The sequence below is a fragment of the Pirellulaceae bacterium genome (assembly GCA_019636385.1).
Taxonomy (GTDB): domain Bacteria; phylum Planctomycetota; class Planctomycetia; order Pirellulales; family Pirellulaceae; genus Aureliella.
The window spans coordinates 1,211,100-1,268,770 of record JAHBXT010000001.1; the positions used below are offsets into that span (position 1 = coordinate 1,211,100).

Annotated in this window: 36 protein-coding genes (2 of these 36 cut by a window edge); 15 read left to right on the forward strand and 21 right to left on the reverse strand. The window is 55.5% G+C overall.

All coding sequences use genetic code 11. The features are described from left to right. Positions 1-418: the start of a redoxin domain-containing protein gene (locus KF752_04660; GenBank protein ID MBX3420830.1), read on the reverse strand. The gene continues 713 nt to the left of window position 1, outside the view; 418 of the gene's 1,131 nt are visible here — the first part of the coding sequence; its start codon is at positions 416-418; the stop codon falls past the left edge of the window. A gap of 378 nt (positions 419-796) precedes the next feature. Here KF752_04660 and KF752_04665 point away from each other — a divergent pair, with 378 nt between their 5' ends. Next, the gene (locus KF752_04665) at positions 797-1,075 is read left to right on the forward strand and encodes a carbon storage regulator (protein ID MBX3420831.1); all 279 of its coding nucleotides are present in this window, start codon (positions 797-799) and stop codon (positions 1,073-1,075) included. A gap of 44 nt (positions 1,076-1,119) precedes the next feature. Here KF752_04665 and KF752_04670 read toward each other — a convergent pair whose 3' ends face one another. Further along, a complete protein-coding gene (locus KF752_04670; GenBank protein ID MBX3420832.1) occupies positions 1,120-2,247 on the reverse strand; it encodes a helix-turn-helix transcriptional regulator in 1,128 nt (375 codons plus the stop codon). Between the two features lie 256 nt (positions 2,248-2,503). Continuing rightward, the gene (locus KF752_04675) at positions 2,504-3,589 is read right to left on the reverse strand and encodes a ThiF family adenylyltransferase (protein ID MBX3420833.1); all 1,086 of its coding nucleotides are present in this window, start codon (positions 3,587-3,589) and stop codon (positions 2,504-2,506) included. Positions 3,590-3,851: 262 nt separating this feature from the next. Here KF752_04675 and KF752_04680 point away from each other — a divergent pair, with 262 nt between their 5' ends. Next, positions 3,852-4,634: an MBL fold metallo-hydrolase gene (locus tag KF752_04680; protein MBX3420834.1), complete on the forward strand. Its 783-nt coding sequence runs from the start codon at positions 3,852-3,854 to the stop codon at positions 4,632-4,634. A gap of 26 nt (positions 4,635-4,660) precedes the next feature. Here KF752_04680 and KF752_04685 read toward each other — a convergent pair whose 3' ends face one another. From KF752_04685 to KF752_04695, 3 genes are all read right to left on the reverse strand, one after another. Beyond that, positions 4,661-6,103, reverse strand: a complete 1,443-nt coding sequence (locus tag KF752_04685; GenBank protein ID MBX3420835.1) for a leucyl aminopeptidase — start codon at positions 6,101-6,103, stop codon at positions 4,661-4,663. Positions 6,104-6,164: 61 nt separating this feature from the next. Continuing rightward, positions 6,165-6,554 (reverse strand): hypothetical protein, encoded by a 390-nt coding sequence (locus tag KF752_04690; GenBank protein MBX3420836.1) that lies wholly within the window; start codon positions 6,552-6,554, stop codon positions 6,165-6,167. A 4-nt stretch (positions 6,555-6,558) separates the two neighbouring features. Next, a complete protein-coding gene (locus KF752_04695) occupies positions 6,559-7,584 on the reverse strand; it encodes an NADPH:quinone reductase (protein ID MBX3420837.1) in 1,026 nt (341 codons plus the stop codon). A gap of 719 nt (positions 7,585-8,303) precedes the next feature. Between KF752_04695 and rplS the strand changes: the two genes are divergently transcribed. Together rplS and KF752_04705 are read left to right on the forward strand one after the other, a co-directional pair. Next, a complete protein-coding gene (gene rplS / locus KF752_04700; protein ID MBX3420838.1) occupies positions 8,304-8,654 on the forward strand; it encodes a 50S ribosomal protein L19 in 351 nt (116 codons plus the stop codon). A 27-nt stretch (positions 8,655-8,681) separates the two neighbouring features. Beyond that, positions 8,682-9,161 (forward strand): YraN family protein, encoded by a 480-nt coding sequence (locus KF752_04705; protein ID MBX3420839.1) that lies wholly within the window; start codon positions 8,682-8,684, stop codon positions 9,159-9,161. Positions 9,162-9,185: 24 nt separating this feature from the next. Here the strand turns inward: KF752_04705 and KF752_04710 are convergent, their stop codons facing one another. The 4 genes from KF752_04710 to KF752_04725 form a co-directional block, all read right to left on the reverse strand. After that, positions 9,186-11,981 (reverse strand): hypothetical protein, encoded by a 2,796-nt coding sequence (locus tag KF752_04710; GenBank protein MBX3420840.1) that lies wholly within the window; start codon positions 11,979-11,981, stop codon positions 9,186-9,188. A 464-nt stretch (positions 11,982-12,445) separates the two neighbouring features. Beyond that, positions 12,446-14,659: a hypothetical protein gene (locus tag KF752_04715; protein MBX3420841.1), complete on the reverse strand. Its 2,214-nt coding sequence runs from the start codon at positions 14,657-14,659 to the stop codon at positions 12,446-12,448. A gap of 121 nt (positions 14,660-14,780) precedes the next feature. Beyond that, positions 14,781-17,207 carry a DUF1549 domain-containing protein gene (locus KF752_04720; protein MBX3420842.1) on the reverse strand — a complete coding sequence of 809 codons (2,427 nt, stop codon included), beginning with the start codon at positions 17,205-17,207 and terminating at the stop codon, positions 14,781-14,783. Beyond that, positions 17,207-18,565, reverse strand: a complete 1,359-nt coding sequence (locus KF752_04725) for a DUF1501 domain-containing protein (GenBank protein MBX3420843.1) — start codon at positions 18,563-18,565, stop codon at positions 17,207-17,209. Before KF752_04725 ends, KF752_04720 begins: the two co-directional genes overlap by 1 nt. A 536-nt stretch (positions 18,566-19,101) precedes the next feature. Here KF752_04725 and KF752_04730 point away from each other — a divergent pair. Together KF752_04730 and KF752_04735 are read left to right on the forward strand one after the other, a co-directional pair. Continuing rightward, positions 19,102-19,737 carry an outer membrane beta-barrel protein gene (locus KF752_04730; GenBank protein MBX3420844.1) on the forward strand — a complete coding sequence of 212 codons (636 nt, stop codon included), beginning with the start codon at positions 19,102-19,104 and terminating at the stop codon, positions 19,735-19,737. Between the two features lie 401 nt (positions 19,738-20,138). Next, entirely contained in the window at positions 20,139-21,569 is a 1,431-nt protein-coding gene (locus KF752_04735; protein ID MBX3420845.1) for a DUF1501 domain-containing protein, read from the forward strand. A gap of 132 nt (positions 21,570-21,701) precedes the next feature. Here the strand turns inward: KF752_04735 and KF752_04740 are convergent, their stop codons facing one another. Further along, on the reverse strand, positions 21,702-22,544 hold the full coding sequence (locus KF752_04740; GenBank protein ID MBX3420846.1) for a heme-dependent peroxidase: 843 nt from the start codon (positions 22,542-22,544) through the stop codon (positions 21,702-21,704). A gap of 132 nt (positions 22,545-22,676) precedes the next feature. Between KF752_04740 and KF752_04745 the strand changes: the two genes are divergently transcribed. Further along, positions 22,677-23,561 (forward strand): lipase, encoded by an 885-nt coding sequence (locus tag KF752_04745; GenBank protein ID MBX3420847.1) that lies wholly within the window; start codon positions 22,677-22,679, stop codon positions 23,559-23,561. A 252-nt stretch (positions 23,562-23,813) separates the two neighbouring features. Here KF752_04745 and KF752_04750 read toward each other — a convergent pair whose 3' ends face one another. Continuing rightward, positions 23,814-25,202, reverse strand: a complete 1,389-nt coding sequence (locus KF752_04750; protein ID MBX3420848.1) for a trypsin-like peptidase domain-containing protein — start codon at positions 25,200-25,202, stop codon at positions 23,814-23,816. 392 nt (positions 25,203-25,594) lie between these two features. On the opposite strand from KF752_04750, the gene amrS reads away from it, so the two are divergent. The 5 genes from amrS (at position 25,595) to KF752_04775 (ending at position 34,247) form a co-directional block, all read left to right on the forward strand. Continuing rightward, positions 25,595-28,930, forward strand: coding sequence for an AmmeMemoRadiSam system radical SAM enzyme (gene amrS / locus KF752_04755; GenBank protein MBX3420849.1), 3,336 nt, complete (start codon positions 25,595-25,597; stop codon positions 28,928-28,930). A gap of 332 nt (positions 28,931-29,262) precedes the next feature. Further along, positions 29,263-30,258 (forward strand): J domain-containing protein, encoded by a 996-nt coding sequence (locus KF752_04760; protein MBX3420850.1) that lies wholly within the window; start codon positions 29,263-29,265, stop codon positions 30,256-30,258. Positions 30,259-30,372: 114 nt separating this feature from the next. Further along, a complete protein-coding gene (gene rnpA, locus KF752_04765; protein ID MBX3420851.1) occupies positions 30,373-30,738 on the forward strand; it encodes a ribonuclease P protein component in 366 nt (121 codons plus the stop codon). Between the two features lie 73 nt (positions 30,739-30,811). Continuing rightward, positions 30,812-32,509, forward strand: coding sequence for a hypothetical protein (locus KF752_04770; protein ID MBX3420852.1), 1,698 nt, complete (start codon positions 30,812-30,814; stop codon positions 32,507-32,509). 349 nt (positions 32,510-32,858) lie between these two features. After that, on the forward strand, positions 32,859-34,247 hold the full coding sequence (locus KF752_04775) for a DUF1080 domain-containing protein (protein ID MBX3420853.1): 1,389 nt from the start codon (positions 32,859-32,861) through the stop codon (positions 34,245-34,247). Between the two features lie 102 nt (positions 34,248-34,349). Here the strand turns inward: KF752_04775 and KF752_04780 are convergent, their stop codons facing one another. Further along, positions 34,350-35,537 (reverse strand): cysteine desulfurase, encoded by a 1,188-nt coding sequence (locus KF752_04780; GenBank protein ID MBX3420854.1) that lies wholly within the window; start codon positions 35,535-35,537, stop codon positions 34,350-34,352. A gap of 185 nt (positions 35,538-35,722) precedes the next feature. Between KF752_04780 and KF752_04785 the strand changes: the two genes are divergently transcribed. Continuing rightward, positions 35,723-36,862, forward strand: a complete 1,140-nt coding sequence (locus tag KF752_04785; protein MBX3420855.1) for a hypothetical protein — start codon at positions 35,723-35,725, stop codon at positions 36,860-36,862. 20 nt (positions 36,863-36,882) lie between these two features. Further along, positions 36,883-38,274 (forward strand): MFS transporter, encoded by a 1,392-nt coding sequence (locus KF752_04790; GenBank protein MBX3420856.1) that lies wholly within the window; start codon positions 36,883-36,885, stop codon positions 38,272-38,274. Between the two features lie 3 nt (positions 38,275-38,277). Here the strand turns inward: KF752_04790 and KF752_04795 are convergent, their stop codons facing one another. The 7 genes from KF752_04795 to KF752_04825 all read right to left on the reverse strand — a co-directional run bounded on the left by KF752_04795 (position 38,278) and on the right by KF752_04825 (position 54,158). Beyond that, complete coding sequence (locus tag KF752_04795; protein ID MBX3420857.1) at positions 38,278-41,871, reverse strand: hypothetical protein; 3,594 nt, start codon at positions 41,869-41,871, stop codon at positions 38,278-38,280. Between the two features lie 161 nt (positions 41,872-42,032). Further along, a complete protein-coding gene (locus KF752_04800) occupies positions 42,033-45,479 on the reverse strand; it encodes a hypothetical protein (protein ID MBX3420858.1) in 3,447 nt (1,148 codons plus the stop codon). A 345-nt stretch (positions 45,480-45,824) separates the two neighbouring features. Next, positions 45,825-46,049 carry a hypothetical protein gene (locus tag KF752_04805; protein MBX3420859.1) on the reverse strand — a complete coding sequence of 75 codons (225 nt, stop codon included), beginning with the start codon at positions 46,047-46,049 and terminating at the stop codon, positions 45,825-45,827. Continuing rightward, the gene (locus KF752_04810; protein MBX3420860.1) at positions 46,013-49,321 is read right to left on the reverse strand and encodes a hypothetical protein; all 3,309 of its coding nucleotides are present in this window, start codon (positions 49,319-49,321) and stop codon (positions 46,013-46,015) included. Before KF752_04810 ends, KF752_04805 begins: the two co-directional genes overlap by 37 nt. A gap of 445 nt (positions 49,322-49,766) precedes the next feature. Continuing rightward, complete coding sequence (locus KF752_04815) at positions 49,767-51,167, reverse strand: UDPGP type 1 family protein (GenBank protein MBX3420861.1); 1,401 nt, start codon at positions 51,165-51,167, stop codon at positions 49,767-49,769. Positions 51,168-51,291: 124 nt separating this feature from the next. Next, positions 51,292-52,548: a 50S ribosome-binding GTPase gene (locus KF752_04820; protein ID MBX3420862.1), complete on the reverse strand. Its 1,257-nt coding sequence runs from the start codon at positions 52,546-52,548 to the stop codon at positions 51,292-51,294. 8 nt (positions 52,549-52,556) lie between these two features. Then, positions 52,557-54,158: a serine/threonine protein kinase gene (locus tag KF752_04825; GenBank protein ID MBX3420863.1), complete on the reverse strand. Its 1,602-nt coding sequence runs from the start codon at positions 54,156-54,158 to the stop codon at positions 52,557-52,559. A gap of 505 nt (positions 54,159-54,663) precedes the next feature. Here KF752_04825 and KF752_04830 point away from each other — a divergent pair. Beyond that, complete coding sequence (locus KF752_04830; protein MBX3420864.1) at positions 54,664-55,827, forward strand: hypothetical protein; 1,164 nt, start codon at positions 54,664-54,666, stop codon at positions 55,825-55,827. Between the two features lie 292 nt (positions 55,828-56,119). Here the strand turns inward: KF752_04830 and KF752_04835 are convergent, their stop codons facing one another. Beyond that, positions 56,120-57,671: the 3' portion of an alpha/beta fold hydrolase gene (locus KF752_04835; GenBank protein ID MBX3420865.1), read on the reverse strand. 569 nt of this gene lie beyond the right edge of the window; the window shows 1,552 of its 2,121 coding nt (coding positions 570-2,121); its start codon lies off the right edge, out of view; the stop codon is at positions 56,120-56,122.

The following is a 57,671-nucleotide window of genomic DNA, read 5'->3' on the forward strand; positions in this document are numbered from 1 at the left end:
TCACGTCACTCACCAACAGCATCCGCACGCCATAGGAACGATACAGCAGCTCGCGCAAACGCCTGACTTGGCGCGCGTCAGTCGATTTGCGTGCCCAGTCCCAGACTTGTTTTTCTAATCCCTCGACCACTTCAAATTGCTTTTCCTGCGGCAGATTGCGCGCGCGGAACCAAGCGCCATCAATCTTGGCGAACAAGGTTTCCAGTGATTTCACTTGCTGTGGCTTAAGTTGCAATTCGCTGTGCACTTCGGAGGCGTGCATCAGTTTCAACAGATTCTGCGGAACCAGTCTGCTATTGTCCTCTACCGTTTCGCTGGTCTGCGTCCAAGCACTACCGGCCATCCCACCGATTACAACTCCGGCCAGAGCAAGTTGCTGAATAAAACGCGGCCCACGAGGCAACAGACTTGGAGACATAGCAAGCCAACTCATCGAATTGAAAGTCACGAAGCTCGATTGTAAAAATTTCCCAACTCATCCTACTCGATCTCAAGTTTTGCAGCGCCTGTAGACTGAATATTTTGGAGGTCGTCGATGGCCGTGCTGAACCGCTGATATCCCCTGTTACCTGGTGAGTTTCGATTCTGTGAAACGTTTCACTGTCCACTCATTAGTGTCTTCGCAGAATGTTGCGCTAGATTTGGCACACCATTCGCAGTCGTGTTGTGGCGTTCGCCGGTTGCGTCGACCGAAAGTCAGAGTCGCTTGGGTCGTCAGGCCAAGACTAGTCGATTGGGAGCGAATACTGGCTTACCCACATGTCCCACCAAGGTAATGACTGCAAGGAAGATTAAAATGCTAGTGCTCAGCCGAAAGTTAGAGGAGTCGATTGTGATTGGTGACGAAATCGTGGTGAAAGTAGTCAAAATTCGTGGCAACGTTGTAGGACTGGGGATCGAGGCGCCAAACAGCGTCAAGATTCGTAGGTCGGAGTTGATCGACCGCGACGCCGCCAAAGCCGCCCAATCACTGCCTGAAAGTCCAGCCAGCCTGCCGATCGACTCGGCCGCTTCACCCGCCCGGAACGTGGAATCGACACTCAGCACAAAGGCCATTTTGACAATTGCTAGCTAGCGTCTGCATGTTGTTTTGACGCTGTTATCCGCTATCAACGGCGACTACTTATGCAGTCGTCGCCGTATGGCTTCAACCGACAGCGGGATGATGGTGGGGATGCCTACCAGATCAGTCCGCAGCAAGTCATTGGGCCGGTTCGCTTCATCAGACGCCGAGTACTGGACGATGTAGGCACCAATCTGTAGATAGTCTTCTTGATAGACCGGAGGCCAAAAATCTTCGCCGCGACTGGCCAGCGTGCGAGCCAACAAGCGCGTCGATCGCCCACTAAAACCACTCAGCACCATTTCCAAGCGCCCTAACGACTCGCGATAAACGTAAAACACCAGGGCAGTGTCTTGTCCGCCAGCAAATTTCCATGTGCCATCGGCCTGCTCGTAGTAAATACCTGGTTCTTTGGCCTCTTCACTCTTACTCAATCGCGTGCCCGCCGACACACAGGCCGGACGCGGATCGGTATCACGATAGCGCAAGAAAAATGGTACGGAGCGTTGGGAGGCGCGAGCGACGTGGTCTTCCGATTTGAAGGGTTCGGTTTGAAACGCATCAGCCACCACCATTTCCACAACCGGATTGCTCTTGACGCTACCCAAACAGACCAGAGCTTGGTCTCCCTGGCTTGCGCTAAACGTTTCGTAAATCTCGCGCGAGTACTGACAGGCTTCCTCTGTTTCTGAATGGCTAGGACTCCAGACCAAGGTCTGCCTGAGCGACTCTGGGTGGCTCACGATGGTGGATGTGGTTCCCTGCGATCGAATCAATTTGTCGGTGCCTCCCAAGGTGCTGACACCGTTCAGCACAGCCCCCATCAACACCGCATCGGAAGCAACCACCCACGCAGAATCGGCTGACTCGGCATCCGGGCGTCGAACGCCAACGCAGATCTCTAACTTTCGACGCCGCGCAAGCAGCTCCCAAAAATGTTCTGGCTTGACGGCAAACAAAGCACCCGGCAACTCATCGGCCGATGCATAACCATGTTCCACTAGATAGTCGCACAAGCGGCTGAGAGCATCCAACGGAATGTATTTGGCCTCATTCTTGAGCAGCGAAGCCACCTGATGTCGATCCAGCCCCGTATAATCCACGATAGCTTTGATCGTCCCAGGTCGCTTTCGCCGATCAGGCGTATGCCCCAACAGTTCGGCCAATCTAAACTCGTAACGCATCGAACACCTTTGATTGAGAAGGGTTTGGGGGTTAACTTCAGCTGTAGCCCTCCACGCTCGGGCGAGCGTAGCTACAGACTCCGGCGAACTCAGCCACAAAAACTCAATTCGGTATGGAAATTGATTTCACTGTGACCGTGGAATTAACCCACTTAAAGCAAGAATACTCACCCTTGACCAGCGTGACTAGCGACCGTCACGGTTTTTGCTTAACAAATCAAAGAATTCTTTATGTGGATGACCGAATCCGAATTAGTTAGCTGCCCAGTGTTCTGGCGAGCACTGTCTTGGCTTCAGCCGGCGATGTCGTGCCTTCGACAATAGTGCGTCCACCCCGAAAAATTGTAATTTGAAACTCGGCGAGTTGCAGCCGAACGAAAAACGCATTGGATTGCACTGGACCCAGCGGGCTTAGCCGTTGCGCTAGACCCGCTAAGTCCTGCATGGAGTTGGACGCATCGGGGCGTTGCAGTTGCACAGCGTTCTTTCCGCATAACACCGCAGCGTCTGTACGCAATTGGCCATCTAAGAATGGGAAGTAGCGTTGTTGGCAAGTGGCACAGTCCGGCGCGCGACTCAAATGGACGCAGCGGCAGTCCGTATCCCAACTATCCAGCACGATCAGTTGCTTGCAAACCGCAGCCAGGTTGCCGCTGAGCACTTTGAGCGCCTCAGCCGCCTGCCAACAGGCGATCAATCCGACGGCCGGTCCCAGCACACCAGCAGAATCGCATGTTTGCAGCGTGTCGGCCGGAGGTAATTCAGGAACCAGACATCGGAAGCAGGCGGTTTGACCTGGAATGATCGACATGACTTGCCCGCTGGCTCCTAAACAACCACCGTGAATCCACGGCACGCCAAATCGAACACAGTAGTCATTGATCAAAAAGCGAGTCTCAAAATTGTCCGTTCCGTCCAGAATCAATTCGCAATGCTTGGCCAGGCGCGGTATGTTGTCGCAGGTCAAATCATCGACAATCGGCTCGACGCGCACGCTGCTGTTGATTCTAGCTAACATCTCTGCGGCCGCTACAGCCTTGGGCGTTGCGGTGCGAGCGTGCTCTTCCGTAAACAACGTTTGACGTTGTAAATTGGTTAACTCAACCCAATCGCGATCAACTAGTCGAATTGCACCGACACCCGAGCGTGTCAGTCGTTCGGCAATCATTGATCCGAGCGCCCCACAGCCCACCACCAGCACTTGTGAGTCCCGCAGTCGCTGTTGACCTTCCTGTCCAATTTGACTGAAGCGTTCTTGACGCACATAGCGGTTGGTCGATCCTACGGCAGGCGCAACGCCGTCCGCTGCCTTAGCACGTGAATCAGATGGATCGAAGGTCATCGGTAGCTCGTACGGGAGAATATCCATTCGAAGTGGGAACTTGTCCTTGACTGACTATGGTAATCGCGACAGACACTAACAGGCAACCGGCGCTCAGTTCTTCCACCGTCCGGCAACGGTAGTAAGCGGAGGTGCCAATGGCTTCTGATGTTCACCGGCAATTGGTCAAGTGAAGGCAGCGTTGTCCCTGACGGTCGTTGCTGTAGAATACGGCTCATCTTCGTAGTCAACGGTTCCGCCATTACCGGACACACCCACCGCAATGTTAGATCGAAAGCTGATTTTTCCGAACGTTATCGAACTGAATTTTCAGGCCGGTCACGTCATCGGATGTAACGTCTATCTAGTCTTCGATGGCGACGAATGGTTGTTGATCGACATCGGCTACGAGGACTCGGTCGACGAAATTGTCGAGCTGATTCGGCAGTTGGATTTTCCACTAAGCCGCTGCAAAATGCTGGTGGCCACGCACGCGGATGTCGACCATGGACAGGGATTCTCCTTGGCCAAGCAGACTCTCAAGACACCATTGGCGGCGCATCCCAAAGCGGCAGAACTGCTGCGAACGGGCGACAAACTGCAAACGTTCGCCGAGATCGAGGCTCAAAATATTCACCTGGAAATGCCCAGTGTCACCACCGACCTGATGATCGACGAAGGCTCCGTTATCCAGTTGGGCAGCCTGAGTCTAGAGGTCTGGTCCACTCCGGGACACGCCGATAGTCAATTGGCATTTCGCATGGGCGACCTGCTGTTCAGTGGCGACAACATCTATCGAGACGGTTGTGTAGGGGCCATCGATGCGCATCATGGCAGTGATATTCCAGCGTTTGTCCGTTCGTTGGAGCGCATTCGCAATAGCGACGTTCAGTGGCTGCTTCCCAGCCACGGCCCCATCTTCCGCAAGGACAATGCCTTGTTGGACCGAACGATCCAACGTTTGCGTGGCTACCTGCACATGGCCGACTTTGGAACCTGCGCAGTGGACTGGCCACTGATGGACCAGTGGGAAGAAGAGATCGCGGCCGGCAAATTGCCTTCGTAATCTGACTCTCAGCGACATCGCTTAGGCTAAAGTCGCTCGGCCAAGCTGACTAATGACCGTACAAGTACGCCTGTTCCACCCGCATCTTGATAGGCTTTGGGGGTGTCAAAAAAGGCTGGTCCAGCGATGTCCGCATGAATCCACGGCACGTCGCCGACAAATTCCTGCAGGAACTTGGCGGCGGTTATTGCACCGCCCCATCGTCCATCTCCCACATTCTTGAGGTCGGCAACTGCCCCACGTACCTGTTCCGCAAAATGTTCGCTCATCGGCAGTGGCCAAACCAGCTCTCCGGCCCGCTGGGCGGCTGTCAAGAATTGGGCTTGCCACTCAGAATCATTGGTCATCAGACCGGTGACATCCGTTCCCAGAGCCACTACGCAGGCACCGGTCAAAGTCGCGACGTCGATAATCCCGCACGGTTCTTGTGCGACCGCAACATCCAACACATCAGCCAACACCAAGCGCCCTTCGGCATCGGTGTTATGCACTTCAATGGTCTTGCCATTGCGCGACGTCAATACATCGCCCAGTCGGTAACTGGCCCCACTAATCATGTTCTCCACCAGCCCCATCATACCGACCACAGGCGTGTCTAACTTCAATCGCGAGATGGCTTGCATGGCTGCCAACACCGTGGCTGCACCGGCCATATCGCATTTCATCGTCAACATGTTTTCGGAATGCTTGAGCGATAACCCTCCACTGTCAAAGGTGACACCCTTGCCGACCAAGACTAATGGTGGTGCGGATTTGCGGCCGGGGTAGCGTAAGGTCAACAATCGTGGCGGTCGTAACGAGCCGCGAGCCACCGCCAATAAGGCTCCACAGTTTTCACGGCGCAGCCTGAGTTCATCCCAGACGTCACATTCGAGTCCTTCGGCGACCGCGACTTCGGCGGCTCGCTGAACAAACGATTCGGGATACAGTAGGTTAGGCGGCAAATTTACCAAGTGCCGAGCTAACAGCATTGACTCTCCGACCTCGGCTCCCCAATGTGCATCGGCTTGCTGGACGCGCATCCACAGAATCTGCTGTATGGGTTGCAACACCGCTTGGGATCGCAGAATATCCTGCCCCTGACATCCATTGATCGCCCCGCAGACGGCGGCCCGCGCCACATCCGACGACAACACTCCGAAGTCAAAGGCGACACTGCATCGGGCGCGTTTGGCCAGCGCCTTGGCTGCCGCAGCTGCACAGCGGTAGGCATCTCCGGCGGCCAGTTGAGTAGACGAACCGCCACCGACCACGACTATCAGCGATGGACGAACGCCAGCCGGACTGTGCAGCACCGTTACTTTACATTTCTTGCAGTCCAGCTCGCCGCTGCTATGCACATGCCGCAGATAGTTTGTGATTGACGGGTCTTGCTCGACCGCCGACCCCACAAGCTCAGGGGCTTCAAAGGCCATCAGCACAAGCGCTTCCAAATTGTCCGGAAGCTGTTGAGTCACTTCAATTCGCATCTACAGTTCACTTGCTGGGTGTTCTTATGCAGGGTTGGCTGAGTCGCTTGCTCACACCCATTCAGCGCAAGCCCACTTTTTCTGGTGGATGCCCCAAGCCAAACCAGAATGAAAAGAATACCCCCACCAATCCCATGATCCAAGTACCACCCTTGAGTTGCGCCAGGTTGCTGACGAAGTAGCCCAAGCTGCCGTCTTGGGTAAATGGAAATTGCGTCCATTCACAGTAAATACTGACCGGAACTGCGGCTAGAGCAGCGATGAACCCTAACTTCGGACTATAGCATTTGGAAAGAAAGCCACACGCCAGTCCCATCAGCGCACCGGGTACCGCCAGCGCGTACAAGCCATATTGAAGCAGCCAAACGTAGGCAAAATATCCACCAACGGCTCCGACCGCGATGCCTATCAGTCCTCGAACAAAAGCTGCCCCAGTGATGTTGTTTTTCATGATGCTAGGCGACTACTGAGTGCGTTCCCAAAACGGCATCAGGTTGTAAGACCAACTTTCCTGTCAAAGAACTACACTGGTCCACAGTATGCGCTTGCTGTAGTCGATGCGCCTCGGCAGTTTGACTCAACGGCATAACGCGATCCACCAGTGGTGTGAGGTTTTGATTAGTCAGCCAATGATTGATATCTTGGGCACAAAGCCGCTGTTGGTGGTGTGTCGCGTTGAACATCGCGAATCCAACCAACGTGCAGCCTTTGACATAGAACGGTCCAACAGGAAACGCTGGTCTGGCTGTACGACCAGCCATCAAGACCATGCGCGCCTCTTGGGCCATACACTGAACGGCCAAGTCAAAATCAGGATCGCGGAGCGTCTCCCAGAAAACATTGACACCCTGTGGAGCCAGTTCCATGAGCGTTTTAGCGATATCTTGCGAGCGATAGTCGATCACATGATCTGCTCCCAACCGTCGGCAGAGCTCTGCCTTATGTGGCCCGCCAGCCGTCGCAATCACACGGGCCCCCATGGCCTTGGCCATCTGCACGACCATCGAACCAACGCCACCGGCCCCGCCACGAATAAACAGCGTCTCGCCAACCTTTAGCTGCGCTCGTTGCACCAAGCCGAGGTGCGCCGTAATGCCTACTAAAGCACAGGCCGCTGCAGTAGTGTCGCTGATGCCGTTGGGAGTGGGGTACAGCCAGTGCGCGTCGATGGCCGCCAATTCGCTAAAACAGCCCTGACGCCCCAGCAGTCCTTGATTGCTACCCCAGACTCGATCACCGGGCTGAAATCCCTTCACATCGGGACTGACCTGCACAACCGTACCTGCTAAATCGCAGCCGACAATGTACGGTCGAGGCAGCTCCCAATAATTGGCACCGCCACGAATGTAGGTATCAATGGGGTTGACCGACATCGCCCCAACACGGACCAAAACCTGTCCGTCACCTATCTCCGGTTCAGGCAAATCAGCGTACTGAATCTTGTCGGGAGAACCCGTCTCTAGAATAAAGGCGGCCTTCACTGAACTTTCTTTCAGGCAATGTCACATCGCTAGGAGCAATCAGGTTGCACCAGCCACGCAGCTCGACAACCCAAGTTGACAGGGCTCAATTCAGCGTGAGCATTCTAACACTGATCGCGACCGTCACAACTCAGCCAGATTCGCCGAAGAATCCAGTCTTGGTTTTCCGAAATCTCACGGCCAACGACCGACACCCAGGTAACCCTACCGGATGGAACCGTGCCGGCCAGCTTTGAAAGCAGCACACTGTTAGCCGCAGCAACAACCAGACTAAGAATCGGGGTGAGCCGCCGGGCGAGCGGCTCCGATCGCGGTGAAATAAATCGAAGTAGTACCCCAATCCTTAGTCTGGGTGCTGGTGCAGCAAGCTTCATTACCTGCCTGCAAAGCTCACCGGTTAATAGCGTCGATTCGACGCGCGATCCGCATCGATTTTTAAGAACATACCCCAAAACACCGCACCACCCACAAGAGTGGCTTGGTGCGCGAATGGTATGGCTGACCGCTAAGAGTCCAGCTTGTTCGCTAGCGGATTCGATTTGACCTAGCCAAAAGCCCGAATTTTCGCCACCATGGTGAGTCCCGGCCGGGAAGAAGAACGTAATTTTGCCGGCCAGTGCTCATGGGGCAAACTGCAGCTACGCTCGCTAGAGTGTGACTCCGGGGTTAAAAGAGCATGTGTGATTGATAATCAGTTTTAGGTTGAGAGCGAGTTTGCGATGAGTCAGAAGGTAATGGAACTGGTTGAAAAGGCCTCGATGAAGGCCGAAGTGGCAGAATTTGATATTGGTGATACCGTGGATGTACACACCAAAATTCTGGAAGGCAACAAAGAGCGGATTCAGATATTTAGTGGGCTCGTCATTGCTCGCAGTGGTAGCGGAACACGGGAAATGTTTGTCGTTCGCCGAATAGTGGCCGGTGAAGGGGTCGAACGCAAGTTCCCGCTGCATTCGCCCAAGATCGACAAGATTGAAGTCAAGCGCAAGAGCGTCGTACGCCGCGCCAAGCTGTATTACATGCGCGATCGCAGCGGCAAAGCGACTCGATTGGAAGAGCGCCGCAGCTGATCGCCTGGCATTGAACGGCACTTCACGATGTTCGTCGGCATTCAACGACTGGGCCGCTGGATTCGATCCAGCGGCTTACTTTTTTGGTGCTCTCCCAACTCTGATCCCAATGTTCTTGCTGGACAAAAGGATCTGGGTACCGCCGGCGAACAAGTGGCCGCTGATTATCTCAAAGGCATAGGCTACCGCATTGTAGCTCGTGGGCATCGACAGAAGCTGGGCGAAATCGACATCATTGCTGTCGACGGTCAGTACATAGTATTTGTCGAAGTCAAAACCTGGAGGAGCGACCGTGACGGCGATCCGTCACAGGCTGTCACCCAGAGCAAGCAGGACAAAATTACTCGGACCGCGTTAACCTATTTGAAACGACACAAGCTACTGAATCAACCTGCACGATTCGATGTGATCTCCATCGTGTGGCAGGGCGGTTCAGCGGGACAGCCCAAACTTAAGCACTACAAACACGCTTTCCAAGCCAGCGGGCGAGGGCCGCTTTGGACCTAGCAACTGGTTCAAGCTACACGAACTTCAGTTTAGTCGTTTGGCATCTTCAATCTGCCAAATCCAATAATTGCCTGACCAACCACCCGCATACAGTACTTTGCCATCGGCTCCAACGCCCAGCGCCAAGACGGGGCCATCCGCACCAGGGAAGGCGCGAATTTGTTTACCTGAATTGGCATCTAACAATTGCACCACACCACTTGCATCTACCGCGGCCAACTGATGTGTTTGACCGACGAACACGACAGCGGTAACTTCCTTCTTGAATCCGCCAATTGTGCGGATCTGCGTACCTGTTTCAATATTCCACAGCTTCACCGACTGATCGGCGCTGCCGGTGGCCAGAGTGACGCCATCATCTTTCCATGCCAGCGTCAACACATGGTGCGTATGTCCTTCTAGAGTGCGCACCACTTGACCAGTCTCCAGATCGACGACACGACATATCTTGTCGGCACCTCCGCTGGCCAACTGTCGGCCGTTTGGCGAATATCGCAATGCCAAGACGGAATCACTATGTATTTGACCTAAATCGCGACTCACCTCGCCCGTCTGACAATCGACAATTTTGACTTCTCCAAATCGGCTCGCCGGGCCACTGCCGATGGCCAACGATCCGCCGTCTGGGCTGAAGTCCAGTGCGCTGATGCGATCGCTCAACAAGTCGCTGGTCGAATCGCCGATGGTTCGTTCGAGTTGCCAGGGCAGATCAAGCTGCCATTGCTGGACGACACCCCCCCCCGTCAAACTGACCAAATTTCCGGCAGTGGTGGTTGCCATGTGCACCACGGCAGCAGGCACTTTCAATTTAGCTTCGGTGTTGCCGTCGACCGTTGAGTAAAAATGTAAGAAGCCCTTTTCGTCGGCAACGACCACCCTTGATCCGTCGGTGTCAAAGGCGAGTCGAACAGCTTGATGTTTGGCGGCCGGATCTGCAGCAAGTGACTGCGACGCTTGTTGTAGACCTTCCAATCGCTGTTGTTCAGCATGAATGATGCCTTCGATTTCCGGCACTCGTGCGGCGGCGCGAGACGCTGCGTCTTGGGCCGTCGCTAACGCTTGGTCACGACTGGCTAGAGCTGATAACGCCGCTTGCCGTTTCGCATTTGCCTCAGCCACCGCCTTGTGTTTAGTTTCCAATTCTGTTTTGCGAGTCTCCAGCAATTTCATAGCCTCAGCCAAAGCTTGCTCGGCTTCGGTCACCGCCTGCATGCCAGCTTGAACCGCTTGATCGGCAGCTTGCTGTTCGGCTTCTTTAGCGGCCAGCTCCTGAGCTGCCTGTTCGCGAACCTCCTGTACCTTGGCCAACGAGGCCTGCTCAGCCTCGGTTGCCTTTTTCAATTCACCCAATTGATTGTTCAGTCGTTCGAGCAATCCTTGCTGCCGAGTTTGATTACGCTGGGCAACCGCAACAAGTTGGCTGAATTGGTAGTCGCGATCCAAAGTTGCCACAGGAGTACCGTCTTGTACACGCCAAAGCTGAGCTGGAGCCTGCCCCGTTGAGCTGGCGACGGTTGCACCATCCGGGCCCATCGCCAACCGCTGCACAGGACCAGCCGTGGTGATTTCTCGCAAGACCGCATAGTCGCTGGTTTGAACGATGCGGACGATGCCGCTGGCCAAGCCAACTGCCATTGGCAATTCATAATTTGCAGAGGCTGCCAACGACTGCACCTGATCGAACCCATCTACGTATTGGCCAGCGACTGTCAGCGCTGCGCTGTCAATGGACAACTGCAACAAGCGACCTTCGCTGGCGATGCCCAGCAGCTTTTCATTTCCGAGTCGTGTCAACTCTGTGGCCGCCGGAGAGGTCTGACTGGTCAAGACTTGCCACTTGGTCCAACCGGTTTGAAACAGAGCGTAGGTGCCAGCGGTATCACAGGCCACCAACCGTTCGTCATCCAACCACACCAGAGCTGAAACCGATTCCGGCAACGCGCGCAAGAAACGCTGCGATTGGGCTGCCTGCAAATCGACGACCTCCAGCGGATTCTCGGGAGTCGCCAACGCCAGCCAGCGCCCCGAAGGTGATATGGCGGTAACCGATTTTTCTAATGTCAGGTTAACACCCGTTGGCAGCTGACCGATGGGCTGCAAATTGCGACGCCAGATCTTGACCGAACGGTATCCGCCTGTCGCAATGCGCTCGCTGTCGGGACTGAATGCAACCGACTGTACTAAGTCCAAATGCGCTGCCGGGGAAATCTGGCTGGCGATGGTTGCGGCCTTGGCACTGGATGAGTTCGAGTAGTTTGCATGGAGCGTTCCGGCAACGGCAGGGTCGACTAGTGCGAAAGCATGCTCCAGACTTGAGGCCGCAACCTGTCGCAACACAAAAGCCTGGTTGCCTCGTCCCAGGGCAACGTAGTTGCCATCTGTCGACGCTGCCAGCGCGTTTACTGGATGCACCGTTGCCGGAATGGGCTGCCACTTCAAATCAGCAGTTTGCATTTGTTGCGGCGGCGCTGCCCCCGACTCAATCCACGATCGAACCAGCGTGACTTCCGCTTCAGTAAACCTCTGGGCACCTACCGAATTATCGTCCGGCGGCATCGGACTGTCGGGATCCACTAGGCGGCTGACCAATTGACTATTGGATAGATCACCTGCCGTGACGGCCGCTCCGCTATCACCACCCTTCATCAACGTGTCATGCGACTGTAAGTTCAATCCACCTTCGGCCTTCTTTTCGTTGTGACAGGCAACGCAATTCTTTACCAACAGCGGTGCGATATCTTTTCCAAAATCAACGATCGGCGAGGAAACTGTGGGAGGCTGAACGGGGTCTTGCGTTGACTCTACAGAGTCTTGACTCATGCACAATTCGACCTGCGCTAGCCAACACATGCATACAGCCACCAGACAATTTCGACAACTCTTAACGCTTTGCAGAAAGACGTACATCAGATGAACTCGACGAAAGGAGGGACTGAACTGGACAAGTCTTCATTTTAATTCAAACGACCGACAAAGTGCGGCCATGCGGGACCATGAGTGGCTGTATCCGGCTGCGAGAATCATCAAAAACACCTTAAAAACCGAGGCTTCCCGCTGAACGCAGTTGACTCCAGGAAGGGCAACCGCCGACCTGCCGGGTAGCCCCGCAGATGATGCGACCGCCCGCTCATGCAGATTGGGCTCTAGCGAACCTTGATCGGACTTTAGAAACTCGGATAGCGACCCGAAGTCCAGGTGAATAAAGTCAGCATGTTGATGGTGGAGCCAAGAGCCGATAACCCTCGGGACAAGTCTGCGAAACTTGAAGCAAACGCACCGAACTCTTATGGATTAGTAGTAGCTACGACGCGAATTCGCACAGCATTGGATGGTGGCCAATACGTATATTCCTGCTCGGCTGCCTGCTTCTTTAACTCTTCGATTTTTGCAGTTAACGTGCTGACCGCCGATTCAAGTTGCTGGCGCACTTCAGCAGTACTGGTATCGCTCTGCAGGGCTTGCTGTAGTCGCGCAAGATGCGATTCTTTGCGAGCAACTGCTTGTGGGTTGGCACTCCACTTGACTTTCGTTTCAGCTTGCAACCACAGCGTATATTGCCCGACTGCCGCGTTGCCAGCTACGGTCAATTCTGGGCTAGCCTCGGATTGGTCGGCGGCGATTTTGAATTCACCCAGGGTGATGTTTGGCGGCATTGATTGAGGGCGCAGAGTACACTCCGCAGCCGCTCCCGTCTGACGAATTAACTTAACCGGCAGCGCTACCTTTCCACCTACCGGTACCTCTAGCACGCTGCCATCGCCGGCCTGAATCGACAGCGGAGCTTGATCGACCTGGTTGGCTACTAGGCGTAGAGCATCGGTGCGGCGCGATATCACTGCATTGAATATCGGCGACGCAGCTGTCATTACCGTACTCGCCACGGCGCGACGAATCAGCGTTTCTTCTCCCTGCTGCGCGTGACCAACAATCGAAATCACCCACATTCCCGAAGGCAGTTCCTGAGCACCGCGAACAGACAAATCAGCTTCGCTGGCTCCGCTGGGAACGATCACCGGATCGCATTGACAGTGGTTGGGTAAACCCTCGGCCTGCAATTCAATCGGTCCATCCCATCCATCGCGTCGCAAGATGGTGACGTGGATTTGCACGGCTCCGTCGCGCTGCAGTGCACTGCCAGCGGGCCGAGCTCCAGCGGGGTTGTTCGTAGGAAATACCGGATAGGCCATCAATTCAAAGCTTGGTTGGGGCGGCCGAATTTCCATCAAAAAGCCCAACGCGTCGTGGGGCCTGTGGCCACTCTGTCGATCGACGATACGCACGCGATACGTTGCTGACTCGGGCGCAGTCCACACCAAGTGCGGGTCTGTCTGACGAATCCGCAACTCCGGCGTTCCCACATAGCCAGCGTCGTCCTGCTCGACCAACGGCGGCGCAGTTTGCCCCTCGTCGCCATCGGACTTCTTGAAAATCATCAGCGCAGGATCGGTCAATTGATCCAGCTTGCTAGAAGCTATATCAAAGGCCAGTTGCTGCCCCTGTGTAGCGACCAATTGAACTTCTCGTGGCTGACTTAGGTCTCCTCGTACGCGAATTGGGAACTGCTCAACAACATGCGATGGTAACTGATCCCAGTCAATTCCTGATGAATGTAGGAAAGCGATGCCGGACGCTTGCCAGAATCTTTCAGCCTTCAACGGAGCTTCAAGACTTGGACGCAGCAACGTATCCAAGTACAAGGGCGGTGAGGCTTCGCCATCTGCCTGACCGTCGGTCTGTGCTTCCAACAAGTACCCAAAACCAGCTCCCCCACGATACAACTCATCGCGAACTTCAACTACTACATCTATCGCTTCTGCTCCTGCATTGTGCCATTCCAGCTCAGCAGGCCACCACTGAATGGCCCGTGAGCTTGCCAAGGTGCGCCCACCATTATCCAGCAACCTCATATTGAGAAGTGCCTGCGAGTCGACTTGTCCACTGTAGGCCACACAGCGCAATCTGTGCCCGGGCGGCAGCTGGCAACGATAATAATTAGCCGCGCGTGGGAAGGTATGATGATTGATTAAGGTCGCAACCGGCAGTGAAACAGCGGTGGCGGGCGAATCATGCCCAGCTGCCAACAATTGTACAGGTCGCTGACTAAGCAGTATGGAGCGCGGATTGCTGATGCCAAATCTGCCGAGCGATCGAACTTCCACTAGCCCCGCCGCAGCCGACTGGTCGATGGTGACATCAAAACTGCCCGTGGTTTCCTCATCTTCTTGCAAGGGCAGGGGAGGCATGCGTCTAGGTGCGATCGTGGCCGGCACCGGCTGGCCGCTAAAATCAGTTATGATCAGTTGCACCGCTTCATCCAAACGAATGCCAGTCGGTGCTAGCTCGACGGACGCTCCAACCTGCACGGCCTGCCTGGATAACACATGGAGTTCGGGAAGTGGCAGTTGCCCCACAGCGAACTCTCGACTGGCAAGCCCCCAAACGCAGGCCAACGCCGCAAGTCGCACAGAATACTGAATGCTGAGGCGCGGATTCATCATGCTGAAATACTAACTCGAACTAGAATTCGGAGGGCTTGTCGGGTAGCAGCTCTCGCTAGAGAGCGTGCAAATAGCCCATTCACGGTCAGGCGACTACTGTAAACTAGGATCCGCCGACGGCTTAGTGATTAAACAAAAACTCTTTACTGTTGATGACCGCCCACACCAAGTCCTCAAAGGCTTGACGCCTGGATTCAGCACGCCGATTCACATACTCGGCTGCTGTTTGCAACTCGGCTTCGTTGGCCGGACGGCTGAAAGCTGCCATGTAAAGTTGATGGATCAATTCGTCTAACGGCTGAGAACTAGCGCTGATCGCTGCGGCTCGACCCGCATCATTGGTCAATTTAGCCTGGACCTCTTTGGAGTTCAGTAGGTGCAGACTCTGCGCCAAACTGGCTTCGTTCATGCGTTCGCATTCGCAGGCTGTGGAACCCGCGGGGCGGCCAAAGACATCCAAGAAATAGGATGCAAATCCAGTATCGGGCAGCTCAACAGCTCGAGAACCATTAGGCATACCATCGAAGGCGGTGACTGTCATGACTGTCTGGTCTATGGCGTCCAACATGACCTCGGCCGATAGTCGCTTGGGGTAGTAACGCGAGTAACTACCCGAATCACGCAAATTGTGGTCGTTGGCCTCGGAACTGAGTCGATAAACGCTGGAAGTACAAATTGTGCGTATCAAATTCTTCAGATCAAATCCGCTGGCGACAAACTGCTGCGACAAGGCTTCCAACAGTTCTGAGTTACTGGGTGGATTGGTGACGCGCATATCATCTTCAGGCTCGACCAAGCCGCTGCCCAAGAAATGCTTCCAGTAGCGATTGACTAGCGAGCGCGCGAAGAATGGATTTGATGGGTCTACCATCCAGTCAACCAACTGCTGGCGTGGGTCTTGACTGGGGGGAATGGATATTGTCGGAGCGTCCAAGCCGCGTGGGGACAGCTCTTGTCCCGTCTTGGGATGTTTGGCTATCGCAGAGGCGACTCTCGATACAAACACCGGATTGTCCGGCGAAGCACCTTCCTTTTTGGCGACGGTCGAGAAGAAGGCCGACATCTGATAGTAGTCTGACTGGCTCCACTTCTCGAAGGGATGATGGTGACAGCGCGCACATTGCAAGCGCTGGCCGAGAAACAGTTGTGCCACATCTTCAACGCGCGATTCGGTATCGGACACCTCACGCCACCAAACCAAGGGCGGATGCGTTTGCACCGACCCAGAAGCGGTTAGCAATTCGCGCACCAAATGATCGTAAGGCTTGTTATTCAGAAAACTGTCGCGCAGCCAGCCATGGAATGCGAACGATCCGAGCTGATGGCCTGGAGAATCGCGGCGATTGCGCAGGATCAGAATCCACTTGCGAGCAAAGTAATTCGCGTAATCCTGGCTGTCCAACAGTCGATCAACTAAGCGCTCTGCTTTGTCGGCATCGCTCGACGCAAGGTACTGCTGCGACTCTTCAGGCGTCGGCAAACGACCAGCGATATCCAGAGTCGCTCGGCGAACAAAGGTCGAATCATCGCAGAGCGGACTGGGGGGAATTCCCAACGTCTGCAGCTTGGCAAACACCGCTTGATCGACCAAGTTGCGAGTTGGGGGAAATTCTTCAGTCGGGACACCCAGAGGTACACTGGCTCGAAACACGGCGACTTGACCCTGATAACGAGCCATGATGGCGACATCGCCGGCTTGATCACCCAACTGAACCCAACCTCGCTCGTCGACGTTGGCCAGGTCGGTGTTGTTGGAATCAAATTGTGCTGTTCGCGTAATATCTTCGTGGCTGTCATCTGAATAGGTTGCAATTACCGCCAGTTGCTGGCTTAGGCGTCGAGACAATTGTCGTGACGCCGGCAGTACCTCAATCCGCGTCACCATGCGCTGCTGGCCATCACCCAACGGCATACCGCTGGCGATCCACCGCCGCAGCACTCGGTACTCGTGCGAATCGACCTCCATACGCTGACCACCACCATGTGGGGCGGCCCCCGTCGCCTTCAGCAATAATAAACTTTGATCGGGCATCGCCGGGAAGACTCGTCTTCCACGAGATTCTAACACCAACCGGTCGTAGTCGTCTTGGGCTTCAAATCCCAGTAGCGAGAGCTTGAAACCAGCCTGACCAGCGGCTTTGCCATGACAACCTCCGCCGTTGCATCCCAGTTTGGTAAATATCGGCACGACCTGATGGTGAAAATCTACCGGCTGGAGCGACTCCATTCCGCTGACGCTCAAGGATACCTCACAGCGCTGTCCGGACAGCTCGGCAACAATTTGAGCTTGGCCATTTTCCAGCGGTCTCAAGTAGCCATAGGCGTCCACCTCCGCGATGGGCGGCTGAATGCTGTACTTTGCATGGTGTGTAACATCCGTCCATTGCCCCTGCTGGTCGCAACTGGAAACTAGCAATTGCCAACGAGCATCCTGACCCTTGAGCTGTACTGAGGTCGCGTGCTCGGGCAACGTAAAACTCAATTCGCCTGCAGCCAACGAGGCCGCCAAACCCAGAACAGTCAATAGTGCAATATACAGACGCATCATCAGATTAATTCCGCTACCGGATTGGCTTCTACCAAGTACTGCGGTCGTCCGGTGGGATCGGTCAGCGTGGTGGTAGCGGTATCGATACCTAGATTGTGGTATAGAGTAGCCAGTATCTCCTGTACATCCACTGGTCGCTCTTCTGCGTATTCACCCAGCCGATTGGTGGCCCCAATCGCTTGTCCGCTGCGCACGCCACCGCCTGCAATCCAAGCACAACTTACCGGTGCCCAGTGATCGCGGCCCGCCGAAGCGTTGATCTTGGGAGTCCGGCCAAATTCACCCCAAACGATCACGGTTACGTCGTTGAGCAAACCCCGGCTGTCTAAGTCTTCGACCAGTGCACTCAAGCATTGATCTAACTTGGGTCCGTGATCGCGAACCAAATCAAAATTCTGACCGTGGCTATCCCAGCGACCATAGCTCAAGCTAACGCAGCGCGCGCCAGCTTCGACTAAGCGTCGAGCAATCAATAGATGATCGTTGCAGGTTGGCGCTCCATCGTATTGATATTTGTAAGGCTTGCCATCGCCGTATCGCTCGACGATCCGTGGATCCTCCTTGGACAGGTCCAGCGCATCGAGCAGTTTACTACTGGTAAGAACGTCCAACGCTCGTTGGCCAAAAACGTCCATACCTTCGATTGTCCCGCTGCCATCAATATCACGGCGCAGGCGATCTAAACTGGTCAGCAGTTGCCGACGATCCTGCAATCGCTCCAGGGTGATATCGTTCAGCCGCATGTTGTCCATGCCAGGGCCGTCCGGGCGAAACGCCGAATAACTTGGTCCCAGAAAACCAGCCACGCCCGGATCGCTCCAGGGTCCATGCTGCGTCTTGCCAGCCAAGCCTACAAACGTAGGCACGGCGGGATCGACCGGCCCTTGCAGTTTGGTAATCGCTGAACCGACGCACGGTCGCCCGCCGATAGCGCGTAAGTCGTTGCTCAACCAGCCGCTCATACATTGGAACGAGTCATGGCGATCCTTAAGACCCACTACCGAACGAATGATGGCCGCCTTGTCCATCATGCCAGCCAGTTTCGGAAAGACCTCGCAGATTTGTATGCCGGTTACGTTGGTTGGAATCGGACGAAACTCGCCGCGTATCTCGCTGGGGGCATCCGTCTTAATCTCCCACATATCTTGGTGAGGCGGGCCACCGGCTAAGAACACATTGATAACCGCCTTGTGGCCTAATCTGCCGGAGCCCGGCGATTGCGATTCGGCTCGCAACAATCCCGGTAGACTTAGACTTGGCAAACCAAACGCACCGAGCGACAATCCACCGATGGTCAGAAAGCTGCGACGTGACACGCCATCGCAATAACGACCAGACTTCCCAAAAATGGTGAGCATGGCAGCGCTTTCGGCTGGAGTTATGAATTAAGGCGGGAGGGAGACAGGAGGGATTGGATCTTCTGACCCAATAAGCCACCATTGTGCTTCAAACCCCGGCCGTCGTGCAAGTCGGGAACTCCCAACACCCTCAAATTCCAGTCAAAACTACTCACTTTGGCGGTTTAGGTGCCCATTCCGGCCACTGGCACGGATCCGATTCGCGTTGCGCTCTACTAGGCGAATCGCTGGCCCCGTTCCGGCATTTTCAGCATGTCGGTCAGGCAAGTCTGCGATCGACACACTAAGTCGATTACGAAATTCGCCGAATGTTACTGAAGGTAGCGGTTGTAGCACCCAAGCGAACTAACCTGCACGAAGGTGCGGGTGTATTCCGAAGATGACACTATGGCAAGTATGCCAAGCTGGCACACGTTCTCAAGCTGTCTCATCGAAACTTGAAGCCCAAGACCGCTGGCGGAATAGTGACTCGGCAAGTGGCCTGCGTGCTCGGATGCACGCCGTAACTTATGACCCACGAAAGAAGGAACTTTCCCATGGTTTGTTACCGCTCTGTCTTGATCCCCCTGGCTCTGTTGGCACTTGCTCCGTCGGCCTACGGACAGCGATTTGACTATGTCAGCGCTTATTCTGGAGCGGTATTTCTAAACGATTACCGGGGAGCGGTTGCAAACGATGCGCGCACCGGAACTTTTTCGGATGGTTGGTTGTTAGGCGGCGCGATCGGCAAATGCCTGTCGAACTGCAACCGTTTAGAGGGTGAGTTTTTCTACCGCAACAATGGTGCCGACGCCTGGATCACGCCCAACAATAATTTCGATTGGTCGGGGCGATTGAACTGCTTTTCCACCACGACGAATTTGCTGCACGACTTCCGGAAACTCAGCGTACGACGCTCTATTCCTTATGCCGGTGGCGGGATCGGTGGAGCATTTCTGGATGGCGAATTCGAAACGCCGGCAGCCACGTATGAAATCGACGAAACGGTGTTCGCATTTCAAGGAATCGCCGGTATCCGCACGCAGCTGAATTGCCGCACGAGCCTACTGACCGAATACCGGTACTTTGGCACTAGCCGAGCCCGTTTAACCGACGTCGATACCGACGATACCGCTGGAACATTCGGCTACGATTCGCACAATGTGCTCATCGGCTTCAGCATCCAACGCTAGCACCCATGGAAACCTACCGTTGATTAGTCCTCAAGCCTCACTTCATTCAGATCGTGCGTAGTGAAGCATGTCCGAATAGCTCAGGTTCCGACATGTTTTGGCGCTCGGTTCTCGCTGAAGGCTTACACTTGTAACAGACTGGACTCGTCGGGGCTCGGTCCGTGAATTCTGTGGATCGAAAGTGTGCTGCTCAGACGTTAGAGTCTGCTACGGACTTTGGCGTTTGATGCAATCCGCTGTGTGGCTACTACGTTCGAAGCGCGTGATAAAAAAACGGAGTAGTCGTCACAGCGACTCTCGTGGAGGAATCTTGGGTTATACTTGTTCCATGCCCGCGACAATCTTGGTTTTTTTTGGGGCAACGGTAAAGCGGCTTTGTGAGCTGACTGACCATGCACTCTATGGCAATTTCACCGCGACCATCGTTTCTTTCTCGTCGATTGTTCTTACAGCGCTGGAGCCTGGGGTTTGGCGGACTGGCGCTCAGCGCTTTGTATCAGCAGTGGGCTCGTGCCGAAACGCTGACGCGAACTCCGTCAGACGGTGGGGTGCTGGAGCGGTTTCACCATCAGCCGCGCGCTAAAAGTGTGATCTTTCTGTACATGGACGGCGGTCCAAGCCAGATGGATACCTTCGATCCCAAGCCGACTCTGGAGAAGCTCCATGGACAGCCGTTTCCAAAAAAAATGGAACCGACTCAGTTCGATAATAATGGTGCTACATTGGCATCGCCGTGGAAGTTTGCCCAGCACGGTCAGAGCGGTTTGTGGATCAGCGATCTGTTCCCACACATCGCCAAACACGCCGATAAGCTGTGCGTTGTGCGGTCGATGACCAGCAGATTCTCAGAGCACACCAGCGCTAACTATTTTCTGCATACCGGACTAGGCATTGTCGGCCGACCAAGTATGGGGGCCTGGGTCGTCTACGGCCTGGGCAGCCCGTCACAAGAGCTGCCGGGATTTGTCGTCATCAACGGCGGACTGACTCCGCCCGGTGGCCTGGACAACTTTGCGAGTGGATTTTTGCCGGCCGCCTTTCAGGGATCGACATTCTCTCCCTCCGGCGATGCAATTGCCAATTTGCGCTCACCCCCACGCCAGCCGCATGAGATTGCGGCGCGACGCGACTTGCTGCGGAGCCTGGATCAGAATTTTCTGGAAAGCACGGCCGGTGCCGATGCGGTGGAAAGTGCTATTCGCAACTATGAATTGGCCTATCGCATGCAGCAATCCGTTCCTGCCGCCTCCAACCTGGACGACGAATCCGAGCAGACGCGCAGCGCCTACGGCGTGGATCATCCCAATCGCCAAACCGCCACTTATGCTCGCCAATGCCTCCTGGCAAGGCGCTTGGTCGAGCGTGGCGTGCGGTTCATCGAGCTGACCTGCCCGGCCACCACGCATGATCGCTGGGATCAGCATTCCAACCTTAAGAAAGGCCACACCGACAATGCGTTGGCCGTAGATCAACCGATTGCCGCCTTGCTGGAGGATCTAAATCAGCGCGGATTGCTTGGCGAAACATTGGTGATATGGGGAGGCGAATTTGGACGCACTCCGTTTGCTCAAGGCTCCGACGGTCGCGACCACAATCCGTTTGCCTTCTCGATTTGGCTGGCTGGAGGCGGTGTGCGGCCCGGCATGACCTACGGAGAAACCGATGAATTCGGATATAAGGTGGTGCAGGATCCGGTGGAGATGCACGATTTTCACGCTACGATCCTGCACTTGCTGGGCGTCGATCACCAGCGTTTAACTTTTCGCTTCGGTGGCCGCGATCATCGCTTGACCGACGTACACGGGCAAGTACTGGAGTCCATTTGCTCGTAGTGCTAGGGTGGAGCAAGCGGCGCAATCAGGCTTGGACAGGCGAGCGCTAACGTGGCCTATCGGCAACAAACTTCGCTCAAACGCAAAAAGTTTCGCCCCGCGCCGGACCACTACTTGCGCTTTCATAATCCATTACACAATACCACAATGCTCGGCGATGCGCCGAGCACACGCGACATAGCCTACGAAGAACTGGCCGAACTGGCCGTACTTGGCACTGGCTTCATCAAATCGCATTTTGTAAACGATGTCTTTCAGGTAGTCAGGACGCCGCGCCCACAACGTGACGCCCCATTCCCAGTCGTCCAGTCCAACCGACACGGTGACAACTTGCGTAACGCGTCCAGCGAACGCCATACCGCTCTGCGCATGTTCGGCCATCATCGAATTACGACTGGAAAATGGGGTCGTAAACCAATTGGCTCCGACAACGCGGCTCTTGTTCATCGGATAAAAGCACATCGCCGGCCAAGGCGGCAGTTCGGGCATCAAGCGCTGAGCGTTCATCGCGGGCAAACGCTTTTCGTAGGCAGCCACCTTGGCTGCGAATTGAGGCGAATTGGCGTCTTCGCCGCCTGCCGTCAACCGCTGAGCATATTGCTCGACCGACGGCACGTATTCGGAAATCTCTGTCAGCGAAACAAACGAATAGACAGCTTCCAGCGCAGGTCCAATTCCGCAGGCTAAAAGGCGCTGATGCACCAAGTCGATCTTCAGTGGATCGGGATCAAAAGCGACAAAACCGAAATCCGCTTTGTGGCCACTGACAATGAAGCTTTGCAATCGGACGGGTGCCTGCGAATCAACCGGTGAGAGAATTTCCTGCATCGCGATTAGTCCAGCAGCACGCCGGGTCGCGCCGAGTTGGCTCAACACGTGGCGATTGAGGCGATAATACATGTGGGTGCAATGCCAACCGTTGGCGGGCTGAATGGCCGGTTCGGACAATGAGCTTGGGTTTTCAGGGCGATTCATGGCTTTTATCCTGGAGTCAATTGGCGGTGATCTTATCGCGGTGTTCTAGTTGTCTGTGGAGGCTGTGTTGACACGACCGATTGCACGAGACGGCGATTGTAAGCGCGCTCTTGAAAATAGACAGGGTAGCACATGACCTCCCAGCAGCGATTCAATCTCAAGTTACCCACCTGGGGTGGCAAACAGTTTTGGACCGACCATCACTGGCGCCGTGGGTGGCGCATCCAGCAGAACGCAGTAACCCAACACTGGCGATTGCTGGATGCTGACAACGTTCGCTGGGCCTGGGGTCGGCACGAGCAGTGCCGGCAAGCGCTAGAGCGGCTTGTGCCAGATCGGACTGTCCAATCCAGCCAGATCGTCATCCTGCTGCATGGCTTGATGCGTTCTGCAGCCTCAATGCGCGGGCTGGCGGAGCGACTGACCAATCAGTTGCAATGTCAGTGCGTGTGTTTCGAGTATGCCAGCACGCGGCACCCAGTGTCCCATCACGCTGCGGCGCTGGCCGAGGTGGTCGCTGGGTTGCCAACCGAACTGCCACTACATTTTGTTGGACACAGTTTGGGTAACATCGTAGTCAGGTATTTTTGGGGCGATCTGATTCGTCATCAAGATCCCGCCACAGTCGATCGCATTCGCAGTGTTGTCATGTTGGGGCCGCCCAATCAAGGAGCGTCCATCGCCAAGCAGCTATCGCGCACCGGACTATTTGGCTTGGTGGCGGGACCAGCGGGCATGGAGCTCGGCTCCCGCTGGCAGAGCTTTGTCGCTCGGTTGGCAACTCCCACTTGCCCGTTTGGAATTATCGCAGGTCGATTGCCGGAAGCGTTGCCCCTCAATCCACTGGTGGACGGGCAAGGCGACTTTGTAGTCAGTGTGGACGAAACGAAGCTCGAGGGTGCCACGGACATGCTGGAAGTTCCTGTGCTGCACAGCTTCCTGATGGACAGTAGCGACGTGCAAGCGGCTGTCGCTCGCTTCATTCGCACAGGTCACTTCGGAGTGTCTGAACGTTAATTCTGCCGCGGTTACGCCCAGCTCAGAAATCGAAGGAGGCTGCCTTGCTCCACTCTCTGGCAAGTGTAGCCAGGAGTTGGCGAGCAGCTACATGTAGATGAGAATGACGACCGGTACGGCTGAAATGGCGTTGGGAGAGGAAGCGCGATGGCAGCGCTTCCCCTCCCAATTCCCTCCTGGAAAGTCATAGTGTTGCCACCGCTCTTTCAGTGGCATATCTCCGAGCCTGTCTGGTCAAGCTCGGCGGCACGCTCAGCGCACCTGTGATTCTCCCAGCTCCAATCTGCTCCAATACAACTTATTGCCACGGATGATGCGCAGTTCGGGCGAGGGTTCCACTGCCATTTCGTCGGTGTTGAGGATATACGCCAGATCGTTCCAACTGGTGGTTTGCCAACCCATCAGTCCAACCACAATATCCCCCTTTTGTAGAGGCAGCTTGCGAGCTGGACTGTCGGGACGAACCGCTGTCACCAACATGCCGCCTCGGTAGGTTGGGTCTACTGCGCGAACGCGATTCTTGTCGACAACTTCCAATTTGACGCCCAAATCCCGGTACACGCGATCCTGTATCGACTCGCCGCCTGTTGATGCGAAGCGATAATTGGCAGCGGGCTTGGTCGGCTGGCCAGTGGTTTGCAGCTTCAGGCTGGCCGCGATCACTTCGCCTTGACGCTCGACGACCAGCGGCAGTTCTTGATCGCTCGCAGCGTCAATCAAGGCCAGTTCGTAATCCAGTCGATTTGCCACAACGCGATCGCCCACTTGCTGGATGATGTCGTTGCGCTGCAGATGGCCGCTGGAGCAACTGAGGACTCGCACCCAGGATTGGCCGTCGCGATACTCGGTTTTGACTTCGACTGAAGACTTCGCCTGCTGGCGATATTCGGCAATCATGATGGCTGCAACTTCGATGGCGCGATCGATAGGAATCGCAAAGCCAATTCCCTGCGCGCCAATTCGCACAGCTGCGTTGACACCAATCATGTAGCCGTCTGCATTGAGCAACGGTCCACCGGAATTCCCTGGATTGATACTGGCGTCAGTTTGAATCAGATCAGGATATTCGTGAACGCCATTGACAGGAATGTCGCGATGCAGCGCACTGATAATGCCTTCGGTCACCGTGTGGTGATAGCCAAACGGATTTCCGATCGCGATCACGCGCTCGCCGCGCATGAGGTCAGAACTGGTTCCACAGCGAATCACCGGCAACGGGTAATCGGCTTCGACCTTAACCAGCGCCAGGTCTGTATTGGGGTCTCGCGCAATCAACCGACCGACGAACTTGGTGCCGTCATGCAGGGTCACATCAATGCGTTTGACATCCTGAACCACATGCTGGTTTGTCAGAATGTAGCCGCGACTGTCGATGATGATCCCGGCCCCCATGCCATTGACTTGCGGTGAGTCAGCGGCCGATGCCCCGGCTCCAGGTCGTGACGGCTTGTTACCTTCGATGTTGACCACCGCCGGTTCGGCTGTCTGGATCGCTCGCACCACCGGGCTGTGTCGCATCGAAGGCGTCTGATCGGCTAACAGGGCGCAGTTGGGCGAGGTTGAGCTAGCCACTAGCGCCAGCGCGATTAGCCTTCGTCGCCAATCGACTTTGCCAGGGCTACTCATCAAGGTCCGCGTCATAGATGTCCTTCCCGAGCGGGAGATCGGTTGGAGACGGTCGTGGTTTCAGTGGGTCGGGCCGCTGACACGGCACCGGACCGTTGCACCCTTCAGGGGTGTCCTGGTCATGCACACTGAATCGGTCGTGCGGAATGGATGGCTTGACCAGCCAAAGAAATGACGGAACGGACCTCCCAGATTAACAGCCGGTTAACATGGGGCGACTTTTTTGCCTGGGAAGAGTCTACGGGCAACTACGGTGGTAGCCGTCTGAACCGAAAATACACGCACTAGAGTGGCTTGTTAACTTTTGGCTACTCGCGCCGATACAATGACCAGTAGTGCCTCCACCTGCCAATTGCCGAACTTTCACGTCCGCAGCACTTTTTTATCTGCCATAGCATTTATCTGCCATGCAGCCAACCAGCGCTAGCAACATATCCGATTGCAGAAGACTGCCCGATGGATCTGCCGAGGCGTCCTGGTGGCGACCTGCTAGCAAAGTGGGGCGGCTGGACTGCTTGCTATGTCCCCGCCAATGTAGTTTGGCTGACGGTGATCGCGGTTTCTGTATTGTGCGCGAAAATCGCGGCGGCCAAATGGTACTTTCCACTTATGGACGCAGTACCGGCTTTTGTATCGATCCGATTGAAAAGAAGCCGCTCAACCATTTCTTTCCCGGCACGGCAGTGCTGAGCTTTGGAACGGCAGGTTGCAATCTGGGCTGCCAGTATTGCCAGAACTGGGATATCTCCAAGTCGCGCGAAATCGAGCGATTGAGCGAGACCGCTGAACCGGAGGCGATTGCTCGAGCCGCTCAGCAAACGGACTGTCTCAGCGTCGCCTTTACCTATAATGACCCGGTAATCTGGGCCGAATACGCCATCGACACGGCGCGCTACTGTCGCCAACTAGGCATCAAGACCGTCGCCGTTACGGCGGGCTATATTTCGCCACCTGCCCGCGAGGCATTCTTTGCATGGATGGACGCAGCCAACGTCGATTTGAAGGCCTTTACCGAACAGTTCTACAGCAAAATCACCTATTCCCATTTGCAGCCGGTGTTGGACACGTTGAGCTACTTGGTACGCGAAACACAGGTGTGGGTCGAGATCACGAATTTGGTGATTCCCGATCTGAACGACGGTCCAGATGAAATGCGTCGGCTTTGCGACTGGATCGTCCAGCAGCTGGGCGACCGAGTACCGATTCATTTTTCGGCGTTTCATCCTGACTTTCGCATGCGAGATCGCGGACGAACTCCTCCTGAAACTTTATTTGCTGCGTATGACATTGCGCGCAGCTCGGGGTTAAAGTTCCCCTACGTTGGCAATATTCACGATGACCAGCGGCAAGCCACCTATTGTCCTGGTTGTTCAGCCCTTCTAATTGAGCGCGACTGGTATCAAGTGGGCGCGTACCACATCGACGTATCGCAGGGAGCCAACAAAGCGCGATGCCCACACTGTCAGGCGTCGGTCGCTGGATGGTTTAACGAACGCAAAGGCACTTGGGGGGCTCAACGACAACCGGTTCGGATGGCGCAGTTTGCCGACGCATCGCCTGCGGCCCAGGCAATTGCCGGGGTTCCCCCCACGGTTCCCATTACCATTTCTTCGTTTCGTCACAACACGATGACAGATTCGTCTGCCAAGGAACTTGACATGGGCACATCACAAGCAGCTTCGGCAACTCCGTCGGCTGGGTTTCCTGTCGGTCAACAATTACTGCGACTGGATCGACTAACGGACGAACAGCGCCAACAGTGCTTGCAGTTGGCCGCCAGCAGCGTGGCCGCAGCCGTCACTGGCCGACCGATCAAGACGCCGGCGGAAGCGATTCACGAAATCGCCGGCTCTCCCGTGACGGGGGCGTTTGTAACGCTAAAACGTGGCTCGATCCTGCGTGGTTGTTGTGGAGTTTTAGGTCAGCCACAGGGCGTCGGCTCGGCAATCAGCAGTGCCGCAATTCGCACGGCCCGCGAAGATCAGCGGATGGCACCCATTTCCGTGTGTGAACTGCCTCATTTGCACCTTGATGTTACGCTCCTGGGCCCGCTGCGCAAGATTGAAGGCCCAAGTTCGGAACGAGCCCAGGCTGTCATCGTCGGCAAGCATGGTTTGCTGATTCAACATGCCGATCGTAGCGGACTGCTGTTGCCATCGGTAGCCATCGAGCGCGGTTGGGATGCCGTACAGTTCTTGCGAGCCGTGTGCAACAAAGCGCAATTGCCTATGGATGCTTGGCAGGACAATGCTGCTGTCGTCATGATTTTCGAGGGCAAAACGATGTCAGACAAGCTCTCAGGCTTGCTGCCCAGCGACTTGCCCACTAGCAGCCCCGCGCCGCTGACGGCAGAGCAGTTGGCCGGTTACGCGCAAGTCGCCTGTCAGAATATCGCCGCGATGGCGACTGGCGGAACGCCCAGCTATGTCATTCCGCACTTGCCAGATACCACAGTTAACGCCATCGTTATGACGTTACAGTGGATTGCCGAAGGCACGCCGACTGACTCTGCCGACATGCAGGTTCAGCAAGGTAACGCAATTCAAGTTTCCTTTCGCCCGGGTCTTCCTGTGCAATCAACGTTGTTTCAGATGTGCCAGCGAGCAGCGGAGCTGTTCGTTCAACGGCGATTCTCCGGGCAATTGACGCTCGGACTGACCATCGGCTTCGATCCAGCCATGCACGGTTACGGCGACAGTGCTGACCTGAATGGAGTCGATACTTCGGCCCGAGCCCTGGTGATATCTGAAGCCAACCATTGCGGCTTTGTGTTCGACGGACAACAATCCGCCCAGCAACTGCTGGCGCGTTTACAAAGCGACCTGCCCATTGGCAGTCGTCAGTCGTCGGTGCATAGCCTGGGTTGTCTATCAACATTACCTCAACTTCTGTGTATCTCGGCCCCCAATGCGCAGCCTGCGAGCGGTGTACGGGCGCCAGCGGTCGCTGGACGTTTTTATCCAGCCGAAGATGCCGCGCGCCGCGCGCTGGTCAATTCTCTGTGCCGCCAGCCGGCTCCGGAAAAGCGTTCGGTCCTGGCCGCTATGGTTCCTCACGCTGGACTGAAATATAGCGGACGCATCGCTGCCCAGGTGTGGCAAAGTATTCAATTGCCTCCAGGTAAAACGATGATCATTGTCTCGCCTAAGCATACTGCGCAAGGTGTCAATTGGGCGGTATGTCCTCAAGATGCATGGGGGCTTTCCAACACCACCACGATCGCCGGCGACAGGCAGTTGTCTGAGCGTCTTGCGCAGAGCATTGATGGTTTTGAGCTGGATGCAGCTGCACACGTCAGCGAACATGGGATCGAAGTTCAATTGCCGTTTCTGGAACGAATCGCACCGACGGCAAAAGTGGTCGGCGTGGCCATGCACGGTGGCAGTTGGCCGGAAATCTTCCAAGCGGCCAAGCAATTAGCGGGCTTCATCCGCCTGCTCGACGACCCGCCTTTGCTGGTCATCTCCAGCGACATGAATCACTATGCCAATGACGAAGAAAACCGGCGCCGCGATCGTCTGGCGCTGGATGCCTTGGCGGCAGGCGAGCCTGAACAATTGATGAGCGTTTGCCGCCGACACGAGATCAGCATGTGCGGCTTGATTCCCGCCGCGCTGATTTTGGAAACGCTACGGCAACTCGGCCATCAACCGCAGGTTGTAGAGCTGGACTACGCAACCAGTGCTGACGTCTCGGGGGACAAGTCCCGGGTGGTCGGCTATGCGGGCCTGTTATTCGTCTAACCACCATTTGGCTGTGAAAAGTGCCGTAAGGGTGCCCCATTGGGCGCTCGGTCGGTATCTTCGATTTACCATCTGCAACCAAAAATGGAATTAAACTCGCGGCTCAGGAAAGTGCAGCCAGGCGACTACCGTTCCGGATTGGCCGATCTGTCTAATCGCTACTTTTGTACTTTGGACCGAACGTACAGGGTGCGGCTGGCCGTCTGGGCTAGTCCTGTTCTAGTCGGCATACCGGTTGCTTGGTAACAATTGTGACTGTCATCATGGCAGTCGGGCAGTTATGCTGATGGTTCAAATGTGTGTTGTTTGAGCAATCGCCTATGACCAAGACCATGGCTCAGGATTACTACAAAATATTAGAAGTCAGCCGCTCTGCGACTCCGGAGGAGATTCAAAAGGCGTATCGACGGTTAGCGCGCAAGTACCATCCGGACCTGAATCCCAACGACAAATCGGCTCAACAGCAGTTTAAGGACGTCCAGCACGCCTACGAAGTGCTGAACGACTCTGAGAAACGCCGTATGTACGACCAGCTGGGACCAGATTTTGAGCGCATGGGTGGTGCCCCATTTGGCGGTAGTAGTCCGTTTGGTGCAGGCGGACCGTTTCAGGGTGCCAGCCCACAAGACTTGGAAAAAATGTTTGGTCGGGACGGCGCGGGAGGCGGCGGCTTTGGCTTTGGTGGCTTTGAGGACTTAATGCGTCAGTTCACCGGTGGTAATGCTGCCGGAGGTCGCGGACGAGCACGGGGTGGCCGAGCCATGGCGCAAGGCACGGACCTCCGCGCCGAACTAGTGGTGTCGTTCAATACCGCCGTCCTGGGAGGCACCGCTGGATTGAACATCATTCGCGGCGGAAAAGAAGAGACGATCCAGTTAAAGATTCCACCCGGCATTACCACTGGCAAAAAGATGCGCGTCCGCGGACAGGGAAATCCCGGTGCAGGTGGTGGCCCTAATGGCGATTTAATCGTCAGTTTGCAGGTCGCACCGCATCCTTTTTTTCAACGCAGCGGAATGAACTTGGAATTGCGGCTGCCCATCACGCTCAAGGAGGCACTGCAAGGTGCTACAGTCGATGTCCCAACACCCAGCGGTACGGTAGCGCTAAAAATTCCACCAGGCAGCAGCGGAGGACGACGATTGCGAGTCAAAGGCCAAGGCGTGCTGAATCCGTCTGGCGCGCCCGGCGACTTGTACGTCGAGCTTCAAATCCGCTTACCCGATCAATTGCTCGACTCAACGAACCGTTCCGATACGCTGTTGCGAGCTGCCAATGAACTAGAATCCATGTATCGGGAGCCGGTCCGTGGCCATATTCAGTGGTGAGTTTTTTGGTAGATATTCGCCAAATGAACATATTGCTCAACCTCACTCACATAGCCGCTGCAATCCAATGGCGGTGTGCATGAACACTGATATCCCCTCACTACACAACTGAGCGTGCGCAAGTCGAACGGTTTTTCGAGGGCTGCTCGCGTGTGTCAGCAGCACCAATTTCAATCCATTTTTCGCCGGGGGTTAGTTGCAACCGACGCGACCTTGATCGTTCACGCGTTGCGGGACTCGGGCATGACTCGTCTGGGTATCAGCATCCCCAAAAAAGTTGGCAATGCCGTGGTTCGCAACCGTTGGAAGCGGCTAATTCGCGAAGCCTTTCGGTTAAACTATGCTCACATTCCAAGCGAACTAGTGATTGTGGTTCGACCTCGCAAAGGCGCCCAGCCTGAGCTGACAACTCTAGCCGAGTCACTGTTTCGACTTACCAATAAATTGTCCCGACGCTCACTGCCCGATCTAATCGACTAAGACAAGTGTTTGGCGATCGCTGGCCAATCGCCCGGTGGACAAAGCTGACCTCCAACAGCGGGGAGATTACGGCGTGCCACAATTGGACATCGCTGAATCTGACAAGACGCCGGGCAAAAACTGGCGACCTGCCACGGTGTTCTTAGCGGCACTACATCAATTGGGCTGGGCTGAAAATATCAGTGCAGAACAGCTTGCCGAACTCCTAACAATACCGGAGTCGATTGAGCCCGCTGGCATCAACCAATACTCGACACCTTCTCTAGCCAATCGCTGTTGGCTAGCACGAGTCACCCAGTGGCAACTTGATGGTCAATGCATCCTCACGCCGCTCGGTCAACAGCGGATAGCATTGCTGTGCGAATGCGGTTGGATCGTTGCGGACGATTGGCCGCGCACGGTCAACGGACTGGCTCAGTGCTGGCTGGGAGAGCGATTCTATATTGCCAAGTCTGGCTTGTTGCAGATTCCGGTAGCTTATACGACTTTCGTTAGCTCGCAACTCGGCCGGAACAAACTTCGATTGCCTGATTGGCCAGAACTTTTAGATCGCGGCCTGAGATGGGTCGCCCGCGATCAACAGCCGGTGTTGCTTGCCAAGGGAACCACGCTATTCGAGGCCACCAAACAGTTCGCGCGTCTTGCGGGGATTCCAGCCATCCAACTGGTTCTGCCCACTGCTTTGCGAAAATCAACAACTACGACCGCCAACTGGCTGGCAGCGACCTTACATCAGTTATCGCGCGCACCTGCTGATGGTATATGCGGGAATTCAGTCTATCTGTCACCTGAGATATCTTGTGAGCAAGTTAATGCCGATTTTGAATGCCTGCCTGTGCAAGATCGAGCCGTGATGTGCTTGGCAGATCGTCTGCTGGTATTTCATATTCGCCCCAATGGCCATGTGGCCAGTTTGCTGGAGCGACGCCTGAAAGATGGTCGCTTTCCAACTGGTAGCGTCTTCCTGCTGATTGCCAAATCCAATCGTGACAACAATTTTCAGGCAAGTGACGCTGATTGGGCTGGTTGGTTGGATCGAGGTGCTGTGGGTTGGCTGGTGCCTCAATCTGACGTGTCATATCTACAAGCTTGGTCCGGCTGTCATGTAGCACAGTCGCTAGAAAATACTTCGGTGCATCAACTATGCCTGCCACTGAGCGAATTGAGCAGTGGCGAGTGTGATGTGGGCTGGCGCTATTTGTCGCATTGCACGCGCGGCACGGCGGGACCGATGCCGGACGAGTCTCGCGAAAGCCACATTATCAGGTTGTGGCAGAACGGTAGAAGCCAACCCGTTCATCCGATGCAGACACTCATGCAGATTTTGCGTGAAGGAAGACTGCGAGCCGCTTCGAGCCTGAACCGCTCCGGACATCCAACCGTCAGCTTGAGTGCCGTGCCATTGCACAAGCTGCTCGAGCGACGTCGGTTTCGACCCCACCTTGGTCGCTGGGACTGGGAACCCTATGGAATCCTGTTCCCGCGAACGGGGCTGCCCCATGCCCAACCGGTGATCTACGGTTCTGAAGCCGACTATGAGAACTTGGCACCTGCCCAACAGGCTTTCTTTCAGCCGGTCGACGGAGTGCAGGACTGGAGCATTGAACAGGAGTGGCGAGTCGTTGGAGACTTGGACTTTCGATTTGCTGCGCTCCATCACTGCGTGTTGGTTTTTGTCCGCAGCCGTCAGGAAGCATTGCATCTTGCGCGGCGATTCTCCTACCCGGTAGCTTGGGTCGACTCGTCGAAATTTGATCGCTGCTCGCGCTAAACGCTATTCGCACAGGTGGTGGGTCGGCGTGGGCTGAGCAAGTCGCATGGGGACAACCGCTGGCCGTTTTCAGACTCTTCGGATATTACAACCAACCGGCGCTGGAGCGGCTGGTCCCACCTTACCAATCTGGTGACGATTACGAAATTGGCTATCCGCCATGAGGCCCTGTGGTCAGGCCACGACCGGAATTCTGCGAGTATAATGGGCGGTCGTCGGTGGCGCGCCATAGCCACTCAGAATCCACGACAACCCCTAGCGATTGCAAGGGCGGGCGGCTTTTGCAAGAGTCATCACCCCCAAGTACTTTACTATAAGGACACCGTTAATGCTCGCTCGATCACCTGGAATGTCAATCTCGTGCTCTTGCGAGCAGGCCGCTGTATGGGGTGGCAGACCGTGTAAGATGGCCGAGGCAATATCTGCGGGGTTCGACGTTGGCTGGATGTCTGCTGCACTGCGCGGTTTGGCGCTGTGTCTAATTGTGTGGATATTGTGCAACGCCAGTCTGGCTCAAGACCCACCGACTGGATTCACGGCGATTTTCAACGGTCATAACCTGGATGGTTGGCATGGCTGCCCACATGTAGATCCGCGTAAATGGGATTCGATCGACCAAGACAAGCGCTCGCAATGGAATGCGGATATGCGGCAGCACTGGACGATACGAGATAATGCACTGGTCAATGATGGGCATGGAGTGTACCTAACCACGGACAAAGAATATGGCGACATTGAATTGCTGTTGGAATACAAGACGGTGCCACTGGCCGACAGTGGTATCTATCTGCGAGCCACCCCGCAGGTGCAGATTTGGGACAGCACAGAAGAAGCTAAGTTCAACATTGGTGCCAACAAAGGTAGCGGTGGCTTGTGGAACAACAGCCCCGGAACTGCTGGCAAAGACCCGTTGACGTTAGCCGACAAACCGTTTGGGCAATGGAATCAATTCCGTATTCTGCAAATCGGTGCCCGCACCAGCGTATGGCTCAATGATCATCTGGTTGTCGATCATGCCATCATGGAGAATTTCTGGGATCGTAAGCTGCCTCTGATGCGTAGCGGCAAAATTCAACTACAAACTCACGGTGGCGAGATTCAGTGGCGCAACATCTTTGTACGCGAAATTGGGGCTGACGAAGCCAACAACTATTTGGCCAAACGCAGTGGCCAAGGATTTACCGCACTTTTTAATGGCCAGGACCTCAGCGGCTGGGCTGGAGCAACAAGTAACTACGAAGTCATCGACGGAACCATCCGCTGTAAGTCGGGGCGGGGTGGGGTATTACATACCGTGGATGACTATGCCGACTACGATGTCCACCTAGAGTTTTTATTGCCTGCTGGCGGCAATAATGGCTTGGCTATCCGTTATCCAGGTACCGGCGATGCTGCCTATCAAGGCATGTGCGAGCTGCAGATTCTGGATAACGACGCGCCTCAGTATGATAAGTTGGACTCGCGACAATACCACGGATCAGCCTACGGTATGGCTGCCGCCCATCGAGGCTACTTACGCCCCACCGGCCAGTGGAACTATCAGCATGTGAGCGTTCACGGAACGATGATCCGCGTGGAACTTAATGGCACCGTCATCCTGGATACGGACTTGAGCCAGATAAGCGATTACCTGGAGGGCAAGCCACATCCCGGCAAGGATTTGACCACCGGCAAATTCGGATTTGCCGGACACAGTGACCCCGTGCAATTCCGTAATATCGCCATTCGCCGACACTAGTGCGCCGCGCACAGTAGCTATGCGCCAAAGCGTGGTGGCAGCCCGGTCGGTACTGCCAGATCCACCGTCTGGCGACGGCAGCTACAACAGAGCGTGTGAAAATTACCGAGTCAACGATAATTTTCGCGCCACGCGAACGATGATCTCCACCGCTTGGTCGATCTCTGTGGCTGTCGTCATGCGTGACAAGCTAAATCGCAATGAACTATCAACGCGAGATGCATCTAACCCCATAGATTGCAACGTTGGCGAAGGTCGACCGCTGCCGCTAGCGCAAGCTGAACCGGTACTACATGCTACACCCGCCAAATCCAGGGCCATCTGCATGGCTTGGCGATCGATGCCAACGAAGGCAATGTTGGATGTTTGTGGTAATCGCCATTCAGGCTGACCATTGACCTGGGCTTGACCGAGCTGTGCAAGCAAATTCGCTTCGAACCGATCTCTCAGTCGCGCTACTTGCTGGTAGACCCCGGTGCGCCGAGCCCGATCGGCGACCTCCAGTGTCTTGGCCATTCCTACAGCCAGCGCCACCGGTTCCGTGCCGGCACGCCAACCCAACTGCTGTCCGCCACCGACCAGGATCGGCTGAAGCTGGGAAGGCGATCGAGTCACCAGCGCACCGATGCCTACGGGACCGTGAACTTTGTGTGCCGCCAGCGTGATCGACGATACCCCCAGGGCGGTCATGTCAAAGTCAAGCTTGCCAACGGCTTGTGTGATATCGCTGTGTACCGGCACGTCGTATTGGCTGCACAATTGCACGATCGCCGCCAAATCATTCAGCACACCCGTTTCATTGTTGGCCAACATCAAACTGACCAAAGCCACCCGGTGATACCGGTCGCGACCGCTGTAAATATCGTTTAACCACTGCGACAGTTGTGGCAGATCATAACGGCCGCTGGCCAGCCCAGGCAACAGACGCACCGGATTGGCACACAACGAGGGCTGACCAGCGGCCATCAGTAGGCTGGGATGCTCCATGGCACCGACAATCACCAGGTCTTGGGCTGACGGAGCCTGCAGACGCAGCGCCAGATTGTTGGCTTCGGTCCCGCCACTGGTGAGTATTACCTGGGGGCTATCCATTCCTTGATATGGCGCACCGAGATACTGCAAAATCGTTGATCTTGCGTTCTCTAGCAGATGCAAGGCTTGCCGTCCGAGCCGATGCTGACTGGCCGGATTGGCTAGTCCAGGCAGTTGAAGCTGCGACATACAACCGGCCACCTCGGAATCGAGATAACTGGTGGCATTGTTGTCTAAGTAAATTTGTACAGGCTGCATGTGCCGAGTGCCAAAAATATGCGTTGCGGGTTGCAAGGCATTTTATTGTATGCCAGTCCGTCCAGCCTCCCAGTCGTTTTGCAATTCCCGCACCGATGTGGCATACTCTGTGCATCCAAGTTGACGAACTAATGTAATGGCGCCCTCTAACTGACTCACATTCAGCTACCCGCACTGAAGAATTGATGAACATCACGGCCATCGAGACATTTGCGACACGCATACCACTTAAGCCCGAATACCGCATGATCTCGGCATTGGGACAACACCATGTTTCTCAGTATGTGTTGGTCAAAGTAACTACCGATAGCGGTCTATTTGGCGTTGGTGAGGCGACAGTAATGCCGCGCTGGAGCGGCGAGACGGTGTGGGGGGCTAAAGCCCTCATCGACTGCGTATTAGCGCCGGTTGTCCTGGGTTGCGACATCCAGGACCTGGAGGAACTGGACCGGCGCATGGATGCCCTGGCAGCCGACAATTGGTTTGCGAAATCGGCCATTGAAATGGCTGTGTGGGACATCGCTGGCAAAGCAGCCCACCAGCCGGTATATGAACTGCTGGGAGGAGCGGTTCGATCGACCACGATCCGCAGTCGCTTCTCTCTGGGGGCCTATCCTCCCGAGATTGCGGCGCAGCGAGCTGTTGAAAGGGTTCAGGCGGGTTTTGACACGATCAAAGTCAAAGTCGGCACCGATCCACTCACCGATGTCAGTCGCGTGCTGGCGGTACGCAAGGCTGTCGGTTCACAAATCACACTGACAGTCGATGCCAATGGTGGTTGGGATCTGGAACAGGCGCTGTGGTGCTTGAAGCGCTTGGAAGACTGCCATGTGGAGTGGGTCGAACAACCACTGCCGCGCCGCAATTTCAATCAGCTGCGGCAGCTTCGCCAGCAGACAGGCTGCCGCATCTTGGCAGACGAGAGTTGCTTTGATGAAGTGGAAGCCCGCGAGCTGATAGCCGGCGGCTGCTGTGATGCACTTTCGATATACCCTGGCAAGAACGGTGGCATTCGCAAGGCACGGAAGATTGCTCTGTTGGCAGAACAGCATGGCCTGCCCTGCACAATTGGATCCAATTTGGAGTGGGACATTGCGACGGCTGCAATGCTGCATCTGGTCGTCGCTACTGCCAATCTGCAGGTCGAACAAATTCCGGGCGACTGCTTAGGGCCAAGCTACCACGCGTATTCAATCGTACGACAGCCGCTAACGATCGAAGGTCCACGGACCAGCCTGAGCAGGCAGGCTGGGTTGGGAATCGACGTTGACTGGGATGTAGTGTTCCAGCATCCTGCGTCGACCAATCCGACAACAGGTGAGTAATACAAGTGGACAGGGAATTGATGACCAACAGCACTAGACGCAATCCGTACCAATCCGAACCAACGACAATCGTCAATGGAGGGTCGACGTCTGCGCCTACGAACATCCGCTGGCACATCTTTGCGCTGGCCTGCGGTGCGTCGTTCTTGCTGTACCTGCATCGTTATAGTTGGAATGTGGTCGGCCCGAAATTGCAGGAACAGTTCGCATTCAGCCACACCCAAGTCGCCCTACTGTTTTCATTGTTCTACTACACCTATGCCAGCGGACAAATACCCAGTGGCGTGATCATCGACCGCTTCGGACCTCATCGCTTCCTGAGCCTCATGATCTTAGCCTGGTCTGCAGCCATGACGGCGATCGCGCACACGCAGAATATGTTGCTGCTGGGCATATGTCGTTTGACATTTGGGGCAGCGCAGGCGGGTTGCTATCCGGCGCTGGCGCAGGTGACGCGACGTTGGTTTCCGGCCAATCGACGCACGCTCTTGCAAGGCTGGATCGCAACCACGTTTGGCCGAAGCGGTGGAGCCATGTCCCCGATCATCATTGGCTCGCTACTGATGGGTTGGTGCGGTCTAAACTGGCAAACGGCCATCTCGGTACTAGGTGGACTAGGCGCGATCTATGCACTCGTCTTTTGGAAACTGTTTCGCAATTCACCCGCCGAACATTGCGGTGTTAACCGTTCCGAATGTGCGCTGATCTCCGAAGGTGCGCCAACGGACGAAAACTCAGCTTCACCTGGCCCCACAGTATTGCCGCTGAAAGTAGCCGCGCGGAATGTCAGCCTACGATTCTTTGTGGTTCAACAATTCCTGGATGCAGGCTCTGATGTGGCCTTTGTATCATTGATTGGAGCCTACTTTCTGCAGGCTCGCGGAATGGACATTGCCACAACTGGCTGGCTGGCCAGTTTACCACTATGGGGTGGTGCCTTGGGAGGCATTGTCGGTGGCTGGCTGAATGATCGACTGATCCATGCTACAGGCAGTCGTCGCTGGTCGCGGAGCGGCGTGGGCTGCATTGGCAAAATTCTGGGCTGCCTGATGTTGCTATTGGTCTCTGCGCAAACTACCAGCCAGGCTGCCGCCCTGTGTTTGCTAGCCGCCAAATTCTTCAGCGACTGGAGTCAGCCGACCACCTGGGGAGCATGTACGGACATGGGAGGGCGCTTTAGCGCGACCCTCTTTAGCATCATCAACACTGCAGGCACTTCGGGCGGAATCACCATGCCCATCGTCTTCGGAGGATTGCTGGACTGGTTTACGACCTCGACCGAAGTCCATCAAGTTATCGTCAGCACTACCAACTGGCAGCCACTGTTCTATCTACTGTCGGCGATGTACTTGGCTAGCGGACTATGTTGGCTCATGGTCGATTGCACTCGACGCATCGAAGCCGCTGACTGATGACTATGGCACCGTGATGTTGGTTAATTGAGCCGAGATATTGCTGCGCATGGCGGTAATGTCTGCGAATGAGACCAATCCATTTTTGTCGATATCTAAGTTGTGGCTCGACGCTACAACTTGACTCAACTGTGAACGGATCTGGGTAATGTCCGTAAATGAGACGGTGTAAATACCGTCTTCGGGCCCAGTTGTTTCACCGAGTAGGTGCCCGACGTAAAACACCTCGTCATGCTGAAGTCCGGTGTTGGCTGTGGCATGAACCGTAATGCGTAACCAACGATTGACAATCGCATTGTCCGTCCAGGAAATAGTGACTTGATCCGGCGAACCTTGCGTAACGACTATTGACGATGGAGCAGGAGCAATCGTCCAATGAGGCGGCGGATTGGTGCCCTGATTGAACGCCCCTTGTGGGCTGACCTGGAATGTAAAATCTGCTGACGATAATGCACCGGGAATTGCCAAGCCTGCTATGTCAAATCCAATACCGTTCAAACCTGTGGCGGTATTGGTCAAATGGTTCATTCCCAAGATTGTTGGCGTTCCGGTGGCACGATGCAGCGTCTTGACAGCATCGATGGCCGATCCGCTGCCGGTCCAGCCGTTGTGAACGACAAAGCCGCCCACGACTTCGGTGCAAGGGCTGATGCCGAAACTGGTCGGATCATTCGGATCACTACAGTTGAGAATCTCCTGATAGTCCAAATATCCGTCCATGTCGCGATCAAGCGCCAAGCGATAGCCGGTACCGCTGGGCACGATGGTGAATGTCGCTGTGTGGCCATTACCGGTACCGCCGAGGATCTCGGCCAGCGTCGCATTGGGCTGGCCGATGTTATCCCACTGATAAGAATTGCTGCCACGATACAGCAGGCCTCGCGACCCGGCCGGTCCGTGCGTCTTACAGATCAACTCCAGTCGCGATGTCGCATCTACCGCTGAGATCAATGAATTGATTCGAGTAGTGCTGTGCGAGGGATGGGTGATTGTTACTTGCTGCCCTACGCCTGCGTGACTATCTTTGCTGGGAACGCCCGGCGGCTCTAGGGCTATTGTTCCGTTGTTAGCGATCAAACTCCCATTGGCTTCACGGAAGTCCGAGCCAGCCCACGACAGTAGCAGCGCCACCATATTGGCGATCTGCTGGTCGGAAGTAAACAGAAACGCTGGATTGCCAATGAAATCGGCGATCGAAGCCACATTGCCATCGTGCATGTGACCAAAGCCATGCGTGCTTGTGCTGCCAGGTCTCATGCGAAATCCAACGCGTTCATAAATGTTCCGTAGATGCGCAACTTTGAGCGTATTCTGCATCGGTCCGGGAACGTCGCTGACCCCCATCATCAACAAGTGGTTTTCGTTGTTTGGACCGCGCGCAATGGGCTGCCAAGCATTCGACACCCAGCGACGATCGGTACTGCCACCGGTTGGCAAGACATGGCAGGATACGCAGGCAAACAGCTGCTGATCGAGACGGCTACCGAGATCTTTGTTACGATACTGCGCTAAGCCCGCAACCGCGTTTCCAGCCGGCAGTGGAGCACCGGCCGCAAGCGTAAAGCGGCCAGTTGCAAAATGTCCTGTCAGCGGAAGATTTGTGGGTAAAGTATTGTCGATGTTACGAAACGGATTGGGCGGGAAGTGCATCGTCGCCAAATGCGCTTTGAACTCTGCCATTTCTGAAGTAGTCAGCAAGCTGGCTCGCCCCTGCAATTCATGAAAAGCGCCATTAAACTCTTCGATCCCAAATCGGTCGCCTCGCCAGTGCAACGGTTCATGTCCGATGATGTCCTGCAAAGTTTGCGTCAGCATCGGTCCCTTCATCGGATGGAAGTCCGTGAGAATGCCGGTTCCCAGCTTTTGGTTACCCAGTGGAAATCCCAATGGAACGGTGAATGAATCATTGCGGTTGAGATTTCTAGTCGCTAACGAGACCTTGGCTCCAGAAGGATTGCCCAAGTCCCAAGACAGTCGATCCATGCGTCCATCCACGTGGCAAGAAGCACAAGAAATCTGCCCAACGGCGGAGCTGTGCTGGGTGTCATACAGGTGCTTGCGCCCGATGCGAATTGCGGTAGGCGTCGGATCAAAATAATCGACCGTATCCACTAGGCTGCCCAAATTTATGTCGATCACAGAAATGGACCCTTGGAAACGATTCTGCACGTACAATCGACCACGTGCTTCATCCAATACCAAGCCCACAGGACCAGGCTGGACCGCAATCACCGGACCAACGCGCTGACCGCTGCTATTGATGCTGACGATGTTGTTGGAACCCATACCGGCAATGTATGCCACTGATCCATCCGACTTCCATTTGACTGAGCGCGGATCACCAACAGCCGTGGCTCGCTGATGATCCGGCAATTGCGAGCCCGTGAACTGCGCCATCAGGCTGGCATTCAGATCGCTGCGCCCCGTCGCCTGCAGATTGATCGGATTGGCAAACGCCGCGACGACATCAATGAACTTAGCCGATATGTTCGGCTCAAAACGCAACTCGTTGTGGGCCTCGGTACCAACCACAGTTACATTGCCAGACACTGGATTGACATCCAAGGCCATACACAGATTCATCAGATCGCTGACATAACCAACTTGCAGCGTATTAACCGACACCACGCCTAAATCGTGATCCACCAAATTCCAGCCAGGATACCGGCCCGACATATCCGCATTGGCACCGCTAACAAACTGCGTCCAGTCGGCACCCGTATCATCCCGCCATGCGCCCTGACTATCTTGCCGAACAATCAATGACACTTTGGGCGGCGTACCGGCAGCCAGATTTTGAGCCGGGATGAAGCCGCCGCCGGCGTTGGGAGGAGGATTGACTCCGCCATAAGGTCCGTTGGTTCTGCGCAGCACATCGGGGGGAAAGTTAATGATCGAGCTACCGGGGTCCGACATGCCGCCAGATAGAATCGTCGTTCGATTGCCCGAATGGAAAAACGCCACATACACCTGCCCGCCATCGGGACTAACCGCCAGTGCCCGAGGATTATTGCCTTGTAACGCAACCTCTGTCGGAACCGCTACCAAGTCGGCTGGGTTAAACACCTGTATCAAATGCGGAAAGCCACAGGACACAAAGGCGCGTTGCGGCGACCCAGCAAAGACCACATCCTGTGGATCATCGCGCGTCAACAGCGTCGCGCTGACGGTGCGCTGAGCAACATCGATGATCGACACGCTGTCGGAAAGATTGTTTACCACCCATAGTTCGTTGTTAGTACGAAATCGCACACTAACCGGTTCCAGACCCACAGGGATACTGGCATTCCATTCCGGACTGCCGCCCGCGAGAGAGTACAGTTCTATGCGCATGTCCGGCGTGTTGACGGCGGCTAAATAGCCACCATTGGGGCTCATGTCCATGGCATGGACCGGAGCAATCTCATAGTTCACGAAACTGGCTGGTTGTACTTGAGCTTGAGCGACAGGCAGCATTACCAACAGAGCCAACCCCAAAGCACGTACTGAATAAGACACTCTTCGCATTCCCTGTGTGAACAAGTGGACCACGGCAGGCTGACATCCCGGATTGTCCATGATAATCAATGCATCCTGGACGTGGGAAGTTTTCGTCATTCCGCTGGCTCAGATGTCCCGGATTTGTGGCCGACTTCAGGTAAGTGAGTTGATCTGAGGCGGGCGGCCAAGACGAATATACCGATAGCTGCCTTCACCAGAGTGTGGCAGCCCACCTCAACCACCGCCTGGCGACAGCAGCAACCAAGGGGTTGCTCGGCTTACTGGACCGTGATATTGGTTAACTGAGTGCTCACACTGGATCTCATGGCCGTAATATCAGCAAAGGAGACCAACCCATCCTTGTTGATATCCAAAACGCTACTGGCTGGCACAACTTGGCTCACCGCCGCTCGAATGGGTGTGATATCTGCGAAGGATACCGTATAGACACCGTCAGCCGCGCCGGTCACCTCGCCACACAGGTGTCCGATATACAGCACTTGGTCGCTCGGCAAACCCGTTCTCGAGGTCGCCCTGACTGTTATCTGTAACCATCGATTAGTGATCGAACCATTGGGCCACGTGAAAACAATTCGGTCTGGCGAGCCCGGCGTGACTACCACGGACGATGGCGCTGGTGCAGCTGCCCAGACACTGGGCGGATTTGCGCTTTCGCTGAACGCGCCCTGGGGACTCATACGGAACGTAAAGTCGCCAATCTGGACTCCACCAGGATTGGCCAAACCAGCTACCTCGATCTCCATTCCATTTAGCCCCGCCGCTGAATTGGTCAAATTGACCAGCCCCAATGTTGTCGGCGTGCCATTGGCGAGATGCCCTGTCTTGCCGGCGTCTACGGACGATCCACCGCCAGACCAACTGCTGTGAACAGCGTGGCTAGCAACCAAGCTCGAACAGACATTGGAGCTGCCAAAGCTGCTGGGATCATCCGGATCGGTGCAGTTGAGCAACTCCTGGTAATCCATGAATCCATCCAAATCCCGGTCGCGGCCCAACCGCTGGCCGGTTCCAGCCGGTACGATGGTAAACGTTACCGATTTGCCACTGCCCGTGTTGGCTACCAACGCCGCCTGTGAGACCGCTGACTCCGTAGGGTGATCCGGCAGGAAGTTGCCGCCCTGCAACAAATAGCCCCGGGGATGTCCGCCGCCCTGCGTCTTGGCAATCAACTGCACACGAGTCGAGGCATTAACTGCAGCGACCATGGAATTGAGTCGTGTTTGGCTGTGCGTTGGACTGGTGATCGTTTCCTGCTGACCCACACCCGCGTGACTATCTTTACTAAAGACTCCCGGTGGCTCCAACTGTACCGTACCGTTGTTGACAATCAAATTGCCGCTGTTATCGCGAAAATCCGAACCGGACCAGGACATCATCAAGGCAACCATATTGGCTATCTGCTGATCCGATATGAAGAAAAATGCTGATAAGTTAAGGAAATCAGTGATGGAGGGAGTACTCCCATCGTGACCGTGACCAAAACCGTGCAGACTGGAGGTACCGGGCCGCACATTGAATCCAACCCGCTCAAAAATATTGCGTAGGTGCGGAACTTTAAAAGTGTTCTGAACCGGTGGGGCAACATCGCTGACACCCATGAGCACCAATTGATTTTCATTGTTGGGACCGCGAGGGATTAGTTGCCACACGTTGTTCGAAAATACCCTGTCGGTGCTGTCGCCACCGGGCAAAGTATGACAAGTTACACAAGCAATATTACCTCGGTCGAGGCGATTGACTTGGTTTCGATACTGCGCCAATCCCGATACGGCATTCCCAGCGGGCAGAGGCGCTCCAGCTTCAAGGGAAAAGCGACCGGTGGCAAAATGCCCACCCAGATTTAGGCTCGTGGGCAACGTATTGTCGATGTTACGAAAAGGGTTGGGCGGGAAGTGGAGCGTCGCCAAAAACGCCTTGAACTCGCCCATCTCGGCGTTCGTCAAGACCGTCGCTCGACCCTGCAACTCATGAAAGGCGTCATTGAACTCTTCGATGCCAAAGCGATCGCCGCGCCAGTGCAACGGTTCATGATCGATAATGTCTTGCAGCGTCTGGGTCAGCAGCGGACCTTTCATCGGATGAAAATCCGTCATGGTGGCACCGCCGGAAATACTGGTGTTCAAGGTGCGAGATGACAACAAAACTTTGTTACCCGCAGGATTGCCCAGATCCCAAGAAAGACGATCCATGCGCCCATCCACATGGCATGACGCACAGGCAATCTGGCCAATCGCCGAACTATGCTGCGTGTCGTACAAGTGCTTGCGACCCGTTCGAATCACAGTCGGCGTCGGATCAAAATAACTGACAAGCGACGTTTCGGTATTGGAGCTCAAATCAACCACCGAGATCGATCCGTGAAAGCGATTCTGCACATACAACTTGCCACGAGCTTCATCCAGCGCCAGACCAACCGGACCGGGGCGAACAGGAATTGCCGAGCCAATCCGCTGCCCGCTACCGTCAATTTTCACGACGTTATTGGAGCCCATCCCCGCAATGTATCCCACCGCTCCATCGGCCGACCATTTGATCGCACGTGGATCACCCAACGCTGTGGCCCGCAAGGTTGGCGACAACTGAGTGCCGGTAAACTGAGCTACTAAATCTGCATTCAAATCGGTATGGCTGGTAGCTTGAAATGTCAACGGATTGGCCGTGGCCGCTACTACGTCAATGAACTCGGCTTGAATCACGGGTTCAAACCGTATTTCGTTATGCGCTTCGGTGCCAACCACGGTCACCTGACCGGAAGCCGGATTGACATCTACCGCCATGCAGATATTCATCAAATCGCTGATGTAGTTCACACTCAAACTGTTGGCATCGACCACAGCCAAATCGTGATCCAATACTGTCCAGCCAGGGTAGCGGCCAGACTGAGTCGCGCTGGCACCGCTGACAAAGGGTGTCCAGTTGGCGCCAGTGTCATCCCTCCATACTCCTGAGCTGTCCTGGCGTACAATCAACGACACCTTGGGAGGAGTGCCGGCGGCGGTGTTGCGCAGTGGATTGAAGACAGTGCCGGCGTTGGGCGGCGGGTTGACTCCACTATGTGGACCAGCATTATTGGTCACGATGTCTGGCGGAAAATTGGCGATGTTGCTACCGGGAGCCGAAACACCGCCGGACAGAATCGTGGTGCGATTGCCGGAATGGAAGAAGGCTACGTACACCTTGGTGCCATCGGGACTGACCGCCAAGGCCCGCGGATTATTGCCTTGTAGCACAATATTGCTGGGGGCAGCAGCTAGATTGGCCGGATTAAACACCTGCAAGGTGTGCGGAAAGCCGCACGACACAAATGCACGCTGCGGCGAACCAGCAAACACTACATCGTAAGGATCGTTCAGCGTCGCCAACGTCGCCGTGACACGCTGCTCAGAGATGCTGATTACCGATATCGTATCCGATACGTTATTGACCACCCACAATTCATCATTGCTGCGAAAACGTACGCTGGTCGGCTCCATGCCCACCGCAATGCTGACCCACTTCTGCGGTCCGCCCGCATCCAGCGTAAACAACTCCACCCGCATGTCCGGCGTGTTGACCGCCGCCAGCACGTTGCCATCGGGACTCATGGTCAACGCATGTATCGGCGCGATCTCATAGTTGACAAAGTTCGCCAACGGCACCTGCGCTTGCGCCACAGGCAACATTACTATCAGGCCAAGCCCCAGGGCACATATCGAACAACGCATTCTGCTGATTCCTTAAACTAATAATTGGACATAAGCAATTTGTCGGAACACGTGCTGACGTTTGGTAGCTACGCTCGCCAGAGCCTAGTTTTTAGCTACGCTCACCAGAGCGTGGATTGTTGTTTGCCAAACTAACTCCGCTGCAATTCTGGTGAGCTGTCGCAAACCGGATCAAACACGCCCAAGATTCTTGGGTGGTATCTGTATATTCTGATCCGTGCCAGACTAGCTTACCTCGCTCTGCTTGTCCCACCCTACAAATACTAAAACTACAGCGTCAGCCACAGGAATTCACACCTGTTGACTGACGCTGCGAATCACCTCTGTGCTATCACCAACCCGGCGTTACTGCACCGTGATGCTGGGCAACTGAGTCCCCACATTGGATCGCATGGCTGTGATGTCAGCAAACGATACCAGGCCATCTTTGTTGATGTCCAAGATGCTACTGGATGGTACATCTTGGCCCACCGCTGCGCGGATCGGCGAGATGTCCGCAAACGACACCGTGAACGAACCATCTGACGGACCCGTCACCTCGCCACACAAGTGCCCAATGTACAGCACCACATCGCTCTGCAATCCTGTCTTGGAGTCGCCTTGACCGTGATTTGCAACCAACGATTGGTGATCGCACCATCTGCCCACGTAATCACCACTCGATCCGGCGAGCCCGGCGTGACCACCACCGACGTTGGTATTGGAGCAGCAGCCCAACCGCTGGGCGGATTGGCACCCTCGTCAAACACCCCCTGTGGACTAATGCGGAACGTAAAATCCGCAGCATTGACTGCGCCAGGACTAGCCAAGCCAGCTACCTCTATCTCCATCCCATTGAGACCAGCCGCTGAATTGGTCAAATTAGCTAGACCTAACGTGGCCGGAGTACCGTTGGCGCGATGTGCTGACTTGCCGGCATCAACTGCTGGGCCACCTCCGGACCATCCGCTGTGACGGGCCTTACTGGCCACAAAGCTTGAGCAGACGCTTGAGCTACCAAAGCTGCTGGCATCATCCGGATCGGTACAATTGAGGAACTCCTGGTGATCCAGAAAGCCGTCTAGATCTCGGTCGCGACCGAGTCGCTGGCCGGTACCAGCCGGTACCAGCGTAAATGTAATTGACTTTCCATTACCGCTTAACGCCACCAACTGAGCCTGGCTAAGCGATGATTCCCCCACATTATCCGGTAGAAAACTACCGCTCTGAAACAGGTAACCACGAGGTCGTCCACCGCCCTGCGTCTTGGCAATCAACTGCAAGCGGTTTGAGTCGCCGACCGCTGAAACCAAAGCATTCAACCGTGTCTGACTTTGGGTCGGACTGAGAATCGTTTCTTGTTGGCCCACACCCGCGTGGCTGTCCTTACTCGGAACGCCAGGCGGCTCAAGCGCATCACTATTGTTGTTGACGATCAAAGCTCCATTCGTCTGCCGGAAATCCGAACCGGCCCACGAAAGTATCAGCGCTACCATGTTGGAGATCTCTTGGTCGGTATTGAAGAGAAACGCGGGATTACCGATAAAGTCAGCTATCGAAGCGACGTTTCCATCATGCATGTGACCAAAGCCATGCAGGCTGGGAGTGCCAGGACGCATATGAAAGCCAACCCTTTCATAAATGTTGCGCAAATGGGCGACCTTCAAAGTATTGTTGATAACGCCGGATACATCGCTGACCCCCATAAGCAACAGGCGGTTCTCGTTATTCGGTCCGCGGGCGATAGCCTGCCAAGCGTTCGAAGCCCAGCGCCGGTCAGTACTGCCACCAGTAGGCAAAACGTGGCAAGTGACACAGGCGAATGCCTGCTGATCCAGGCGACTGCCGATAGTCTTGTTGCGATACTGCGTCAATCCAGTCACAGCGTTGCCTGGATCGAGCGGTGCACCGGCAGCTTTATTGAAGCGGCCAGTGGCAAAGTGCCCTGGCAGTGGCAAATTCGTAGGCAACCGATTGGTGAGCGTGCGAAATGGATTCGGCGGGAAAGTCATTGTGGCCAACATCGCCTTGAACTCGGCCATCTCGGTCGTGGTCAAACCGGTAGACCTTCCTTGTAGCTCATGAAAGGCACCATTGAAGTCCTCAATACCAAAACGATCGCCGCGCCAGTGCAAAGGCTCATGATTAATAATGTCCTGTAGCGTTTGCGTCAGCATCGGCCCCTTCATCGGATGGAAGTGGGTCAGATTACCCGTGCCGATTTTTTGGTTTAGGCCCAAGCCTAACGGAATCGTGAAACTATCATTTCGGTTAACAGCATACCTGGCACCAAGATTATCCGTGTTTCCAGCTGGATTGCCTAAGTCCCACGAAAGTCGATCCATGCGACCGTCTATGTGACACGAAGCGCAAGCGATCTGCCCAACTCCCGAACTGTGCTGCGTGTCATATAAATGCTTACGCCCCGTACGAATAATAGTCGGAGTCGGATCAAAATAAGTCACCAGCGAAGCTTCGCTGCTCGAGTCCAGATCAACTACCGAGATCGAACCGTGAAAACGGTTGAGCACGTAGAGTTTGCCGCGAGCTTCATCCAATGCCAAACCTGCCGGTCCCGTACGAACTGGAATGACCGAGCCGATGCGCTGTCCACTCGCATTGATCTGCAGGACGTTATTTGAACCCATGCCGGCGATATAACCGACCGAGCCATCAGACGACCATTTAATTGAACGCGGATCGCCCAGCGCAGTGGCTCGCAACGCTGGCGACAAAGCGGTACCCGTAAACTGCGCTACCAAGCTGGCATTCAAATCCGTGCGGCTGGTAGCTTGGAGAGTACTGGGATTGGCGAAAGCGGCCACGACATCAATGAATGTTCCCTGAATATTTGGCTCAAATCGAATCTCATTGTGCGCCTCAGTACCCACCACGGTGACTTGACCAGAGGCAGGATTGACGTCCAAGGCCATATTAAGATTCATTAAGTCGCTGATGTAGCCGGTTACAGCCTGAGTATTGGCATTCACGACAGCCACATCATGATCCAGCAAGGTCCAACCGGGATAGCGACCCGAGAAGTCCGCATTTGCGCCACTGACAAACTGCGTCCAATTGGCACCGGTGTCATCGCGCCACTGGCCCTGGCTATCTTGCTTGGCGATCATTGAAACTTTAGGGGGCGTTCCAGCGCCGTTATTGCGAGGCGGACTGAAGACATTGCCTGCGTTGGGCGGCGGATTCACACCACCGTGGGGCCCCTCAACTCGTCGAACCACATCGGGCGGAAAATTGATGATCGCACTGCCGGGATCAGACATTCCACCGGACAGGATCGTGGTTCTGTTGCCCGCATGGAAGAAAGCCACATACACGTTCGAGCCATCAGGACTAACCGCCAGAGCGCGTGGATTATTTCCCAGCAGCGATATGCTTGTGGGTGCAGCGGCTAGATTCGCAGGATTGAATACCTGCAGCGTGCGCGGAAATCCGCAAGACACAAACGCTCGCAGCGGCGAACCGGCAAAGACTACGTCATGGGGATCGTTCAGAGTGGCCAAGGTCGCCGTAACTCGCTGCTGAGAAACGGAAATCACCGAAATCGTGTCCGAAACATTGTTGACGACCCACAACTCGTCGTTGGTGCGGAAACGCACACTGGTCGGCTCTAGCCCAACTGGAATACTAACCCACTTTTCGGGTCCATTTGTATCCAGCGTGAATAGTTCAACCCGCATATCTGGCGTGTTGACGGCAGCTAGCAAATTGCCATCCGGACTCATGGTCATCGCATGAATCGGCGCTATCTCGTAATTGACAAAGTTCGCTGGCGGCACCTGAGCTTTGGCGGCGGGCAGTAGCACAGTCAGGACAAGCCCAAGGGCACGAAGCGAGTGATGCATATTTCTGACTTACCTTGCGGGCTGATTCTAGCGTGAGGGGAAACCAAACAACACCAACTCCCTGACCGCAGTTCGCAGACATCCTCAAACGCGAACGCAGACCAGCTACACAAGTGACGTGCTCAGGCTATTTGGACGCAAAAGCGGGGCGGCGCGCGCCCGCTACGGGTGCGAGTATAGCCGAAACGGGAATACATTACAACGATTTTGCGGGGAAAGACCTCACAAACGCTCAGTTGCGGCGGATTCGTTACCTTAGCCTCAGAGCATTACCCGACTCCAGGCGGGTCGAAAACTTGTCAATATCTCGATTGTGGGCTCTCAGACTGCCGCTCAAAATCGAACGAATTGCCTGACAAAAGCGACTTTCTAGACCATCTCCCACAACAGCGGCTTGAATCCGGCACGATTCGGCCCCGCTTCTGACGACTTCAACACACTCTCTTTAACACAAAAAAGTATCAGCAGAAAAATGAACGGGCTCGGATAGTTTGGCGGCTACTTCGGCCGCATCCAGCGCCCAAGTTGGGCTGATTTCCACCTTCACGCCGGGCGCGATTGTTCCTCCGGCAGCTTCGACCCAGCGGCGATGTTGGGCCAACAAGGCCGCTTGGCAATGTTCAGGGGTATCGACTTCGGCGCCGCTGGCATTCTTGAGCGGAGCAAAAACGTCGCTGGAACAACCTTCCACAACGATTGCCTGGTCGGCCATGGGCAGTAGATCGAATACAAACCGCTCGAACTTGAGTGCGTTGGCCACCGCTGGCTCAAGCGCACAGCCCTGCCAGTCAACAGCAGCTACTTTCTTGATGGCCCGATGGAAGGGCAAGCCCGTTGGGCTGGCGGCCACATTCTGCAGAAACTGACGATCGAAAACATGAATTGCTATGTTACCCGCCCACAACTCAAGCCGTCCGTCCAGCGACTTCCGTTCTGCCAACTCAGCGGGCAAGTCGCTGTACTCGATAATGTGTACTCGACCCTGTAGCGCGACGACGTTTCCCACCTTTTCATGAGCGAACCGCTTCTGCACCACCTGTGTGGTCATTTGGCTGCCGGTCAGAATGTGATAGCCCATCAGCAGCGGATCGCACAGCTGGGCCAACGGATTGTCAACTTGCGCGTAATACAAGTAGTCGATCCCGCGCTCCTGAGCCGCCTGAAGGCATCCGGCGCGTTGTAGAGCCTGCAGCAGTCCTCCATGACCGTCTGGACTGAGCGCCAGCGAGGACTTGGATTCCATCAGCACCTTACCGGTCTTGGCGTCCACGGCCGGCATCGTCCCTTGGCAAAAAATGGACACTTGATCCTGTGCCAGACCAAACTCTTGATGCTGAGCAAAATACTGCCGCGTCTGCTGGTCGGTGGCTGGACTAGTCATGATATACAGTGGTATCTGCGTTCCATACCGCCTGGAAACTGCCAGCAGTCGATGACAATGCATCTGAAACAGAGTCCGACCGCTGACCGGGCCGATGGGAAACATGCCTTTGGGTTGATCGAAGCCCAGGCGGGTTCCCTGACCACCGGCCACCAGGATCATGCCCACGCGCCCAGCGCGCAGGGCTTGCTCGCCGGCCGCGCGTGCTTCCACAGGCGAGATCCGAGGTTGCGCATCGTCCAGGAGAATTGCGGGGGGCGGCTGAATCTGATCAGCTACGGCAAGCCAGTCGATGGCTGCTTGGTCACAACGGTGAATCAGCTCATCGAGTTGCTGCCAGTCGACCTGCGCCAATTGCTGGAGCAGATGGTCGCATTGCGACTGCGTGAGCTGGTCAACAAAATCCAGCACATGGGACTGATTGTATCGCTGCACAGTCGCTGCGATGGGAGTATCCTTGCACATCACTGGCTCACCATCACTTCTGAAACCTCAAATCGCAACAAACCATCAACTTTCAGATTGAACATAGGCGCTGCTTGCCCTATGGCGAATGACCTGGTTATTAGCGACCGCCGCTAGACGGCGGCTAGTGGTACATTCGTATTGAGTGCTCGCCAAACGACAATTGTGCCAGCCAATGTTGTAGCTGACGGGTATCGACCTGGGCAACAGGCAGTGACAAATGCTCAGCCATTGCACCTAGCAGAGCCAACTGCTGCCGATCGAGCGGTACAGCAGCCCCAGGCGGCGGACACTCGGGCACCAGCGCGCCTGCAATGCTGGCTAATAAATGCTGTATGTCTCCGTGAGCAGAACAGGGCACGACGGGTAGGTTAAGGGGAAGGGCTGGGGCGGCTGCATCGTTTAAATCCATTTTATTCCAGGCGCATAGCAGGCGTTGTCCCGGTATTTGATCGACAATTGCTTGATGCTGTTCGGTCCAGCCCTGGGTGGCATCCACCACCAACACCACCAAGTCAGCCGTCGCAATGCGCTGTCGCGCGCGGGCGACGCCTTGCCGTTCGATAGCATCATCGGTTTCGCGCAGACCGGCGGTATCGGTTAGGCACATGGGCCAGCCATCGACTTGGGTTTGCACTTCGATCCAATCGCGCGTTGTCCCTGGTTGATGATGCACGATGGCTGATTGCCCTCCCGCCAAGGCGTTGATCAAACTGCTTTTGCCGACGTTTGGTGGCCCCGCCAGTACAACATGCCAAGGCGTCACCAAATGCAACCCCAGGTCGCTCCAGCGCAGAATTGCTGCAATCAACTGTTGAGCCTCGCAGAATCGCCCGTGGCCGATCAATGGCTGCAAGTTGGCGACGCTGGCCGTTAGTCCGGGCCCGAGTTGATCCAAGAGAATGCCCGCTGACCGCTCCGAGGTGGTGTCCTGCAACAACCGCTCAATCAGGCAACGCAGCGCGGTGGGCGACTGAGTGCCGGGCGCTGGGGATGGCTGCGCGGCCCATTGTGACCAATCAACCAAACTGCAACCAGCAGACTGAAGCTGTTGCAGGATCGCTTGGCAGACGGCGATGCCGCCGTGGCAATGAATTTCGACTTCGTCCGGACCGGTAGCACACACCACCACCTGTTCGGCCACCTGCCCATCTAACACTCGCCAAGCTGCGACGCGAACGCGACCTAGCTTCAGTTTGCTCGTGCCATGGCTTGGCAGGCGGTAGCTACGCGCGCCAGCGCGTGGCCCCATCGCGCCCGCATCTCCCGCCGCACGCAACAATGATGCAACTAATTCTACGGCTGCCGGCCCGCGCACAGCGATCGTTGCGATGGCTCCCGGCAACGGCGCGGTCAAGCGACAGGCCCAGTGCTGTTGCATGTGCAATGCTATCTCTGAGAGGTTAAGCCGTCGAGCCGCGATTGTGCTTGCTGAACCTGCTGGGCCAGCGACTGGTTTCCAGCGTACAGCCCGACAATTGCCTGCCAAGTGGACCTGGCTTCTGTGACGCGACCATCGGCTGCGGCCTGATCGGCTTCCTGCAGCTTCTTTGTGAGTAACTCATGCAAGGGCTGGCTGTTAGATGATTTGTCCAATCTGTCTAAGCCCTCAGCGGCTAACAGCAGCATCGAGTGCGCATCGGCCTGACCGGCAAACCGCTTGTGAAGCACCTGATACTTCTCGCGAGCCGTCGCGTAATCGCCAAAACGCTCGAACCTGCGCGCTTCAGCATATTTTACTTGTGCTAGCGTCCAATCCTCCTGACGTCCCAGCCGCTCGTCACGCTCCATGCGTCGCTCGGCTTCTCGGGCGCTGACCCAGTCGATCTTCTCTTCGGCCCATTGTCGGTACTGGCCATCCGGATAGCGCTGGATCAATTGCGAAAGATAACTATCACGCGCCTGATTCCAGTCGATCCACTCCGGGCTGGCCAATAGTTTCTGCGCGCTGTGGTACAACGAGCGCTCGCTGGGCGGTAACAAAAACCACACGACTGCGGACACCGCCAATAACAATCCCGCCAACAGCAACCATGGGCTTTCCAATGGCGATCGGCGTGCACCGGCTGGCTGATCATCACTGGCGATTCCCAACAACTTTTCCGCTTCGCGCCGATCGACGTTCAGCTTCAACGGACTAAATCCGGCCGTAGCGTGCTGCAACACTCCAACACCTTCGCTCTGACGCCGCTGAGCCTCCTGAAGTGCCATGAGAAATGCGGTGGTGCTGAACGGACGCTGCTCGGGCGATTTGTCCAACAACTGCTCCACAATCGCACTCAACCAAATCGGACAATCCAGGACCTGCGAAGCGACGCTGGGAATTGTTGCTTGACCGACCTGTTTCAAGAATTGTTGTGAATCTTCGGCGACAACTGGTGGAGCGCCGGTGAGCATCCAATACAGGATGGCACCCTGCGAATATAAATCGCTCTTCTCAGTCGGTTGACCACCATCGAGCAGTTCTGGGGCCGTACACTGCAGTTGCTCCAGCGTGGGCGGCGATCCCAAGAAGGTCGCGATCTCTGGACGTCGCCAATCGAGCAGCTTAATATGCGATTCGCCCGTGATCATGATTTTGGTGGGTTGTAATCGACCATGCGTCCAACCTTGTTGGCCAGCGTATTCCAGAGCTTGACCAATTTGAGCGGCGAAGTCGGCCGCCATTTCCCAAGACAATCGCCCGCGCCGACACAGTAGTTGTTCTAGCGATTGGCCGTCAATCAATTCATATGCCAAGAACGCGCGACGGGTGTCAAACCCTCCGCCATAGCACCGCGCGATACCAGGGTGCCGCAGCCCTTTGAGCCGTTCAATTTGGTCAGCGAATAGTTGACGACTTTCGGGCGTCATCCCCAGTGGAATTGAAAACACACGCAGCGCTGCGAGCTTGCTTTGCTCAACATGAATGCTGCGAAACCACTGCCCCGACTTGGTCGGCGGAGCTAGCGGTGCTTCCAGTGCAAACGGTCCAATCCGCGACTTAGCCATTGTGTTCTGGTGACTCGTTACCTGGAGCTTTTATCATGCGTTCCAAAGAACGCTTTGGGTCAATGCAATCCATCCCGCCATCACGAGCAGCTCGCGATGTTAAAGCGATAGGTAGTCTAGCGCGATACTGTTTTCGTTGGTAGACCGTAATCATGCGCGACAAGCTTCTTTCCGCGAAGGCCGTGACCTATTGGCCTTGATGATGAAACATCAATAACTGTTTCAATCAGCCTAGATACCAGTCAAGGTTCAAAGCCGTCCCGTGGTCAATCCAGGAAAACAGGTAATTTTTCCAGTGGATCCTCGGTCTCTGGATGCTGACCGGGAACCCGCACTGGTCAGAGTGCGGGACATGGAACAGTGGAGCGAGGGGAAACAGGGAGTGTCTGAGAGACATATGCTCGCTCTCGGTGCTATAAGGTGCCACCCACCATCTATTGACAGAGGGTGTTGGGATTGGCATAATATGGGGAGTGGGAAACGAGTGAAATGATGAGTGCAAACCATGGTCAGACCCAATCGAAGCGAGCAGTTCAGCCCGGATGAAGTAGCCATCGTGCACACGGTACAGCGGTGTGTGCGCAGGGCTTTTTTGGCAGGGCAGGATCAGCAGTCGGGCAAGGATTATTCGTATCGGCGTGAGTGGATTCGTCGGCGGCTAGAGTCGCTGGCTTCGGTGTTTGGGATTGATGTACTGACCTACGCTGTAATGAGCAATCACATTCATACTATCTTGCGCAGCCGACCCGATGTGGTGGCGGGCTGGACGGATGAGCAGGTGGCGCTGCGTTGGCTGAGCGTCTTCCCAGGTCTACGGCTGGAAGAACTGCATTTGGCTCAGCCAACCGATGTTCAAGTGGCAACGCTGGTGGGCAATCAGGATGAGGTTAAAAAGATTCGGCGGCGGCTATCGGATATCTCGTGGTTTATGCGCGCTCTGGCCGAGCCGATTGCGCGCATGGCCAATGCGGAGGATCAATGCACGGGGCGCTTTTGGGAAGGCCGTTTTAAGGCGCAGCGCATTACCGATGAGGCGGGCTTGTTGGCATGTGCTATGTATGTGGACCTGAATCCGGTACGAGCCGCCATGGCCGATTCGCCTGAAGATTCGGTACACACTTCGGCCTATGATCGGCTGCAAGCCGAGCTGGGCGTGAAGATTCAGTCAACAGCTTTTGAACTACAGGCGATACCGCAAACCGATGTGGCCAAGGCACGCAAGGAAACACCGGTCCAGCAGTTGCGGAAGGCGCGCCAAGCCAAACGGCGTAGTCCGACAGGCCGCCGAGTGCTGCGCGATAGCTGGTTATCGCCATTGACGATGGATGATCGAGTGTTGGCTCAGGATGCACAGACCAGTAGGACGGGCCTGCGAGCCAGCGACAAGGGGTTTTTGAATATCAGTTGGAGGCAGTACCTGGAGCTGTTGAGCTGGACGGCCAGACAGCGGGTCAAGGAGTTTACCGAAGCGGTGCCGGAGTCGCTAAAGTCGGTGCTGAGCCAACTGGGTATTGAAGCCTCGATGTGGCGGGACCTGGTGTGGAATTTCAAGAGGTACTTTGGCAAGAGCAGTTGTGCCGGTTCGCCCGGTTCGATGTCGGCAGAGGCTGAGCGTCATGGCAAGCGTTGGCATCGCGGTCAGGCTCAGGTGCGCGAGTGTTTTGCGTAGTGGCTGAATGTTCCAACCGGGGTGCGCGTAAAAAGCCACTTTGAAACGTTGAGGCGCAGAGAGGATGCTGGCCTGATATTCTCGGCGCTCTCAGCGTCTTTGCGTTTTATAGTATTGCGGCCGTGGCGGTGCCGCGTTTCTGATTGGACCAATGAGTCGCGCTGCGTTGCCGTAGGATTGATGATATTGCTGGAAATACTGGCGGTGCACTTTTGGTACTTTGGAAGCAGTGCGCGGGTGGCGTTAATCAAGGCGTGCGTTTTTGGTCTGCAGCGTTGCACTACGCCTTGGGTTATTCTAAGCGCGCACCGTTGGTGCCTGGGGGACTGGGCTGCACGTCCGCCTCGAAATCCGCAGTGGCCGAGTTTAAGTTTTGGTCAAGCGCTAAACCATTTCCCTCGTGTCCGGCGCTGGCATCTGGCGACTGCACGTTGTGGCTGGCCAGTGGAGCGGCCACCGGCTGAAAGGCGATTGGTTGCTGCAGTTGCGCCAACCTCTGAGCGACTCGATATTCATCTTGAACGGATTTCAGATGTAACTGCAAGATGCGACGGACTTCCAAAATGCTACGCGGATTGCGATGAATGTCTTGATGCTCGGCAGCGACGGTGATCTCACTGGCTACATCGTCCATGTGGGCGCTGGCATATTCAACGATGCCATCGCCAATGGTCTTAACCTCCTTGGGCCAGCGACCGGTAGGCACCATACCCACAATATTGTGATAGGTCACCCAGGGGGCACGCGGCGCCCGAATCATGGCTGGGAAGACCGGCGAGTCAGGACTAAGAGAGTCGATGCTGGTGCTGTTGGTCAGCAGGTCTGCATTCTGAAACACATCAGGGTTGAGCGTGATTAACTTCTGTCCCGTGGACACCATCCGCGATGGCAAGCGGATAATCTGGCGACTGACCCAGCGCGTGACATCGTTGGCATAATCGCTGCCATGATGCGGCGTGCCAATCGTAATCACTCGACGAATGTCAGGCGAAGGTTTGAAAAATGCGGCGGTCTTCAGGAGCTGAATATCTTCCGGTGCTCCTTGGACTTGATCGAACGGCTTGTCGCTCAAGATATTCCAAAAGTCATCGCGGCTGTCGATGGTTTGCATGCGGCTTACCAGCCCGCCCATGCTGTGGCCAACTAATACCATTTGATTGAGCGCCTCATACTGACGATCGGGATCCAATTGCTCACGCAACATGTCAAGTTCCCGGCGCATTTGCGTGGCGCTCATCCAAAACGGCTGCCCGGTCGGATAGTGGTAAAACCAGAATTGATAGTTGCGACGCAGCTCGGGAAAGCTCCGCAAGTCGTTGAACATCGGCATCCAGGTAATGGGACTAGACCACAGTCCGTGCACCATCAGCACCGGAATCCGCTGTGGATCGAACGGCTCCAGCATGACAATGCCGCGATACTTGTCGGCTTTGTGCGGATTGACCAGTCCGTAGGTAGCCTTGTTCTTCTCCTGGAATTCGGGGTTGTCCAGGAAATACGCCAGGGCTGTACTCAAGTCGGACTGCAAAGGCACCAGGCGATTGGCCAAACTGATATCCGACGAAATTAGCGGATCGTGTAGCTCCAGGACACACTCGTGGCGACGATGCGGATTGGACTGGTCCGGTACTGTCGGCACCACGCGCAGCAAAGCGGTCACCGGAAAGCTGAGTCCGCGCGGATAGTAGGCCTCGCGCGGATCTTCGGTTGGCCCTGGTTTGCGAACGGCAATTAACGGCACGCCCAATCCGTAGGTCATGCCCGACGAGGTCAATCCTTCCAAGCGGTAATCGCTGACGAATTCAAAGCGATCGAAGTCTGCCGTTTGCCAGCCACCCTTCATG

Excerpts from the sequence above, each read along its gene's own strand:
- KF752_04815 (MBX3420861.1), bottom strand. The coding sequence starts at position 51,167 with ATGTGCAAGGATACTCCCATCGCAGCGACTGTGCAGCGATACAATCAG.
- KF752_04795 (MBX3420857.1), bottom strand. The coding sequence starts at position 41,871 with ATGACGAAAACTTCCCACGTCCAGGATGCATTGATTATCATGGACAAT.
- KF752_04800 (MBX3420858.1), bottom strand. The coding sequence starts at position 45,479 with ATGCGTTGTTCGATATGTGCCCTGGGGCTTGGCCTGATAGTAATGTTG.
- KF752_04705 (MBX3420839.1), top strand. The coding sequence starts at position 8,682 with ATGTTCGTCGGCATTCAACGACTGGGCCGCTGGATTCGATCCAGCGGC.
- KF752_04690 (MBX3420836.1), bottom strand. The coding sequence starts at position 6,554 with ATGAAAAACAACATCACTGGGGCAGCTTTTGTTCGAGGACTGATAGGC.
- KF752_04735 (MBX3420845.1), top strand. The coding sequence starts at position 20,139 with ATGGCAATTTCACCGCGACCATCGTTTCTTTCTCGTCGATTGTTCTTA.
- KF752_04750 (MBX3420848.1), bottom strand. The coding sequence starts at position 25,202 with ATGACGCGGACCTTGATGAGTAGCCCTGGCAAAGTCGATTGGCGACGA.
- KF752_04775 (MBX3420853.1), top strand. The coding sequence starts at position 32,859 with ATGTCAATCTCGTGCTCTTGCGAGCAGGCCGCTGTATGGGGTGGCAGA.
- KF752_04670 (MBX3420832.1), bottom strand. The coding sequence starts at position 2,247 with ATGCGTTACGAGTTTAGATTGGCCGAACTGTTGGGGCATACGCCTGAT.
- KF752_04740 (MBX3420846.1), bottom strand. The coding sequence starts at position 22,544 with ATGAATCGCCCTGAAAACCCAAGCTCATTGTCCGAACCGGCCATTCAG.
- KF752_04710 (MBX3420840.1), bottom strand. The coding sequence starts at position 11,981 with ATGAGTCAAGACTCTGTAGAGTCAACGCAAGACCCCGTTCAGCCTCCC.
- rplS (MBX3420838.1), top strand. The coding sequence starts at position 8,304 with ATGAGTCAGAAGGTAATGGAACTGGTTGAAAAGGCCTCGATGAAGGCC.
- KF752_04730 (MBX3420844.1), top strand. The coding sequence starts at position 19,102 with ATGGTTTGTTACCGCTCTGTCTTGATCCCCCTGGCTCTGTTGGCACTT.
- KF752_04830 (MBX3420864.1), top strand. The coding sequence starts at position 54,664 with ATGGTCAGACCCAATCGAAGCGAGCAGTTCAGCCCGGATGAAGTAGCC.
- KF752_04825 (MBX3420863.1), bottom strand. The coding sequence starts at position 54,158 with ATGGCTAAGTCGCGGATTGGACCGTTTGCACTGGAAGCACCGCTAGCT.
- KF752_04685 (MBX3420835.1), bottom strand. The coding sequence starts at position 6,103 with ATGCGAATTGAAGTGACTCAACAGCTTCCGGACAATTTGGAAGCGCTT.
- KF752_04780 (MBX3420854.1), bottom strand. The coding sequence starts at position 35,537 with ATGCAGCCTGTACAAATTTACTTAGACAACAATGCCACCAGTTATCTC.
- KF752_04720 (MBX3420842.1), bottom strand. The coding sequence starts at position 17,207 with ATGATGCGTCTGTATATTGCACTATTGACTGTTCTGGGTTTGGCGGCC.
- KF752_04665 (MBX3420831.1), top strand. The coding sequence starts at position 797 with ATGCTAGTGCTCAGCCGAAAGTTAGAGGAGTCGATTGTGATTGGTGAC.
- KF752_04715 (MBX3420841.1), bottom strand. The coding sequence starts at position 14,659 with ATGATGAATCCGCGCCTCAGCATTCAGTATTCTGTGCGACTTGCGGCG.
- amrS (MBX3420849.1), top strand. The coding sequence starts at position 25,595 with ATGCAGCCAACCAGCGCTAGCAACATATCCGATTGCAGAAGACTGCCC.
- KF752_04675 (MBX3420833.1), bottom strand. The coding sequence starts at position 3,589 with ATGACCTTCGATCCATCTGATTCACGTGCTAAGGCAGCGGACGGCGTT.
- KF752_04725 (MBX3420843.1), bottom strand. The coding sequence starts at position 18,565 with ATGCTCACCATTTTTGGGAAGTCTGGTCGTTATTGCGATGGCGTGTCA.
- KF752_04745 (MBX3420847.1), top strand. The coding sequence starts at position 22,677 with ATGACCTCCCAGCAGCGATTCAATCTCAAGTTACCCACCTGGGGTGGC.
- KF752_04810 (MBX3420860.1), bottom strand. The coding sequence starts at position 49,321 with ATGCATCACTCGCTTCGTGCCCTTGGGCTTGTCCTGACTGTGCTACTG.
- KF752_04680 (MBX3420834.1), top strand. The coding sequence starts at position 3,852 with ATGTTAGATCGAAAGCTGATTTTTCCGAACGTTATCGAACTGAATTTT.
- KF752_04785 (MBX3420855.1), top strand. The coding sequence starts at position 35,723 with ATGAACATCACGGCCATCGAGACATTTGCGACACGCATACCACTTAAG.
- KF752_04760 (MBX3420850.1), top strand. The coding sequence starts at position 29,263 with ATGGCTCAGGATTACTACAAAATATTAGAAGTCAGCCGCTCTGCGACT.
- KF752_04790 (MBX3420856.1), top strand. The coding sequence starts at position 36,883 with ATGACCAACAGCACTAGACGCAATCCGTACCAATCCGAACCAACGACA.
- KF752_04820 (MBX3420862.1), bottom strand. The coding sequence starts at position 52,548 with ATGCAACAGCACTGGGCCTGTCGCTTGACCGCGCCGTTGCCGGGAGCC.